Below are 43,346 nucleotides of genomic sequence, written 5' to 3' on the forward strand. Positions count from 1 at the left end.
TACGTAAAAGGCGTCGTCGATTTTGTAGTTGTACTTGAGGCCGAACTTGTAGGCGGTCGCATCCTTGGAGCTGTCCATCTGAAACGCCGGGGTCAGCGTCGACTGCGCGCTGAGCTTGTAGTTGTAGCTCACCGTGAACTCGTGGCCGTTGTTGACCATGTTGTCGTAGGCGACATCTTTGCGGTCACCGGCCGTGCGGTATTTCATCTCCGCCTCAAACCCCAGTCCACTGTCCAGGCGGTAGTTGAGCTTGATTCGGTCGGCGTGGGCGCTGTCCTCCTCGGTGTACTGGTGGCGGTAGTTGAGGCTGGCGGAGTCAGCGAGGGCAGAGAAGGGCAGGCCGAGGGCCGCGACAGTGACGAGCGTGCGTAGGGTGGTGTTCATACGGTCTTCTTTTTTTGTTTTTGTTAGGGTCGTTTGACGAGTACTACAGGCACCGCGATGTTGCGTATGGCTCTCATTTGAGGCGCAGATATAAGTTATCGTACGACAAGATGACTCGTCTACGTGATTTTGCTCATTTGGAAACATGTTGATACATATATGCCCTGTGAATAGGGGTCTAAAGCAAATCCTGTTATTCAGTAGTCGTCTTTAAAATTGGCGCTTTGATGGGCGTTTAGCTGCAAAGGCTTGGAAGAGCAGAAGGGTTATTGGGTCTTTTCAAGTGTTGTACGATGACCTATGATCGGTCGCAACCGACGACACTCCTGTCACAAATCCAATAAGAAGGCTCAAGACGTCCATGAGAATCACAGCAGTCAACGTCCAGGTTTTTTCCTATCCCACCCGCCGCGCAGTCGACAGCGCCGGTCATGCTCATCCCGGCGATGTCAGTCAGGCGCAAATGGCGTTGCTGCGCATCCAGACCGAAGACGGCAAGGAGGGGTACGCCCTCGGTGCGCCGGAGCTGATTCGTCCTTATGTGCTGGACGGTTTTGTGCGCAAGGTGCTGGTCGGGCAGAACGCCTTTGATCGCGAAAAGATCTGGCATGACCTGGCGCACTGGCAGCGTGGCAGCGCCAGCCAGTTGACTGATCGCGCGCTGGCGTTGGTCGAACAGGCGTTGTGGGACTGGGCGGGGCGCAAGCTCGGCGTGCCGGTGCACAAGTTGATCGGCGGTTTTCGCGACAAAGTGCCGGCGTACGGCTCAACCATGTGCGGCGATGAATTGCCTGAGGGCCTGGCGACGCCGGAAGACTACGGACGCTTTGCCGAAACGCTGGTCAAGCGCGGCTACAAGGCGATCAAGTTGCACACCTGGATGCCGCCGGTCTCGTTCGCACCGAGCCCGCGCATTGACGTCAAAGCCTGTGCGGCAGTGCGCGAAGCGGTGGGCCCGGACATCGCCTTGATGCTCGACGGTTATCACTGGTACAGCCGTACCGAAGCGCTATACATCGGACGCGAACTGGAAAAACTCGACTTCGCCTGGTTTGAAGAACCGATGATGGAAGAGTCCGCTGAATCCTATGCCTGGCTGGCGGGGCAACTGGACATTCCGGTACTCGGCCCGGAAACCCTGTCCGGCAAACATCTGAGCCGGGCCAGTTGGGTCAAGCACGACGTCTGCGACATTCTGCGTGCCGGCGTCGCCGGGGTCGGCGGGATCGGGCCTTGCCTGAAAGTCGCGCACATGGCCGAGTCGTTTGGCATGGATTGCGAAATCCATGGCAACGGCGCAGCCAACCTGACGGTGGTCGGCGCGATCAAGAACTGCACCTGGTACGAGCGCGGCTTGCTGCACCCGTACCTGGATTACGACGAGGTGCCTGCGTACCTCAAGCGTCTGGTCGACCCGATGGACAGCGACGGTTTTGTGCATTTGTCCGACCTGCCGGGTCTGGGCGAAGACATCGACTTCAACTTCATCGAGATGAACACGCTTAAAAGCTTCTGACGTGTACGCGGGCTGCCCGGTGCATGCCGGGCTGTCCGAGAGCCCTATAAATATAAGAAAGGCACTCTCGCTATGAACATTCTTCCTTCGCTGTGGGCGCGGGTTCTGGCGGCTACCCTGACGGTGACCGCGCTACCTGTCGTCCATGCCAAAACCCCGGCCGATCAATTGATCGTCGGCATGAGCATGATCAATCTGCTGTCTCTCGACCCGGCGGCGGCCACTGGCCTGGACGTGTCCGAGATCAATGCCAATCTCTATGACATGTTGCTGGTGCAAGACGTCGCTGCGCCGGATCGGCTGTTGCCGGCACTCGCCGAGCGCTGGCAAGTCAGCGACGACCGCAAGACCCTGACCTTTAATCTGCGCCAGGGCGTGCAATTTCAATCGGGCAACCCGCTGAGCGCTGAAGACGTCGCCTGGTCGTTGCAGCGCGTGCTCAAACTCAACCTCGCATTGGCTTCCACTTGGAAGGCTTACGGTTTTACCGCCGAGAATGTCGAGCGTTCGATGCGCGCGACTGATGCCAATACCTTTGTCATTGAACTGCCGCGCCCCACCGATCCGCAGTTGGTGCTCAACACGCTGGCGACGTCGCCCAGCGCCTTTATTCTCGACCGTAAAAAAGTCCTCGAACATCAGAAGAACAATGATCTGGGCGCCGCCTGGCTGGTGACGCACGCCGCTGGCAGTGGAGCTTTCGTGCTCAATGACTGGCGGGCCAACGATGTGATTCTGATGAGCCGTTTCGACGGTTATTGGGGTGGCGCGGCCAAGCTCAAACGCATCGTCATGCGCAACATGACCGAGTCGCAGTCGTTGCGTCTGATGATTGAGCGCGGTGACCTCGACATCGCCAAAGGCATGTCGGCGCCGGACATCCAGGCCTTGCAGAACAGCGACAAGGTCCGCACGCAAACTCTGCAACGCGGCACGCTGTACTACGTCGCACTGAGTGTGAAGCAGCCGATGTTCGCCGACGCGCGCGTGCGCAAGGCTGTGCGCTCGTTGATCGACTACCAGGGCATCAACCAGACCGTCATGCCGCACTACGGCGTGATCAATCAGCGGCCGATGCCGTTGGGACTGGCCGCGCGTCTGCCGGATCCCGGTTATCGACTGAATGTCGATGAGGCAAAAAAACTTCTCGCTGACGCCGGTTACCCCAACGGGTTCAAGACCAGCATCCGCGTGCTGGCCGAACCGCCCTTCATCAACATTGCCTCCAATCTGCAATCGACGCTGGCGCAGGCCGGGATCGAAGCCAGCATCATCACCGGCACCGGTAATCAGATCTACGGCGCCATGCGTGAGCGCAGTTTCGACATCATCGTCGGCCGTGGCGGTGGCGGCGCCGAACGTCATCCCCATTCGAGTCTGCGCACGCTGGTGTACAACCCGGATAACCGTGACGAAGCCAAGCTGAGCAACTTCCAGGGCTGGCGCACTTCGTTTTACAGTCCCGAGTTGAATCAGTTGATCGAGAGTGCCGAAGTCGAGCCCGATGCGCAGAAACAGCAGGCGCAGTATCAGGACATTCAGCAACAACTCGATCAGCAAGTGGGCGCCATTCTGCCGGTCTCGCAGATGACCGACACGGTGCTGGTCTACGCCGATGTTGCCGATTTTCAGGGGCACACGGCCGCGACCACGCGCTACAAAGACGTCTACAAAAAACGCTGAAATGCACGGATGAACTTCGCGTGCCGGGTGCACCGGTGACCGTTTTATCAGGAGCTGACTATGTTTGTTATGACTGCCTCTGCCATGGGAGCCCGCGCCTCCAATACCGCGCGGCGTGCCAGCACGGTACTGGTGACGTTGCTGGGTCTGCTGGCGCTGACGTTTATCATCGGTCGGGTGATGCCGCTCGATCCGGTGCTGGCGGTGGTCGGGCCGGACGCCGACAGTTCGACCTACGAGCAGGTGTACCGGGCGATGGGGCTGGACAAGCCGATCTGGACCCAGTTCGGCCTGTACCTCAACGACTTGCTGCACGGTAATTTCGGCAACGCGCTGTTGACCGGGCACCCGGTGCTCGATGACATCCGCCGGGTGTTCCCGGCCACCATCGAACTGGCGACCCTGGCCATCCTCTTCGGTGTGCTGATCGGTTTGCCGCTGGGCGTTTGCGCGGCGAGCAATCAGGGGCGACTGGGCGATCATGTCGCCCGAGTGATTACCCTGTTCGGCTATTCCACGCCGATTTTCTGGCTGGGCATGATGGGCCTGCTGGTGTTCTACGCCTGGCTCGGCTGGGCCGGGGGCGCCGGTCGCATCGACCTGGCGTACGACGGCATGGTGCCCGAAGTCACCGGGCTGTTGCTGATCGATTCGAGCCTGGCGGGCGATTGGGAAGCCTTCGCCAGCGCCTTGCGCCACATCGTCTTGCCGGCGTTGATCCTCGGGCTGAACTCGGTGGCTTACATCAGTCGGATGACGCGCAGCTTCATGCTCGAGCAACTGTCTCAGGAATACATCATCACCGCTCGGGTCAAGGGATTGTCGCGCCGCCAGGTGGTCTGGGGTCACGCCTTTCGCAACATCCTCGTGCAGTTGCTGACGGTGGTGGCGCTGGCTTACGGCTCGCTGCTCGAAGGCGCGGTGCTGATCGAAACGGTCTTTGCCTGGCCGGGTTTCGGCCAGTACCTGACCAGCAGCCTGATGCTCGGCGACATGAACGCGGTGATGGGCTGTGTGCTGGTGATCGGTTTGATTTTTGTCGCGCTCAACCTGATCAGCGATGCCTTGTACAAGGTCTTCGATCCGCGCACGCGTTAACACGCCTGGCAGCAGCACTAAAAATTATAAAAAGAAGGATTTTTCAATGACGACTGCATTTACCAAACTGCACGCTGGCCTGTTGGCGGCGATCCTGGCTCTGGTGCCGATGACGCAGGTCAGCGCCAAGACGCCGGCCGATCAACTGATCGTCGGCATGAGCATGGTCAACCTGTTTTCCATCGATCCGGCCAACGCGCCAGGCCTCGACGCTTCCGGCGTCAATGCCAATCTTTATGACACTCTGGTCAAGCGAGATCAGGGCAATCCGGAAAAGCATTTGCCGCAACTGGCCGAGCGCTGGACGATCAGCGATGACGGCAAGCAGATAACCTTTCATTTGCGTCAGGACGTGAAGTTTCACTCCGGCAATCCGCTGACCGCTGAAGACGTGGCCTGGTCGCTGTACCGGGTGATGAAACTGAATTTCGGCCTGGCCACGACCTGGAAAGCCTACGGTTATAACGTCGACAACATTCAGTCACTGATCCGCGCCAGCGATACCCACACGCTGGTCGTCGACTTGCCGCAAACCATGGACCCACTGTTATTGATCGACTCGCTGGCGATCTCGCCAAGCGCGGTGGTGATCGATCGCAAAACGGCTTTGGCGCATGAGAAAAACGCTGACCTCGGTGCTAACTGGCTGGTGACCAACGAGGCCGGCAGCGGACCCTTTGTGCTGAGCAAATGGACGGCGAACGACTCGCTGTTGCTGACCCGCTTCGACGGTTATTGGGGCGGTGCTGCCAAGCTCAAGCGCGTGGTGGTGCGGCACATGACCGAATCGCAGTCGCTGCGGCTGATGCTGGAACGCGGAGACCTCGATCTGGCGTATGGCATGGCCGCACCGGACATCCGCGCCATTGACGGTTCGGAAAAAATCCATGTGCAGTCACTGCCGCGCGGCACCATGTACTACGTCGCGCTGAGCATGAAACAGCCCGAATTTGCCAATCCCAAAGTGCGCGAAGCGGTGCGCAACCTGATCGACTACAAGGGCCTCGACGAACAGGTGATGCCGTATTACGGCCAGTTGAATCAGCAGCCGATGCAACTGAGTCTGGCGGCGCGCCTGCCGGATCCGGGTTATCACATGGACGTCGCCAAGGCGAAAAAACTCCTCGCCGAAGCCGGTTATCCGGACGGCTTCACCACGACCATTCGCACATTGTCAGAGCCGCCCTTCATCGACATCGCCGCGCGTCTGCAGGCGACGCTGGCCGAGGGCGGGATCAAGGCCAGCATTGTCAACGGCACTGGTAACCAGGTGTATGGCGCGATGCGCGCGCGCAACTTCGACATCATCGTTGCGCGCGGGGCCGAGCGCTATCCGCATCCGTATTTCAGCCTGCGCACGTTTGCCTACAACCCCAACAACAGCGATGACGCCGGCCTGCCGAATTTCCAAGGCTGGCGTGCGTCGTTTTTCAGCCCGCAGCTCAATAGCCTGATTGATCAGGCCGGGGTCGAACGCGATGCCGGCCAGCGCCTGAACCTGTACCACCAGGCACAGAAAATCTACGACGAGCAGGTCGGCCCGATCATGATGATTTCGCAGATGACCGACACCGTGGTCAGCGCCGCCGACGTCAAGGGTTTCGCCGGTGATGATGCCGAGGCGACGCGGTATCTGGGTGTCTACAAACAACGCTGAACGCTGCCCGGTGCGTCGGCGTACGCGCCGGGTGATCCTGAATTCAATCCGAGAACATGCCCATGATTGCCAACATGTCTTCTACTGATTCGAGCGCCAAGCGGCGGTTGGATCGTACCCCCGGATCCAGCTTCGACGCCTTCTGCAAAAGTGCCCTGAAAGTCTTGCGGCACTTGTTGCGCAACCCGATGACCCTGGCCGGATTGCTGGTCGCTTTGGTGCTGGTGGTGGTGGCGCTGTTTGCGCCGTGGATCGCCACCCATGATCCGGTGGCGCAAAACCTCGCCAATGCCCTGCAGGCGCCGGGCGCTGCCCACTGGTTCGGCACCGATGAATACGGCCGGGATATCTTCAGTCGGCTGGTCTACGGCTCGCGCATCACGCTGTACATCATCAGCCTGGTGACCGTGATCGTCGGCCCGATCGGCCTGTTTATCGGCACTGTCTCCGGCTACTACGGTGGTGTGGTCGACACGGTGTTCATGCGCCTGACCGACATCTTCATTTCCTTCCCCAGCCTGGTGCTGGCGCTGGCGTTTATCGCTGCGCTCGGTCCGGGCCTGGAGCACGCGGTGGTAGCGATTGCGCTGACGTCGTGGCCGCCGATCGCGCGACTGGCACGGGCGGAAACTCTGTCGTTGCGCAAGGCTGACTTCGTCGTGGCGGTGGAGCTGCAAGGGGCTTCGTCCACGCGAATCATCCTGCGGCACATTGTGCCGATGTGCATGTCGTCGGTGATCATCCGCCTGACCATGAACATGGCCGGGATCATCCTCACCGCAGCGGCTTTGGGCTTTCTCGGTCTCGGTGCGCAGGCGCCGTCGCCGGAGTGGGGCGCGATGATCTCCACCGGGCGTCGCTACATGCTCGAGTGCTGGTGGCTGGTGGCTGTTCCGGGGGCCGCAATCATGTTGGTCAGCCTGGCTTTCAACCTGTTGGGCGACGGCCTGCGGGACATTCTTGATCCGCGCAGCGAGTAATCGGAGGCTGTATGTCTGCAATCAAATTGAACGTCGAAGGGCTCAATGTGCGCTTCGTCAATGCTCAGAAAGAAACCCACGCCGTGCGCGACGTGTCCTTCACCTTGGGGCGGGAAAAGCTCGCCATCGTCGGTGAGTCGGGCTCGGGCAAATCGACGGTCGGTCGCAGCCTGCTGAAACTGCACCCGGCCAGCGCGCGGATCACCGCCAAGGCCATGCAGTTCGGTGAAGTCGATCTGCTGTCAGCCGGCGAAAAGGTCATGCAGAAGATTCGTGGCCAGCGCATTTCGATGATCATGCAGGACCCGAAATACTCGCTGAACCCGGTGGTCAAGGTCGGCGATCAAATTGCCGAGGCGTATCTGGCGCACCACAAGGCCAGCCGCAGCGAGGCCCGCGAGCGGGTGCTGGAAATGCTCGAAAAGGTGCATATCCGTGATCCGCAACGGGTCTACAACCTGTACCCGCATGAGGTTTCCGGTGGGATGGGCCAGCGGATCATGATCGCGATGATGGTCATCACCCGACCACAAGTGATCATTGCCGACGAGCCGACCTCGGCCCTCGATGTCTCGGTGCGCCAGCAAGTGCTCAACGTGCTGGAAGAACTGGTCGAGCAGCAGGAAATGGGCCTGATTTTCGTCAGTCACGACCTCAACCTTGTGCGCAATTACTGCGACCGCGTGTTGGTGATGTACGCCGGCAGGGTGGTCGAATCGCTGGCCGCCTGCGACCTGCAACACGCGCAACATCCCTATACCCGAGGCCTGATGGCGGCGTTGCCGAGCATGGACAACCGTCGCGAACGGTTGCCGGTGTTGCAACGCGATCCACTGTGGCTGACTTGCTGAGGAATCGACCATGTCCATGATCCAAGCACACGCGCTGAACCTGAGTTTCGGCGCCGGCCCGGCCCTCAATCAGGTGCTGCACGACGTCAACCTCAGTGTCGCCGATGGCGAATCCTTCGGCCTGGTGGGGGAGTCCGGTTCCGGCAAGACCACTGTTTTGCGTTGCCTGGCCGGGCAGTACCGGCACTGGACGGGCGAGTTGAGCATTGCCGGCGCGCCGCTGCAGCACAAGATTCCCAAGGAACATTTTCGTCAGGTGCAGATGGTGTTCCAGGACCCTTACGGCTCGCTGCATCCGCGCCACACCGTCGACACGGCCCTGCGTGAGCCGCTGATTATTCACGGCGTGCGCGACAAGGACGACCGGATCAACGAGATCCTGCTCAAGGTCGGTCTGAACGACAGTTACCGTTTTCGCTATCCGCACCAGTTGTCCGGTGGCCAGCGCCAGCGCGTGGCGATTGCCCGTGCGCTGATTCTCGAGCCGCGCGTGCTGCTGCTCGATGAGCCGACCTCGGCGCTGGATGTCTCGGTGCAGGCGGAAATTCTCAATCTGCTGGCGGATTTGCGCCGACGCGAGAAACTCACCTACCTGATGGTCACTCACGATCTCGGTGTGGTCACGCACCTGTGTGATCGGGTGGCGGTGATGCAGCAGGGCAAGATCGTCGAGCTGCTCGACAGTCAGGCGCTCAGCCAGGATCTGGCAAGCCACGCTTACACGCGGATGCTGGTGCAGGCCAGTCGTGATTTCAGCCAGGAATCGGTGCGCCAGCTCGCTGGTTGAACCGATCCATCAAGGAGCGCGACATGCCGCATTGTCTTATCGATTGCCCGCAAACCCTGGCCCAGCGTGTCGGCGAGCAAACCCTGCTCGCTGCCGTGCATGACGCCCTCGATGCCTTCGGCCTGTTCAAGGCCGGGGATATCAAGGTGCGCCTCAATACGTTCACACATTACCGCTGCGGCGCGGGCGCGGACGATTTTGTCCACGTCGTCCTGTCGGTGTTGTCCGGGCGCAGTGCTGAACAGCGCCGGCGTCTGGCTTCGGCGACCGTGGCAGCGCTGCTCGCTTTGCTGCCGGACGTCGAGTCGCTGTCGATGGAGGTTGTGGAAATGCCCCGCGAGACGTTCGTCAACCGCAGCCAATACCTGCAAGAAGCCGGATTGTCGGCCTGAACAAGGAGTGCTCATGCCTTATCGAAATGTTGTTCCGACACGGCGCAAACAGCCATTGGCTTTGTCGCTGGCGGCCACGTTGACGCTGGTTTGCAGTGTGCCGTCGTGGGCGCTGGAGGCGCCGGTAAAACTGCAGGTGCCGACCCTGGCCTACGATGATCAGCAGATCATCCTGGTCTGGGAAAAGCCCGCCGATCACGCCGATATCAGCGACTACCGGGTCTACGCCAACGGTGTGTTGCTGGGCGGCAGCAACGCCAACAATGACCGCGTCTCGCCGGCCAAACCTTACATCGACCGCTTCTACGAACAGGATGTCGCCGGTTTTCATCATCGCATCGGCATTCACAGTTACACCGCGCAAGGCTTGAAACCGGATACGGCCTATCGATTCACCGTGCGTTCGGTGGGCACCGATGGCACAGAGTCGGCCGACAGCCCGCCCGTTGTACAACGGACGAGCAAGGTCGCCGCCGTGTTTGATGTCAGGAAGTACGGCGCCAAGGGTGACGGCAAAAGCCTTGATACTTTGGCGATCCAGAACGCCATCGACGCCTGCACCCCCGGCTGCAAAGTATGGTTGCCCAAGGGCACCTATAAAAGCGGGGCGCTTTACCTGAAGAGCAACATCACCGTGGAAATCGCCGAGGGCGCAACGCTGTTGGGTTCCGAGCGTGCCGAAGACTATCCGCTGGCCGGCTACATCCAGTATCCGTATTCGAGCACCGTGCGCCCGGCGTCGCTGATCAATGCCTTGCCGCGCGATCCGCGTCAGCATCAGTCGTTCGAAAACATCCGCATCGTCGGCAAAGGCACGATTGACGGTAACGGCTGGAAGCGCCGCGCCGATGTCGTCGACGAACGCGGTCAGCCATTGCCGTTCTACCTGCCCAGCGACAACACCCGCTACCAGCAGGACGGCATTCTGGCCAAGGCGCAAGTCGAACAAGCGGTGGCGCGCGGCATGAACGTCAAGGACGCCTACGGGCAGATGCGCTCGTCGCTGATCACCCTGCGCAACGTGAAAAATGTGTTCTACGGCGGTTTCACCGTGGTGAACCCGGCCTTCCACGGGATCATGAACCTGGAAACCGAAAACGTGGTGCTGGCCAATACCACGCATAAAACCTACGACGCCAATAACGGCGACGGCATCGAATTCGCCAACAGCAAGGGCGCGATGGTCTTCAACAACTTCTTTGATACCGGCGATGACTGCGTCAACTTTGCAGCGGGTACCGGGGCCGATGCCGTGCAGCAAAAGCCGCAGGAAGATGCCTGGATCTTCAATAACTACTTCCGCAAGGGCCACGGCATGGTGGTTGCCGGCAGCCATACCGGCGCGTGGATTCAAAACATCCTCGCCGAAGACAACGTTTCCGATGGCACCGATGCCGGCCTGCGCATGAAGAGCACCAACTTCATGGGCGGCGGCGCGCGTAACGTAATCTTCCGCGACTCGGCGATCCGCAATACGCTCAAGCAGGCGTTCATTTTTACCCTCGACTATAACGATCCGAACGCCAAGCTGGATTACCAACGCTCAACCATTCCCGGACAATTTCGCGATATCCGCGTCGCCGACGTGAGCGTCGAAAATGCTCAAGGCAAGGCGATCGAGGTCAAGGGCGACAGTCAGCATGACGCCTGGCATCAAGGGTTGGTGTTCGAGCGCGTACGCTTCAGAGGTCCGGCCAAGGCGCAGATCAACGGGTTGAAGGATTCGCTGTTCGACCATGTGTCGTTCAGCGGGCACGGCGCTGCCAACCCGTGGCAAATCACCGGCAGTGTCGGGCTGACGTTCAAGGATGTGCAGCCACCACCTCCGTAGAACCCTGATCAAGGTTTCGGCGATTTACCGAGGTCTTCCGAGTCGCTTGAAGTGGCTGCATCTTTTGCCGTTTCATGCGACTCGGCGCCGGAGTTCGAGCCCGACGCCTCTTCACCTTTCTTGTCGGCCTTGTCTGCGTTGGACTGAGCTTTGCCGGCCTGGTTCACGCCGGGAAGCGCGGTCGGTGGCGCGGCAGACTCGTCAGCGGTCTTCGCGGCTGCCGAGGCGAAAAGCGGGCAGGCCGCGAGCAGGCCGGCCAGGGTGATTGCTGCAATTTTGCTGTTCATGATGGGCGTCTTCCGGTCGAAGCGGATGGTGATTCATTGGAAGCGCCCGGCAAGCAAAGGTGCCCGCTGCTGGACGGGCGGTCTGTCGCTAAAATTCGCCTCACTTGGGTTCGATAATCTGGCCCCACTCGAGCCCGAATCGGCCGAGGTATTTCCTCAGTCGATCGGCATCGTTGGGTTGTGCCTTGGCCTGGCGCGATATTCCGAACAGCCGGCGGCCGGCATCGGACAAGCTGTCTGCCTGCCGGCATACCTCGATCACTGCCTTCAATTGCAAGCGGTCAAACAGATCCATGGTTTCGGCGTCCCCCGGCAATTCTCCTGAAATCGCCTGCGGTTGCGCCAAGCCCCAGGCATAACGCAGCCGGTCGATCTCTTCCTGCACCTGCGCCTCATCAATCCGTCCGCTGTCGGCGAGGGTCGCCATGCGCGTAATCGACGCCGACAATTCGCGGAAGTTACCCAGCCACGCCGCCTCGCGAGAGCTGGCGAACGCCAGATAACTGCGCCGGGCTTCGAGGTTGAAGCGCACCAGTTGCCCGTGTTCGCGGGCGTGGCGTTCCAGCTCGAAATCAATGTTCGGTTCGATGTCCTCGCGGCGGCCGGCGAGGCCGGGCAGGTCGAATGTCCACAGGTTGATGCGCGCGTACAAATCTTCGCGAAACAAACCATCAGCGACTCGGCTGCGCAGGTCGCGGTGGGTGCCGGCAATGATCAGGAAATCGCTTTCGACTTCCTTGTCCGAGCCCAGCGGAAAGAAGCGTTTTTCTTCAATCGCCTTGAGCAGCATCGCTTGCTCGTCTGCGCCAAGTTCGCCGATCTCATCGAGAAACAGCATGCCGCCATCGGCAGCGCGCAACAGGCCATCGCGAGCGTTCTGTGCGCCGGTGAAGGCGCCTTTGACATGGCCGAACAGCGCCGACATCGCGCCATCGCCACGCAAGGTGGCGCAATTCACCTCGACAAAACGCCCCTGCATCTGATGGCGGCTGCGTTTGAGTTCGTAGATGCGTCGGGCGAGGAAGGATTTGCCGGCGCCGGTCGGGCCGATCAGCAGCATCGGCGCCTTCGAGCGCACGGCCACGCGCTCGATCTGTTCGATCGAACGGTTGAAGGCGGCGTTGCGTGTGGCGATGCCGGACTTCAAGAACTCCAGACCTTCGAGGCGCTTGTTGGCGAAGCGCGAAGCGATGCGATCGTAACGCGACAGGTCGAGATCGATCAGGGCATGCGTGCCGATGGCGTGATCGCTTTCGCTGTTGCGCTTGGCCGGGGAGGTCTGGATCAGCCGCGCCGGCAGATAGCGCGCCTCGGTCAGCAGGAACCAGCAAATCTGCGCGACGTGGGTGCCGGTGGTGATGTGGACGAGGTAATCCTCGCGCTCGGTGTCGAAATCGTAGGCGGTGGTGAAGTCGTGCAGTGCGCCGTAGACCTCTTCGAAATCCCACGGGTTGCGCAATGACATCGGGTGCAGGCGCACTTCGGTCTCTGGCGAAACCTGCTGGATGTCGACGCGCACCCGCTCGGCGAGGCTGACGTCGCGGGCGTCGATGCCGTGAATCAGCTCGAGCCGGTTGATCAGCACGTCCTGCTGTTGGCAAAGGCCTACGCTGGGGCGCCAATGGCTCCAGCGATTGGCACCTTTGCCGACGCGATCGAGGGTGGCGCCGATAAAACCGATGGCGACGGTTTGCTTGTTTGGCATGTTTATCTCAAAAGATAAAAAACGATATCCAATGATAAATATTCGGCGATGGATTTGTCGTCAGTTGATTCGATGAAACACGACATAAAAAATAAAAACGTTGTAAATCAATAAGATATAAATATTTTTCGTTGGAAATAAAAAGCTGGCACAGCCGCTGCAGTGTCTATCGCAACGAACAGGACAACACAGCGAGACGCCAAGATGGCCAACTCAACGCTCTTCAACACGCAATCGAATCACCTGCCGGCCTGCGACACCTTGAATGCTTCCGGTGCCAGCGCTTATGCCTACAGCCCGAAGCACCAACTGGCGCAATTGGCAGTGACCGGTTGCCTGAACCAGACCTTTTATGCCTCCGCAGAAAGTCAGCTGGATCAAGTGCTGAAGCTGGTGGCCGAACTCGACAGTCGCTTCGTGGCAAAAGCCGCGATTTATGCTCGCAAGAAGGGCCATATGAAAGACATGCCAGCATTGTTACTGGCGGCATTGACCGCGCAGCGTTCAAGTCTGGTGCCAGAGGTTTTCGAGCAAGTGATCGACAGCGGCAAGATGTTGCGCAACTTTGTGCAGATCCTTCGTAGTGGTGCCACCGGGCGTAAATCCCTTGGCTCGCAACCCAAGCGTCTGGTGCAGAACTGGCTGAACAGCGCGACCGAGCGGCAACTGCTGCAAGCATCGATCGGCAATCAACCGTCGTTGGCGGACGTGGTGAAGATGGTTCACCCCAAACCTGCCGAAGCGTGGCGCGAAGCGTTTTTCGCCTGGTTGATCGGTAAACCGGTGGATGCAAAGGCCTTGCCGGAGTTGACCCGCGATTTGCTGGCGTTTCGCAGCGGCGCGAGTGATGAGGTGCCGGCGGTGCCGTTTCAGTTGCTCGGCAACGAAACGCTGAGCCAGGAACAATGGGCCAATCAAGCCCGCAACATGGGCTGGCAGGGGCTGCGCATCAACCTCAACACCCTGGCGCGGCACGGCGCGTTTGAAGTGCCGGGGTGCATCGACTATGTCGCGGCGCGATTGGCCGATCCACAGGAAGTGGCGAAGGCGCGGGTGTATCCATACCAGTTGTTATCGGCTTATCGGATGATGGGCGAAAACACCCCGGCAGCGATCCGCGAAGCTTTGCAGGAGGCGCTGGAGTTGTCGCTGGCCAACGTGCCCAAGCTTGAGGGCGCGGTGGTGGTTTGCCCGGATGTGTCGGGTTCGATGGGCAGTCCGGTGACCGGTTATCGCCCTGGTGCGACCTCGCAGGTGCGCTGCATCGACGTGGCGGCGCTGGTCGCCGCAGCGGTCTTGCGCAAACAGCCGGCTGCGCGGGTCATGCCGTTCGAGGTTGATGTGGTGGATATCCAGCTCAACCCGCGTGACAGTGTGATCAGCAACGCCGAGAAGCTCGCCGGCATTTTTGGCGGCGGCACCAACTGCTCGGCACCGCTGAAGAGGTTGGCGGACAGCAAGGCCACGGTCGATACGTTGATCATGGTCTCGGACAACGAATCGTGGATCGATGCGCAGCGTCGCGGTGCCAGCGAGACGATGCGCCAATGGGAGCGGATCAAGAAGCTCAACCCACAGGCACGGCTGGTGTGCATCGACATCCAGCCAGGCCATGCAACACAAGCGGCGGATCGCGATGACATCTTGAATGTCGGCGGTTTCAGCGATGCGGTGTTCGACGTGATCGAGCAGTTCACCAGCGGCCAATACAGTGCGCAGCACTGGGTCGAGGCGATCGAAAGCGCGTCATGAATTGATTGATCACCGGCGCTGAATGCCGATGGGACTACATCCAAGACGTCTCATCAAGCCCTTGTCAGCGCCAGTGACGGCACGAATGCCTGATGGCTGTACATCCAAGGCCGGTTAAGTCCGGAGCGCGGCAACGCGCAACAGTCATCAACTTTTGTCGTGCCACCTTTTTTGCGGTTATTGGCAGCGAATGCGACAGGCACTACATCGGAAAGCGGGTTCGACTCCCGCCCCGGCAACGGGGGCTCAACTGGCAGAGCCACAGTGCCTGTGTTTTTGTCGCTGCGACTTACAGAACAACGCCGAATCATCGGCCAATGAATAAAGAATGAAGACATGAAAGAACACACTTACCAACTGCTCGAAGTCGCCAACGGCAAACCGATCAAACTCTGGACCGAAGGCGTCCCGGTGGAAAAAGAGGCCCGCGAGCAGTTGATGAATACCGCGAAAATGCCGTTCATCTTCAAACATCTGGCGGTCATGCCGGACGTACACCTGGGCAAGGGCTCGACCATCGGCAGCGTGATCCCGACCGTCGGCGCGATCATTCCGGCCGCAGTAGGCGTCGACATCGGCTGCGGCATGATCGCCGCGCGTACGTCGCTGACCGCCGCTGATTTGCCGGACAACCTGCTCGGTCTGCGCAGCGCCATCGAGCAAGCCGTGCCGCATGGCCGCAGTTCAAACCGTTCGCGACGCGACAAGGGCGCCTGGGATGAAATCCCGCAGCAAGCCGATCAGGCCTGGGCGGGACTGCAACCACGGTTCAAATTGATTACCGACAAGTACCCTAGACTGGCCAACACCAACAACCGTGGGCACCTCGGTACGCTCGGCAGCGGCAACCACTTCATCGAAGTGTGTCTGGATGAAGCCAACCGGGTCTGGTTCATGTTGCACAGTGGCTCGCGCGGTGTCGGCAACGCCATCGGCAACCTGTTCATCCAGATGGCTCAGGCGGATATGCGTCAGCACATCGCCAACCTGCCGGATCGTGACCTGGCCTACTTCGAAGAAGGTAGCCAGCACTTTGATGATTACGTCGAAGCGGTGGGTTGGGCGCAGGACTTCGCCAAACAGAACCGCGAGCTGATGATGCGCGCGGTGATTCAGGCGACACGGCAGATTATTCGCAAGCCATTCGAAGTGGCGCTGGAAGCGGTCAACTGCCACCACAACTACGTGCAGAAAGAGCGGCATTTTGGTGAAGAGGTGCTGGTCACCCGCAAAGGCGCGGTGTCGGCGAAGAAGGGCGAGTTGGGGATCATTCCGGGCTCGATGGGCGCCAAGAGTTTCATCGTTCGCGGTCTGGGCAACGAAGAGTCGTTCAGCTCCTGCAGCCACGGCGCTGGCCGCACCATGAGCCGCACCAAGGCGAAGAACACCTTCACCGTCGAAGATCAGATTCGCGCCACTGCCCATGTGGAGTGCCGCAAGGACGAAGCGGTGATCGATGAAATTCCGATGGCCTACAAGGACATCGACAAAGTCATGCACGCCCAGCGTGAGCTGGTGGAAGTGCTGCACACCTTGCGTCAGGTGGTGTGCGTCAAAGGATAAAAGGAAAGCAGGTCATGGAACTGAAAGAGCGTCATCCGCTGTGCGACACGATGCGTGCGCGGATAATGGAAGAGCTGGCGCGCCTGGAGCGTGAACGCAATGTCACCGTTTTGTATGCCTGTGAGTCCGGCAGCCGGGCCTGGGGTTTTGCCTCGACCGACAGTGATTACGACGTGCGGTTTGTTTATGTGGAGAAGCCTGAGTGGTTCGTCCAGGTCGATACTCCACGTGACGTGATCGAACGTCCGCTGGACGATGAACTCGACGTCAGTGGCTGGGAACTGCGCAAGACCCTCGGGTTGTTACGCAAGTCCAATCCGACGTTGCTCGAGTGGCTCGACTCGCCGCTGGTTTATCGCAGTGAAACCTCTCAGGTGGCACAGCTGCGCGAACTCGCTGAAGCGTTCTACAGCCCGCCAGCGGCGCGCAATCACTATCTGTCGATGGCGAAGAAGAACTTTCGCGGTTACCTGCAAGGGGAAACCGTACGGTTCAAGAAGTACTTCTACGTGCTGCGGCCGCTGCTGGCGGTGCGCTGGATCGACCAGGGCCGCGGCCGGCCACCGATGACCTTCGCCGACCTGCTGACCACCGTCGACGACCGCGCGCTGCTCGCTGAAGTCGACGAACTGCTGGCCCTCAAACGCAATGCCGACGAAAGCGCCTACGGGCCGCGTCGTCCGGCGTTGCACGGGTTCATCGCCGCCGAGCTTGAGCGCGAAGTGCCCACATTACTCAGAACGTCGGAAGACTCGCGACGCCTGGATCGGTACCTCAGGGAAACCGTCGGTTTGTACGCGTAAGGAATGCAATGAAACAGGAAGTGATAGAACTGGACGGTGCCATCGGTGGCGGCCAGGTGTTGCGCAGTGCCTTGAGCCTGTCGATGCTGACAGGCCGGGCGTTTCACATTAAACAGATCCGCGCCAAACGCAGTCGTCCGGGACTGTTGAGGCAACATTTGACGGCGGTCATGGCGGCGGCCGAGGTTTGCGGCGCAACGGTTGCCGGTGCGCAGTTGGGCTCGCAAGCGTTGAGTTTTGAACCCAGTGCGATTCGCTCCGGCGATTACCAGTTCGCCATCGGCACGGCCGGCAGTTGCACGCTGGTGTTGCAGACCTTGTTGCCGGCCCTGTTGCGGGCACCGCAGGCGAGTCGGGTGCGCATCTCGGGTGGCACGCACAACCCGCTGGCGCCGCCGACCGATTTCCTCGCGCGCAGTTGGCTGCCGCTGTTGCGGCGTATGGGCGCCAACGTCGAGCTGGACTTGTTGCGACATGGGTTTGTCCCGGCAGGCGGTGGCGAGATTGAGGTGAACGTGCAGCCGTCGAACCTGATGCGGCTGGATCTGTGCGAACGCGGCGAGGCCATCTCGCAACAGGCATCGGCGCTCACCGCCGGGCTGGCGCCGACGGTGGCCGAACGTGAGCTGAGCCAGGTGGCCAAGCGCTTGAATCTGCCGCCTGCGGCGCTGCAACATGTCACGCTCGATGCGGCGCGGGGGCCGGGCAATGTGTTGTTGCTGGAGTACGCATTCGAGCATGTCACCGAAGTGTTCAGCGCGTTTGGCCAAGTGTCGCTACGGGCTGAAAAGGTAGCTGATGCCGCGATCAATCAGGCCGCCGACTGGTTGCGCAGTGGTGCTGCGGTGGCCGAGCATTTGGCCGATCAGTTGCTGTTGCCAATGGCGCTGGCCGGTGGTGGCTCGTTCACCACGCCACGCATGACCGAGCATCTGCACAGCAATATCGCGGTGATCGAGTTGTTTTTGCCGGTTCGCATCGATTGTCGGGAGGAGGGCGCTGATCGATTGCGCGTTGAGGTCATCGCCAACTGATTGCCAGGCCAGGGGCGGTGGGATTTCATCAGGAAATCCCGCCGCCCTTTTTTACGTCCGCAAAAAACTCGCGAAAGGCGGCAAATTGCTGGCCCCCGGATTTTTGCTTCCCCGGCAAAATCGCCTTTTTTCAAAAGGTTAGGTTGGCTCTATGCGGACGATTGTCATCACCGTTGCAACGCTTTCCCTGGCTGTCCTCGCCACCGGGGTGCAGGCGAAAGAGTTGAGTAAAAGCCATCGCTTTGCCTGCACCTGGGGCTCGGACATTGCTGCCGGTGCCCAGCAATCGAAGCTGTCGGGCGTCTCGCTGTATGGCGCACGCAAACAATTACAGGTGCGTCGCTTCCAGCAGCCGTGGATGCGCATGACCGCGATGGGGATTGTCGAGCAAACCTATAACAGCACGTCGAAGCTCAAACCGGCGGCGGTCAAACAGACCTATTACGAACAATGCGTGCGTCACGAGTTGGCCCAGCGTTAATACAAAAAGCCCAACCTGAACAGGTTGGGCTTTTTCATGGCTGACGAAAATCTCAGCGTTACTTCTCACTCTCGCAATTGACCATCCACGACACACCAAAGCGATCCACCAACATGCCGAAGCGCGCAGCCCAGAACGTCGCCTCCAGCGGCATGTCGACGCGGCCGTCCTTGGCCAAGGCGTTAAACACTCGCTCGGCTTCAGCGATGCTGTCGACGTTCAGCGAAATCGAGCAGCCACTCATGCCCTGGGTCGGGCGGTCGGGTGTGGTGTCCGAGGCCATCATCCTCTGATCGCCAACCTTCAGGCAGGTATGGATGATCAGACCATGATGTTCTTTGGGTACATGCTCGGCAGCAGGTGTTTCGCCGAACGTCATCATCGCCTCAAGCGTTCCTTGCAGGGCTTGCGCATAAAAGGTGAAGGCTTCGCGGCAGTCACCATTGAAGATCAGGTACGGGTTGATTTTCATCTCTCTGCTCCCGGCAGTCAGGCGCGGAGCGTGGCGAGGGTTCGCCGGGTTCCGCGATGGCGGTTAAAACATAGCAGAGCGTTGGACGTCGGGACGGGTAGAGTCTTCCAGACGTTTTTCTTATGAGAAGTGCTGGGCTTAGCACTGCACTGAGCTGCCTAATCGACGATGACGCGATCGTTGCCCAGGCAAATTGACAATTGGTGGCCTTGTTTATCGAATGCGCAACTCGGCAGCGGCTTTTGCAGGGCGTTGTTTATCGGTAGCCCGACAAACAACAGGGCGATCAGCAGTGCCACGACCAACTGGCCGATGAGGAGAGGGCGGGGCGGTAGAGCGGTGGTCTTGAAGCGCGGGCGCGGGAACAGCCCCAAGGCCACAAAGCCGGCACCGGTCAACATGGCTCGGCCGATTTCGTCTGGACTGACGCTATAGATCAACTGATCCGCATTGTCTGGATAGTTGAGGTAGCAAAAGGAGCCAATGCCCAAGGTAGAAACGCCTGCGCCGACGCAGGCAAAAACCGATCCCGGCGCGCGCAAGATCAAGGTCAACAACAACCCCGTCACGGCCATGAGCCAGCCACCGTTGAGCACTAGTCCGTTCATGCCGCCCATCAAGGTGCCGCCGACGTCGGTCGGTTTCAACAGCTTCCAGTCAGTGAAAACGATGTGCGCCAGCAGTGACAGCGCGGCAAGCCAGCAGATCAGGTAGTAAATCCATGGAGCTTTGGGGCGGGTTAACACACGCAGTCCTTTTCGTGGTGTCGGGGAGGGCGCCAGTATGCCGAGGAACCTTTGCGGTGTGAAATTCAGTGGTGGCGCTGGAGTACCATGAGCCACTGTCATCATCTGCAGAGCTTATTACCGCATGCCTGATCTATCGCGTATCACCTCTTTGTTTGATCAGGCGCAGCGAGCCATGCGACTGGTCTGGGAAACGTCGCGTGGCTTGTTTCTGGGGCTGGTGCTGGCAACGCTGGTGGCCGGCTTGCTGCCAGCACTGGCGGCATGGCTGGGCCAGCGGATTGTCGATGCCGTGGTGGCGGCGATGCAGTTGCACGCACAACAAGGCAATGCGCCGCTGTGGCCGGTGTTGCGCTATGTATTGCTGGAAGCTGGGGTGTTGGCGCTGTTGTCCGGCACGCAACGAGCACTGTCGGTGCAGCAGTCGCTGCTGCGCGTGCAACTGGGGCAGAAGGTCAATACGCTGATCCTGGAAAAAGCGCAGACCCTGTCACTGGTGCAGTTCGAAAACTCCGAGTTCTACGACAAACTGGTGCGCGTGCGTCGCGAGGCATCGACCCGGCCACTGGCGCTGGTCATGAAGTCGTTGGGCTTGATTCAGAACCTGATCATGCTGATAAGTTTTGGTGTGCTGCTGGTGCACTTTTCCCCTTGGGCGCTGGTGCTGCTGGTGGTGGGGGCGTTGCCGGTGTTCTTTGCCGAGGCGCATTTTTCCGGTGATGCCTTCCGCCTGTTCACCCGCCGCGCGCCGGAGAGTCGCCAGCAGAGCTACATCGAAACTTTACTGTCCCACGAAACCTATATCAAAGAAGTCAAGCTGTTCGGCTTTGCCCCACTGTTGCTGCAACGCTATCGCGACACGTTCGCCAGGCTGTATGCCGAAGACCGACGCCTGACATTGCGGCGCGACGGCTGGGGTTTCGGCCTCGGCCTGCTCGGTACTGCGGCGTTCTACGTGGCCTATGCGTGGGTGGTGATCGATGCCGTGCATGGCCAGATCAGTCTCGGTCAGATGACCATGTACCTGGTGCTGTTCAAGCAAGGTCAAAGTGCGGTGAGCAGCAGCCTGAGTGCGATCAGCGGCCTGTACGAAGACGGCCTCTACCTGACCAGTCTTTATGAATACCTGGCCGAACCGGTGCAGGCGGATACCGGCCACCTGACCGTCGGAGCCTGCCCGGGCGATGGTCTGCGTTTCGAAAACGTCGGTTTCCGTTATCCCGGTGCCAGTCGGCCAGCCCTGGAAAACATCGACCTGCAACTGGTGCCAGGCAAGAGCATGGCGTTGGTCGGGGAGAACGGTTCCGGCAAGACCACACTGATCAAATTACTGACGCGGCTCTACCGCCCTGACCAGGGGCGCATTCTGCTCGACGGCAGCGATTTGCAGGATTGGCAGGAGACCGCGTTACGTCGGCGCATTGGCGTGATTTTTCAGGATTACATCCGCTATCAGTTCAGCGTCGGCGAAAACATCGGCGTCGGCGATACCCTGGCGTTCAACGACCCGCAGCGTTGGCAGGAGGCCGCTGCCCAAGGCATGGCGGCCCCCTTCATCGAAGGGCTCGACAAGGGTTATGCGACGCAGTTGGGGCGCTGGTTTGCCGGTGGCCAGGAATTGTCCGGTGGGCAGTGGCAGAAGATTGCCTTGTCCCGCGCGTACATGCGCCGTGATGCCGACATTCTGATCCTCGATGAGCCGACCTCGGCGCTCGACCCGGCGGCGGAAGCGGCAGTGTTCGAGCATTTCAGCCAGCACAGCGAAGGACGCATGACGTTGCTGATCTCCCACCGTTTTTCCAGCGTGCGCAATGCAGACCACATCATCGTGCTGCAACAGGGGCGGATTCTTGAGCAGGGTGGCCACGAGCAACTGATCGCCGCTGCCGGGCACTACGCGCAACTGTTCGACTTGCAGGCGCGCGGCTACCGTTAAGTGTCCCGGCCGCTGCGCACGTTCGCCGGCCCGGCGACACGGGGCGCGGGTTTGCTCTGCATCAGGCTGTCGATGGCCTTGCGGTAATTCTGCCCGCCGAGCGCCATGCTGTTGTTGTGGGTACCGCCCGGCACCAGTAGCAGACGCTTGGGTTGCTGCGCGGCATTGAACAGTTGTTCGCTGAAGCGTGATGGCACGAATGCGTCAGCCAGACCATGCACCACCAGCAGCGGCATGTGAATGTCGGCAATCTTGTCGATCGAATTGAATTTCTGCGACATCAGCCAGTTCACCGGCAGCGAGGTGTGGGCCACGGAGGCGGCGACATCCGCCAGCGTGGTGAAGGTCGACTCGATGATCAATCCGCGCACCGGCAGCGGGGTGTGATTGCGCGCCGCGTTCTGACCCAGTTCAGCCGCCAGGTCGACCGCCACGGCACCGCCGAGGGAGTGGCCGTAGATCAGGCGTTTGTTTGGGTCCGGTTGCAGCAGTTTGAAACGTTCCCACGCCACCCGCGCATCTTCGTAAACACTGCTTTCCGACGGCAGATCGCCGCGACTCTGACCGAAGCCCCGGTAGTCGATGGCCAAGACCGAGTAGCCTGCCGCGCGCAATTGTTCGATGCGAAACAGTTGCCCGGTGAGGTTCCAGCGCACGCCGTGCAAATACAGAATGGCCGGAGCATTGGCCTTTTCTGCCGGCCACCACCAGGCATGAATGTTTTGCCCGGCCTTGAAGCTTTTCGGCCGCAGGTCCAGTTCCTGCACGCTGCCGGGCAGGCCGTGATACCAGCCCGCCGTGCCCGGCTCGATGCGAAACAGCAGCTTGCGTTCGGCGTGTTCCAGCACCGCACAACTCGTCGGCACGCCAATAATCAGCGCGGCCATGCAGGCGAACGCCAAACGGCGGCGACGCAGACGAGTCATGAAAGACAGGAACATTAAACGTTTCACCCATGCGCAGACAAAGAACGCTTTTTACCAGATGCCTTGGTCGGCGCGGGACATTTTCGACCACCGCCCGCAGCGCACAGTTACAAAATGCTGCAACGGCTCAAGCCACCTGCAAGACAATTTTGCCGATATGGTCGCCGGCCTCCATGTGCGCATGGGCCTGCGCGGCCTCGGCGAGCGGGTAGACCTTGTCGATGATCGGCAGGCAACGCCCGGCAGACAGCGCTGGCCATACGTGCTCGCGCAGTTGCCTGGCGATCGCGGCTTTTTCGGCAGCACTGCGGGCGCGCAGGAGCGATCCGGTGATGACCGCGCGTTTGGCCATCATCGCCAACAGATCGAAGTCGTTGGCCCGTGCGCCGCCGAGGAAGCCGAGCATGACCAGGCGGCCATCCATCGCCAGGGCGCTGACGTTATCGTTGAGGTACGAACCGCCCATGATGTCGAGAATCACATTGACGCCCTGCCCAGCGGTTTTCTCGGCAATGACTTTGGCGAACTCGGCCTCGCGATAATTGATCGGCTGGCCGCCGAGTTTGCTGATCGCTGCACATTTCTCAGGGCTGCCGGCGGTGGCGAACGCTTCTATGCCGAATTCGCGGCAGAGCATCAGGGCGGTGGTGCCGATGCCGCTGGTGCCGCCGTGAATCAATGCGCGTTGCCCGCGACTGGCGCCGCCAAGGCCGAACAGGTTGGCCCAAACGGTAAAAAATGTTTCCGGGATCGCGGCCGCTCGGACCCAGTCCAGCCCGTCGGGTATCGGTAAGGTCTGGCCTGCCGGCACTGCGCAGTACTCGCTGTAACCACTGCCGTTGGTCAGCGCGCAGACTTTGTCGCCCACGGCAAACTCGCTGACACCGGTGCCCAGCGCGACCACTTCACCGGCCACTTCCAGACCGGGGATCGGGTCCATTCCGGGCTTCATCGGATACTTGCCGGCGCGCTGCAAGGCATCCGGCCGGTTGACGCCAGCGGCATGCACGCGGATCAGCACTTCGCCAGCGGCAGGCGTCGGCAACTGCACGCGCTTGGGCTGGAGGACATCCGGGCCGCCGGGTGCGGTGATTTCGATTCGGGTCATTTCGTTGGGTAGGGACATTTCGGTTCCTCCTGGTCAAGGTGTGTGTAGATGGGAGTCGTGCTTCGCTCGATAAATTCAGGTCGATCCGGTTAACCCTGTGGCAGTGAGCTTGTTCGCGTGGGCGCCATGGTGCTCAGTGATGTGTTTTCAGACGGATTGCTATCGCGAGCAGGCTCACTCCTACAGTGGCTTGCGTGTTTCCATGCATTTGCGACCTGCTCCAAGATCAGCGCCACGACGATTGCGCCAGCGGCAATCAGGAACAGCAAGGCGTGATGGCCGCCCGAGGCATTGAACAGCGCCGAATAAGCAAACCCGGCCAGCGCCTGAAAGGAGGCAAACGACACCGTGGCGCGGCTCCAGGCAATTTGTTGGCGATGATGTTCCGGGACCAGTTCATGCACGCGAGCCAGGGCCAGGGGGACGATGCCGGGCGGAAAAGAGCCGAGTATCACCGCAAGCAGCGCCAGCGCCAGGAACGAATGGGCCACCGCCAGCAAACCAAGGGCAAGCGCCTGCACCACCAGCACCAGGCGAATGCTCCAGAGCGCGCCAAAGCGATCCGCCAGAAAGCCATAACTCACCGGCCCGACAATTGCCCCCAAGCCATACATCACCCACACCAGCGCACCGACATGCGCGCCGGCGCCGAGCCCACGGGCGACGTAATCGACCAGAAAGACCATGGCTGGCACCAGACCCGCCGCCATGAACGCGTATTGGGCAAACAACAAATAAACGCCGGGCGGTGTCGGCTGAGCTACAGCGCTGTGTTGCGCGGCAACAGGATGTGGCAGATCAGTCGGCCAGCCGAACCAGCTCAGCGCCGTCAGCACCAGCGACAAGGCGCCGAGCCCCAGCCAAGTGGCTTGCAAACCCAGGCTCAACAGCGGCGGGACAATTGTCCCGGAGCCGGCGATGCCCAGGCCAATGCCGAGAAAAATCGCTCCACTGGCCAGCCCCCGACGCGCCACCGGCACATGCGGCAGCACGGTGGCGGCGACCAGCACCATGATCGCGCCACCGGCGACCCCCGACAGCAGACGCCAGCCGAAAAACCAGCTCAGCGACAGCGGATACGCACAGGCAAAAAACGCTGCCGTCACCGCCAGCATCATCAGGCGCAGCGACGTTTTGTTGCCCAGATGCCGCGCCAGCGGTCGGCCGAGCAGGGCGCCGATAAGGTAGCCGACCAGATTGGCGGCGCCGAGGTAGACCACGTCACTGGCGGCAAACCATTGCGCCTGAATCAGCGAAGGAATCAACGGTGTGTAGGCAAAACGCGCCAGACCGATGCTGACCAGGCTGGCGCAGAGCCCGGCGAAGATCGGCAGCCAGAGGCCGGTCGAGGATGAGGTACGCATAATGGGCGATTCCGAGGAAAGTTTATGGCGCCCAGCTTATCGGCTATCGTTGCGGCGATAATGCAGCGAATTGGCGGCACACTGATGCAGATTTGCATCATCAGGAGTTTCTATGAATTGGGATGATGCCCGGGTATTTCTCGCCGTTTGTCGCGAGTCCACATTGCGCGGCGCGGCGCGCGTTCTGGGGGTAGATCAGGCCACCGTCGGTCGGCGTGTCACCGCGCTGGAAAAATCCCTTGGCGCGACCTTGTTCTTGCGCACTTCCGACGGCTACGCACTGACGGCGGTTGGCGAAGCGGCACTGAAAAGTGTGGAAAAAATGGAGCATTCAGCGCTGGAACTGGAGCGACAGATTCAGGGCCTCGATGATCGTCTGACCGGCAACGTGCGGGTCAGCACCACCGATTCGCTCGCCATCGACTTTCTGATCCCGGCCATCGCCAGGCTGCACGAACAACACCCGGATGTGCGCGTGCAACTGGACGCGTCGACGCAGATTCTCAGCCTGGCCAAACGCGAAGCCGACATCGCCGTGCGCAACACCCGGCCGGACAATCCGGATTTGATCGCGCGACGGATCGCTCGTTGGCCGGTGGGGTTGTTCGCGTCCCAGGCTTATGTCGACGCCAAGGGTGTTCCGCAGCCGGGTTCAGCGTTCGAGGGCCATGATCTGGTGGTCTATCAACCGTACTTGCAGGGCAACAAAGACCTGACCCTTGTCTCTGAACCGCTGAATCGCGGGCGCATTGTCGCCGGGCTCGGCTCCAGCCTGTTGGTGCGCCGCTCTATTGCGGCAGGCCTGGGTGTAGGAGAAATTCCCGTGTACATGGGCGAGCGCGATAGTTTGGTCAGGCTCTGGCCAGAGCGGACGCGGCCATTGCCCTACGAGGTCTGGCTGGTGACCCACGCAGATCTGCGCCATACCGCGCGGGTGAGGGCGGTGATCGAGCAGATTGTAGAGGCGTTTGCGGCGCAGAACGAGTAGTGGCGGGGTTGTTCTGGCAAGGCTACATCGCCTGACGAAACAGCCTACAGCAGAGGCAGAATCGGCCGGCTTGTCAGGTTTTTGGATGGGTTCTATCGTTTCGACAGCTCGGTAAGAGACGCAGGTCTCGTACTGATGTGATGTAACAGGGACGGTATCGGTAGACCCAGGAAGGTGTCGAATTGAAAACCATGCAAATCAGTCAATCTCCAGTCAGTGACGTAACGAGCAAAGGTCGGAACCCCCAAGCCATGAACGCTATCAGTCGTGAAGAATTCAATGCCAGGATCGAGACCATTGAAACAAGGATGGATGCTCGGCTGGACGCTGTGTCGGCAAAAATCGACGGGTTTCTCTCGGTTCAGGCAGGGCGCGACAAGACCCAAGCCGAACGCGAAAACACTCAAGTCGAACGAGAAAAAACTCAATCCGAACGAGACAAGCGCTACGACCTGATCGCTCAGGAGATGCACGAACTTGCCCGAGGAGCGCAGGAGGCTGCCCGGCAAGGCGCTACGGTAAAGGCCAATGTCTGGGCTGCAACGGCCGTCCAGTTACTGGGCATAGTCGCCATTGTCGTCGGCTCTTATTACGCCAACCAGGCCAACATGTATGTAGCGATTCAAAGCACCCTGACGGCCATTCAGGCCGGCAAGGAGTTCAGTGTTCCCACGCCGTTCATGTTGCCAGTGCCCACACCGCCACAATAAAAAACGGCCTTCAAGGAAGGCCGTTTTTTGTGGGCGTTAAAACACCGCCTCATGGCATCTGCGGCAACTCCTGCGGCCGCAGATCAAACACCAGTACTTCGGCATCCACGCCATTGCTCAAGGTCAGCGCCTGTTCTTCACGAACCCGTACGCCATCGCCTTCCTGCAATTGCACGCCATTGAGTTCAACACGGCCACGCGCCACATGCACGTAGGCATAACGGTCAGCCGCCAATTTCAGCGTGGCGCTTTCCTTGCCATCGAACAGGCCGGCAAACACCCGCGCATCCTGACGGACTTTCAACGAACCTTGTTTACCGTCGGGCGAAATGATCAGTTGCAAGCGACCACGTTTCTGCTCGGCGCTGAAGTGCTCCTGCTGATAGCGCGGTTTGGCGCCGCTGACTTCCGGCACAATCCAGATCTGCAAAAAGTGCACAGGCTGGCTCGCCGAATGGTTGAACTCGCTGTGCGCCACGCCGCTGCCGGCGCTCATCAGTTGTACGTCGCCGGGGCGGATCACTGAACCGGTGCCAAGGGTGTCCTTGTGTTCCAGTGCGCCTTCCAGCCCGTAGGAAAAAATCTCCATGTCGCGGTGCGGGTGTTGGCCGAAGCCCTTGCCGGCCGCGACGCGGTCGTCATTGATCACCAGCAGGTCGGAGAAACCCTGCTCACGCGGGTCGCGGTAGCTGGCGAAAGAGAAGGTGTGGAACGACTTCAACCAGCCGTGATTGGCGAGGCCACGATCGGAGGCTTTGCGAAGAGTCAGCATGATGAAATCTCCTGGGGGGACGTGAATTCGTCCGAGTGAGGAGAAGCTTACTGGTTACCATCCAATGCAATAAGTAGATGAAAATTGAAAGACTGTCCCGTTCAGGTTGACAGTAATGCGCAGCAGTTCACGCATTTTTTTCCGTCAACCGCGCTGCACTTGGCCATAATGCTCAGCCTGCTTGATGCGTTCATTTATTTTTGATTTCAGCGATGGCTCCCCATGAAAACCGTGGCAATGGTGTTGTTCCCCGACTTTCTCCTGCTCGACATGGCCGGGCCGATGGAAGTTTTCTCGGTTGCCAACCGCTATCTCAAGCCTGAGTCGCATTACCAACTGACGACATTGGGCACCGAGCACGGGCCGCTGCGTGCATCCAACGGTGTGCTGGTACACACCGACCGTCATATTGATCAGGCGCAGGAGCACCATGATTTGTTGCTGGTGCCGGGCGGTCCGGGGGCCTACAACGAAAAACACCCACCGTTGCTTGACTGGTTGCAAGGGGCGGTCCGGCGTGCCGAGCGCTACGGATCGATCTGTACCGGGGCGTTCGTGCTCGGTCACGCCGGTTTGCTCGATGGCTACCGGGTGACTACGCACTGGAGCTACACCGAGCGCCTGATCAAGGGGTTCCCCAAGGCCAACGTCACGACCGATCAGATCTTTGTCGAGGATCGCAACCTGATCACTTCAGGCGGTGTGACCGCAGGGATCGACCTGGCCTTGGCCGTCGTCGCCCGCGATCACGGGAAAAAGGTCGCGCAGGATGTTGCCAAAGTGTTGCTGGTGGTGATGAAACGCCAGGGCGGCCAGGCGCAGTTCAGCCCCTTGATGGCGGCGGTTGCACCGCAGGAAACACCGATCACCCGCGTGCAGAACTTCGTCCTGGAGCACATTGACGAAGCCTTCAGCGTCGAGCGCATGGCCGGGTTGGCCAACATGAGCGCGCGGCATTTCGCTCGCGTGTTCACCCGCGATGTCGACATGACCCCGATGGAGTTTCTGCAAAGCGCGCGCATCGACTGCGCGCGAAACCTGCTGGAAACCAGTGAGCTGCCCTTGAAGACCGTGGCCTATAAAAGCGGTTTCGGCAGCGTGCGGCACATGCGTTTCCTGTTTGCTGAAAAGCTCGGCCTGACCCCCGCGCAGTACCGCGAACAGTTCAGCTAGAGCGGTTCTGTCCGTTTCGCGCACCCGGATGTCCGTGTTGCGCCCCGCGTGGCAGTTGTCCCGTCACCCGAGGCTGCCAAGATGGTTGGCATGAACAGCCTCAACGATTTGCACGCGGCATCTGTCCTGCGTTTCGGGCCTTTCGCCTTTCATTTGCGCCAGCGTCTGATCCTCGAAGGGGATCGGCAATTGCGCATGGGCGGCCGCGCGCTGGACATCCTCCAGGTGCTGGTCGAGCGCGCCGGTCGGGTGGTCAGGAAGGAACAACTGATTGCGCTGGTCTGGCCCACGTCGGTGGTCGAAGAGATCAACCTGCGTGTACACATAGCGGCGTTGCGCCGGGCGCTTGGCGATGGCGAGAACGGCCAGCGCTACATCGTCAATGTGCCGCAATGCGGCTACAGCTTTGTCGCCCCGGTACACGGTGACAGCGTGGCGCAAGTGGTCTTCGAAAGCCTGCAAGCCCCCCAGCATAATCTGCCCGCGCGGTTGACACCGGTAACTGGCCGCGATTCGCTGGTCGGCGCCCTGGTGCGGCAAGTGCCACTGTGCCGGTTGATGAGTGTGACGGGGCCGGCAGGTGTAGGTAAGTCGACTGTGGCGTTGCGGGTTGCAGAACTGCTGCTGCAACATTTTCGTGATGGCGTCTGGCTGGTGGATCTGGCGCTGATCGATGATCACACGCGGCTGCTCGACCATGTTCTGCAAACCCTCGACACCGATGTGTCCACGCTGGCGACTCAGCACTGTTTGCTGGTGCTCGACAATTGCGAACACCTGCGCGAAGCCTGCAAGGCGCTGACCGAGACGTTGCTGGGAGCGGCGCCGCGCCTGTCGATCCTCGCCACCAGTCGCGAAGGGCTGCAAGCCCACCTGGAAACCGTGCAACTGTTGCCACCCCTGAGCGTTCCCACGTCCTCGGCGTTGAACAGTGTCGAGGAGACGATGGGCTATTCGGCGGTGCAATTATTTGTCAGTCGTGCGCGTGCCCGGCAGCAGGGTTTCTGCTTGCGCGAACAGGATTTGCTGGTGATCCGCGACATTTGCCGGCGACTCGACGGTCTGCCTCTGGCGATTGAGCTGGCAGCGGCGCAGATCGATGCGCTGGCGCTGCTGGGGTTGCAGGCGCAGTTGGGCAATTGCCTGCAATGGCAGGGCCGCCGCACTGCGGTGCCACGGCATCAGACAATGCACGCTGCTTTGCAATGGAGCTACCGAAGTTTGAGCGAACCGCAGCAGTGGGTGCTGCAACGTCTGACGGTGTTCAAAGTGGGTTTTACGCTGGAGGCGGCGCTGGCCGTCATCGCTGAGGCCGACGGCCAATCGATCATCGAGCAACTGGTGCACAAGTCGTTACTGACAGTGGTGCGCGGTGACGGGATTGTGCAATACCGCATGCTCCATACCACTCGGCTGTATGCCCGGGAAAAGCTCATCAGCGGCGATTTCGAACATCGCCATTTACATTATCTGGGACGTTCAGCCCAAGCGGGCGACGTGCACCTGACTGCGCAACGCATCGATTAGCAGGCGCACCTTGCGCAAATCCGGCGTGGCGTAGCCTTCGGTGAAACGCTGGTGGATCGGGGTCAGCAGGTCCAGCGCTTGGTCATAACGCGACTGTTGCTGCCAGAGTAGGGCCAGTGAAGTGGCGCTACGCAGTTCCCAGGCCAGCGCGCCTTGGGATTGGGCGATCGACAAGGCCTGCAGCAGGGTCTGTTCGGCTTCGTGAACTTCAGTAGGGGTTGAGCTCAGCAACTGCTCCGCCCGAGCCCGCAAAATCTCCGCCGTGCTCCAGCCCGCCGCGCCACTGTGTGCCCGCTTCAGCAGCGCTTGATCAACGAAACGGCTGTCCAGCGTGACCATGATTTCCTTGATCAATCCGCTGTCATCGGCCGGCACCGAGGCGTTTGTCGGCGCATCGATGACCTGCGCATAGTGCCGCGCCCACGTATGAAACAGCAGCACCGAATGCTTCTGCGCCTGTTCCAGCAACAGCTGCAGCAAGGCCTTGGCATTCTGCCGATCGCCGTTGTAATGAGCGATCAGGCAACTGGCCAGCGCCAGCGTGTAGCAGATCGAGGTGCCGTGATTGATCTGCACCGCGATGTCCAGCGCCTGGCGCGCCGTGCGCCAGGCCTGCTCGGGAAACCCCTGCAGCCACAAGACCCGGGCGAGCACCGTCAACGAAGCCACGCTCTGGTCGTATTGCACGCCGAAACCGTGAGTAAACCGATTGAGATGACCGCTCTGCGCCATGCGCTGAATCACCTGTTCGGCATGCAGGCGGGCCTGCGGCTGATCGCCGGCGTAATGCAGCGCCAGCACCCGCAACCGGTGAGTGCTCAGCGACAACAGCGGATCACCGTGCAGGCCGAGACGATCGAATTGTTCGCTTTGCGCCAGGGCGGCCTGATACTGGCCGCAACTGAGGTTGACGGCCATGTGCCCGGACACGGCGCGCAGTTGCCCGGCGACATCGCCATGCTGTTGCGCCAGGGCGTGGGCGCTGGCGAAGGCTTCGATGGTTTCCGGGGTGCCGCCCCAGGTGTGATAACAGGCGCTGCCGAGCGCCAGTTTCAAAGCGATTTGCAGGTGCGGGCAGGGCTCGTCAGCGTTTTCCAGCAGCGTCAGGGCCTGGCGCACGTAGCCGCCATACTCCTTGAGCAGCGACAACTCCTGCCATAACGGCGCCGACGTCGCCGCCAGCGCAATCGCCAGATCCGCCGGGCCAGCTCCCTTGAGGCTCCAGTCCAATGCCGCGCGCAAATCTTCCAGACCGCGGGCGTAGCGTTCGATCCACAGCGCGGTCGGAGTGTGCTCCCAAGCGCTCTGCGCCTGATGCATCAACGCCAGGCAGCGTTCGCCATGACGTTTGCGGGTTTCGTCGAGCTCGGCGACCTGATCGAGTTTTTCCAGGGCATAGCGCCGGGTGGTGTCGAGCAAGCGGTAAAACACTTCTTCATCGCCGACCTCGACATTGAGCAGCGACTTGGCCACCAACTGCGTGATCGAGCCAAACACGGCCCCGGGCACGATGCGCTGACCGCCGATCACGGCGGCGGCAGACTCGAGCGTAAAGCCGCCGCGAAACACGCCCAAGCGGCGCAGGCAGGTCTGTTCGCAAGGGCCGAGCAGATTGAAGCTCCAGTCCAGCGTGGCGCGCAGCGTGACGTGACGCTCCTGACTGCCCGGCACCAACGGCGGTAAGCGCCCCTGCAACTGACTGAGCAACCCCGACAGGTCGGCGCTGTTGATTTGCGCTGCCGCCAATTCCAGCGCCAGCGGAATACCGTCCAGGCGCTGGCAGATCTCGATGGCCTGCGCCAGGTTGGCCTCATCAAGTTCGAAATGTTCATCGGCGGCCATGGCGCGTTCGACAAACAGCTGCAACGCAGAAAACCCCAGCGCCTGCGTACGATCCTCGACGGCTGACGGTGGCGGACAATCGAGCGATTCCAGACGCTGCACGTATTCGCCCTCGGCGCGCAGGCTCTCACGGCTGGTGGCCAGAATGTGTACCTGCGGCGCGCCGCGCAACAGGCTTTCGCTGAGCAGCGCTACTGCGTCGATCAGGTGTTCGCAATTGTCGATCACCAGCAGCATCTGCCGCTCGCGCAGGCCGCTGATCAGGCTCGCCAGCGGATCGCCGTCGTGCAGCAGAATGTCGAGCAGGGCGGCCAGGTGCGAGCAGATCATGCGCGGGTCGCTCAGGGGCGCCAGATCGAGCAAGCGAATGCCGTCGCGGTAGCGTCCGATCAACTGCTCGGCAACGCGCAAGGCGACGGTGGTTTTGCCGATTCCGCCGGGGCCGACCAGGGTGATGCAGCGCTGGCGCGGCAGTTGCGTCATCAGGTTGTCGACCAGTGCCTGGCGGCCGATCATCCGCGTGCGGCGCAATGGCAGGTTATGTCGCCCGGCGCTGTCGCCGGCAGGTTGCTGTTCGATGGCGTGCAGCAGGATCGGCGCAACAAAACTGTAACCGCGTTGCGCCACGGTGACGATGTAGCGCTGCCCGGCCTGACCGTCGCCGAGTGCCTTGCGCAGGGCTGCCATGTGCACGCGCAGATTGATCTCTTCGACAACGCTGTCAGGCCAGACGGCGGCCATCAACTGTTGCTTGCTGACCACTTCGCCAGCATGCGCCAGCAGGGTCAGCAGAATGTCCATGGCACGGCGCCCCAGACGCAGCGGCTGCTCGCCTTCAAGCACCAGGCGTTGTGCCGGATGGATTCGATAGGGGCCGAAATCGATGGCCTGATTCGCTGGGAAACTCAACAGCTCGCTCCTGTGCTGATGCGGCGGCCCCGACAGACCGCGCGCAAGCCGTCTGTTTCGAGGTGTCCGGGCATAATCCTCAGGTTTGCGCGTCGGTGCAATGGCTGGTAGCGGCGGCGGGTTCACAACACGGCAGGCGAGGGGCGCACGCTGTGCTGTTCGCGCACGACTCGGCAGCGCCAGGCGAACGGATTGATCCCTTCGCTGCGGGTGAAAATATGGCAGAAATGCGCCTGATCGCAGAATCCGCACTCCAGGCTGATTTGCGTCAGGCTCAGGTCAGTGTGCTGGATCAGAAGCTTGGCGCGAGCGAGGCGTTGGCGGCGAATCCAGTCTTGGGGCGATACCCCGGTGCTGCACTTGAAGGCCCTGGAAAAGTGACTGCGCGACAGCGAACAGGCCTGTGCCAGTTCCGTCACTTCCAGGCTTTCGCCGAGGCGATCCAGAATCAGTTGTTTTACCCGCCGCACCCGTTGCGGGCTGAGGCCACCGGTGCGCGGGGTGCCGGGTTCGCAGGCAGGGGCGAGGGCGAGGGCGACGGTGTGCTGTGAATGAGCCATGGCCAAGGTCCGTGTCGGTGGGGAATGCACACGGGCGCCTTCCCTCAGGTCAAAAAACAACGCTGCGCAGTGAAGCGATTGTTGGGTGCAGACCTGCGGCTGACGAGTTAATCGTTGTTAATTTGCTTGGCTGACCGGCGCTTCAAGGGCGGTTGATCGAGTAAAGTGCGTAGCACTTGCTGGCTGGCCATAGAAGGAAATCGAGCCCATGAACCGTAATGATCTGCGCCGCGTCGACATGAACCTGCTGGTGATTTTCGAAGCGCTGATGTTCGAAAAGAACCTGACCCGCGTCGCTGAAAAACTGTTTATGGGGCAACCGGCGGTCAGTGCGGCGCTGGGCCGCTTGCGTGATCTGTTCGACGATCCGTTGCTGCTGCGCAACGGCCGGTCGATGGAGCCCACGGCTCGCGCCCTGGCGATTCTCAAGGAGTTGCAACCGGCGATGGACGTGATCTCCGGCGCTGTCAGCCGGGCCAAGGAGTTCGACCCGGCCAGCAGTTGTGATGTGTTTCGTATTGGTTTGTCGGACGACGCCGAGTTCGGCTTGTTTCCGCCGCTGTTGCGTCAGCTTCAAGAGGAGGCGCCGGGCATCGTCGTGGTGGTGCGGCGCGCCAACTACCTGTTGATGCCGGCGCTGCTGGCTTCGGGTGAAATCTCTGTGGGCGTCAGCTACACCACCGACCTGCCGGCCAACGCCAAACGCAAGAAACTGCGCGACATTCCCTGCAAAGTCTTGCGTGGCGATGATCGTCCGGGGCCGCTGACGCTGGACGAATATTGCGAACGTCCGCACGCGATGGTTTCGTTCTCTGGCGACTTGAGCGGCAATATCGACATGGATCTGGCCAAGGTCGGTCGCAGTCGCCGCGTGGTTCTCGGCGTGCCGCAGTTCAGCGGCTTGCGCGCCTTGCTCGCCGGCACCGAAATGATTGCCACTGTGCCGGATTACGCCGCCTGCGCACTGGTGGAAGGCTGTGCTCTGCGCGCCGAAGATCCGCCATTCCCGATCGATGCCGCGCAGTTGTCGATGGCGTGGAGCGGGGTGCATGACAACGATCCGGCGGAGAAATGGCTGCGCGCAAGGATCAGCCAATTCATGGCGGCGCCGCTGGATATCCCGGCGATTTAAATCCCATCCCCCCTGTAGGAGTGAGCCTGCTCGCGATAGCGGTTTATCAGGCAGCATTGCCGTGTCTGACAGACCGCCATCGCGAGCAGGCTCACTCCTACATTGGATGGGTGTGAACCAGGAATTGTCGGTGACTTAAACAACGCCGTTTAAGCAACACCCGCAGACACTCTTTCAGGCTACGCAACGTTGCGCCTTTGCCTACAGCCGGTTCTAGAGTCCCGGTCTGCGACCCGCGTATAGCTGCCACCCTCATTCGTCTCGCAGCGAATCGTGGCAGCTCCATCGAGTGTAGGAACGATCAGAAATCCTGTGGGAGCCTGGCTTGCCAGCGATGGCGTCAGCTCAGCCAACGGTGATGGTGTCTGACACTCCGCTATCGCTGGCAAGCCAGCTCCCACAGGAGGTTGCGGTGTTGACAGAATCCCGGCACAGCGCAGAACTGAGCACACCCATCCAATTTCCTCCCAGCCCTCCACGGCATGATTCACCCCAATAACTTATAAAGGGTGGGCCCATGCACGTTGCTCAACGGGATGAACAGGCACTCGACATCGGTTTGCTGTTCCTGCGGGTCAGCGGCGGGTTGTTTTTAGTGTGGGTCCACGGTTTGCCCAAGCTGCTGGACTTCACCGCGCAACTGCAACTGATCGAAGACCCGTTCCACCTCGGCGCCCACCTCACCCTGATCCTGGCGATCTTCGCCGAAGTCCTCTGTCCACTACTGATCGTCGCCGGGTTACTGGCGCGATTGGCCTGCGTGCCTATTCTCTTTGTGCTGCTGGTAGCACTGCTGGTCGTGCATCCGCAATGGAGTGTGGCCGAGGGGCAGTTCGGCTGGTTGCTGTTGATCCTGTTTACCACTGTGTTGATCGCCGGGCCGGGACGGCTGGTGATTCCTGTTCGTTTGCCCGGAGTGCTGCGTTATGCCTGAAGTCCTCAATCCACAAGCACCGGGGGCCGATGAGACCGTCACTTTGATCATCAAGCACCGGATCAAGGCCGGTTTCGAGTCGGCGTATGAAGCCTGGCTGCGCAATATCGTCCGCGTGGCGAGCCAGCGTGAAGGCCATTTGGGCGTAGACGTGGTGCGTGGCAAACGCGGCCGTCTCGATTTCTACACCTGTGTGCTGCGTTTCAGCTCCACTGAAGCGATGCAAGGCTGGCTGGAGTCGCCGCAGCGTCAGGCTCTGGTCGCCGAAGCCGCGCCGATGCTGGCTGATGGCGATCAGACCGAAGTTGCGCCGATCAAAGAGTTCTGGTTCTCGCCGCTGGCCGATGCCGCTTCGCCGCCGCCGCGCTGGAAGCAGGCCGTCGTCTCGCTGTTGGTGATTCTGCCGCACACCTTGCTCGTGCCCCTGATCTGGGGGCCGCTGCTGGGGCTGCATCCAATCCTGTCCAATTACGTGGTCGCCACGTTCCTGATCACCCTGACCATCGTCCTGTCGGTGGTGTACGTGGTGATGCCGCCGGTCACCCGTTTGTTTACGCCGTGGCTCGAAGCCAGTCAGGCCCATGAACACCTCGATTCCCAAGAAACCTCGCCGCGTTGAGCGCGCGGGGTTTGCTCCTTTTTACTTTGCTTGAGGAACTGCGATGAGCGCCGATCTGATTCTGTTCAATGGCCAATTTCATACCGTCGACCGCACCAAACCGCTGGCCAGTGCCGTGGCGATCACTGATGGGCGCTTCGTCGTCGTCGGCAACGACAACCAGGCCATGGCCTTGCGCGGGCCGAACACGCAAGTGGTCGACATGCACGGCCGCTGCGTCATTCCCGGCCTCAACGACTCGCACTTGCACCTGATCCGTGGCGGTTTGAACTACAACCTGGAATTGCGCTGGGAAGGCGTGCCGTCGTTGGCCGACGCCCTGCGCATGCTCAAGGATCAGGCCGACCGCACGCCGACGCCGCAATGGGTGCGCGTGGTCGGTGGCTGGAACGAATTCCAGTTCGCCGAAAAACGCATGCCGACCCTCGAAGAAATCAACCAGGCCGCGCCGGACACCCCGGTGTTCATCCTGCATCTGTATGACCGTGCGTTGCTCAACCGCGCCGCGCTGCGCGTGGCCGGTTACACCCGCGACACGCCGAACCCGCCGGGTGGCGAGATCGTTCGCGACAGCAATGGCAACCCGACTGGCATGCTGGTCGCGCGGCCAAACGCGATGATTCTCTACTCGACGCTGGCCAAAGGGCCGAAGCTGCCGCTGGAATATCAGGTCAACTCGACCCGCCAGTTCATGCGCGAACTCAATCGCCTCGGCCTGACCAGCGCGATCGATGCTGGCGGCGGTTTCCAGAACTACCCGGACGATTATCAAGTGATCGAGCAACTGGCCAAAGACGACCAGTTGACCGTGCGCATCGCCTACAACCTGTTCACCCAGAAACCGAAAGAAGAACTGAGCGATTTCCAGAACTGGACTAGCAGCGTCAAGTTGCATCAGGGCGACGACTACCTGCGCCACAACGGCGCCGGCGAGATGCTGGTGTTCTCCGCAGCGGACTTCGAAGACTTCCTCGAACCGCGTCCGGATCTGCCGCAAACCATGGAGGAAGAGCTGGAACCAGTGGTGCGTCACCTGGTTGAACAGCGCTGGCCGTTTCGTTTGCACGCGACATATAACGAATCGATCAGCCGCATGCTCGACGTGTTCGAGAAGGTCAACCGCGACATTCCGTTCAACGGTCTGCCGTGGTTTTTCGACCACGCTGAAACCATCACCCCGCAGAACATCGAGCGGGTGAAAGCGTTGGGCGGCGGCATTGCGATTCAGGATCGCATGGCGTTCCAGGGTGAATATTTTGTCGACCGCTATGGCAAGCAAGCCGCCGAGGCGACCCCGCCGATCAAACGCATGCTTGCCGAAGGTGTGCCGGTTGGCGCGGGTACCGATGCGACGCGGGTTTCCAGCTACAACCCGTGGACGTCGCTGTACTGGATGGTCAGCGGTCGCACGGTCGGCGGTCTGGCCTTGTACGAAGAAGGTTTGCCGCGCACCACCGCGCTGGAACTGTTCACTCACGGCAGCGCCTGGTTCTCCTCGGAACAGGGCAAGAAGGGCCAGATCAAGGTCGGTCAACTGGCGGATCTGGCGGCGCTGAGCGCGGATTTTTTCCATGTCGAGGAAGAAGCAATCAAGTGGATCGAGTCGGTACTGACCGTGGTTGGCGGCAAGATTGTTTACGCCGCTGGCGATTTTGAAGACCTCGGCCCGCGCTCGATTCCGGTGCTGCCGGACTGGTCGCCGGTGGTGAAAGTCCCGGGCCACTGGCGGCCGAATTCGCCATTGCAGGCGCAGGTTCACCAGTGCAGCGGCCCGTGCGCCGTACACACCCACAGCCATGAAAAGGCGCGAATGTCGAACGCGCCGGTCAGCGACTTCGCCGGGTTCTGGGGCGCGTTCGGCTGCTCCTGCTTCGCTTTCTGATTCTCCCCCAAAGCGCCGGCCGACCGGTCGGCGCTTCACGCTTCATCCATCCGTCCATCCAGGAGTTTTCCCATGAGCGTTCCTTACACACGTCTGAACAAAGATGACGCGGTTGTACTGCTGGTCGACCACCAGACCGGCCTGATCTCGCTGGTACAGGATTTCACCCCGAACGAATTCAAGAACAACGTGCTGGCGCTGGGCGACATCGCCAAGTTCTTCAAACTGCCGACGATCCTCACCACCAGCTTCGACGCCGGCCCCAACGGCCCGATCGTGCCTGAGTTGCGCGAGCAGTTTCCGGATGCACCGTTCATTCAGCGTCCAGGCCAGATCAATGCCTGGGACAACGAAGATTTCGTTAAAGCGATCAAAGCCACCGGTCGCAAGCAACTGATCATCGCCGGTGTGGTGACTGACGTTTGCGTGGCGTTCCCGACGCTTTCGGCGATTGCTGAAGGCTATGAAGTGTTTGTGGTGACGGATTCGTCGGGCACCTTTAACACCACCGTGCAGCAGGCAGCGTGGGCGCGGATGTCGGCGGCGGGTGCGCACCTGTTGAACTGGTTCTCGGTGGCGTGCGAGCTGCAGGGGGATTGGCGCAATGACATGGAAGGGTTGGCGCATCTGCTGTCGGAGCGTCTGCCTAACTACCGCAACCTGATCAACAGCTATACCAAGTTCACTGCCAAGTAAGATCAAAAGATCGCAGCCTTCGGCAGCTCCTACACGCGTTCTCATGTAGGAGCTGCCGAAGGCTGCGATCTTTTGTTTTCAGCGCCTCTGCAACCACCCCAAAAATCCACCTTTCCTCACGGCCACCGGCCTGGCCATCAACGCGAGATGACTGTTCTGCTGACGCACCGCCTGCAATTTATTCAACGCCCGACTGACCTCTGTGCGCTGCTCCATGCACTGACGAGTGAGGTTCTTGTCGAGTCGATAAATGATGCTCGACGTCAGCGCCGTGAACGTCGCCTGCGACGGCGTATCGGCCAGAATGCTTTGTTCACCCATGACCTCACTCGGCCCCATCCGCCCGGCCTCGACCTTGCTGTCGCCGTCCGCCACCGTCGCGCTGACCACCCCGGTGGCAATCACGAACAGACTGTCCGGTACTTCGTCCAGATCCAGCACCACCTGGCCCGCCGAGTACTGCTGCGCGACCATCGATTCAGCGAGGCGATCACGTTCTTCGCTGCTCAGCGAACGGAAGATTTTCACTTCATCGAGCAGTGCGCGAGCACGGGTGGACGGTTCGATTACGCCGTCTGGATGGCGCGAAATGCCTGCCGCTTCCAAATGCCGGTGAGCCAGATCGAACAGCTGATTGCGCACTTCGCTTTTCTTGCCCAGTTCGGCAATGAAACCGCTGGCGACGTATTCCGACATCGTTTCACCGGCCTCTTTCAGCACGGCTTTGGGTGCCGGGTTGAGCAACAGAGCATTGCTACCCTGCAAGGTACGGTCGAGCGCATCGAGCACTCGACGCGGGCGAATGTGGTTCGGCACTTTGATGCTGATCGACACGCCGTGCATGTTGTTCGGGCGGCTGAGGTTGACGATTTTCGCCTTGGCCGCAACCGAGTTCGGCACCACCGCCATGGTCCCGGCGCTGGTGAGCAGGTGCGTGGCGCGCCAGTCGATGTCGAAAACCTTGCCTTCGACGCCGTCGATCATCACCAGATCATCTACTTGGTAGGGTTTGGTGGTGTTGAGGACGATCCCGGAAAACACATCGGCCAAGGTACTTTGCAGCGCCAGACCGACGACAATAGCGACGACGCCGGAGGTCGCCAGCAAGCCTTTGACCGGCAGTTCCAGCACGTAGCCGGCAGCGGCAACGATGGCCACCAGAAACACCAATGCGCCGATCACGTCTTGCAGCAAACGACCGCTATGGCCGATGCGGCGCATCAGTGCCAAACCGATGACTTCGGTCAGCACCCGCGCGGCGTACAGCCACCAGAGAATCCCCAACGCCGTCGCACCCAACTGCGCCACGCGGTCATCGGTAAATTGTGGTGCTTGCAACGGACTGACGCCGGCGTTGATCACCAGCGCGGTGAACGCCAGGAACAGCGCCAGGCGCACACCGACTCTCGGAGCGCGATGGGTGAAGGGCGAGAAGTGCCAGAGCACGGCGTCGAGCAACAGCAGAACGGCGCTCAGGGACAGCAGGTGGGTGAGGAGGAAGGACATGGAAGACTCCAGTCTAAGTCGAACTCTGCGGGCGATAATAATTTTGTCATTGAGGAACCTGTGGCGAGGGGATTTATCCCCGTTGGGTTGCGAAGCGAGCCTAAAACCATCGACTACGATTTTTCTGAAATACCGCATTCGCTGATTTCACGACGGCTGCGCCGCCGAACGGGGATGAATCCCCTCACCACAGGTTCTTCATTTGCAGGGAGATCTCACCACACTGTTGGGTGTGGCGAGGACTTGGGCTCAGTTCAAATGGGTTTTCAGCTCAGCCGCCGCCTGACGCACTGCCGCCTGCACCTCAGGAATCTGGCTCAGCGGATTGAGCAGGCCAAAGTCATGAATCATCCCGTTGTAACGCACCGAGGTCACCGCCACGCCGGCCGCATCGAGATGCCGCGCATAGCCTTCACCTTCATCACGCAACACGTCGAATTCAGCGGTCTGCACCAGGGCGGCAGGCAAGCCTCTGAGCTGGTCGGCGCTGGCGTTGAGTGGCGAAGCATGGATCTGCGCACGTTCGGCCGGGTTGGTGGTGTAGTTGTCCCAGAACCACTGCATCATGCCTTTGGTGAGGAAATGGCCCTCGGCAAATTGCTGGTACGAACCGTCATCGAACTGCGCATTGGTCACCGGCCACATCAACAGCTGAAAGCGCAGTGCCGGGGTTTTCTGTTCCTTGGCCATCAACGCCACGACCGCCGCCATGTTGCCGCCGACGCTGTTGCCGGCCACTGCCAGACGCTTGCCGTCGACACCGATGTCCTTGCCGTGCTCGGCCACCCATTTGGTTGCGGCGTAGGCCTGGTTGATTGCGGTCGGGTACTGCGCTTCCGGCGACGGCGTGTAATCGACGTACACCGCGACGGCGCCGGAACCCACCACCAAGTCACGAATCAAGCGCTGGTGCGTCGGGTAATCACCGAGCACCCAGCCGCCACCGTGGAAGAACATGAACACCGGCAATTCACCTTTGACCTTGGCCGGACGCACCACTTTCAGGTTGATCGTCTGGCCATCGACCTTGATCGCCTTGTCGCTGACTTCAACACCGGACAAATCCACTTTCACCGAAGCCTGCGCACCGGTCAGCACCGCACGGGCGTCTTTCGGGCTGAGTTGCTCCAGTGGTTTGCCACCACCGGCGGTGAGGGCGTTGAGGAAGGCTTGGGTGTTGTGTTCGACACCGCTGCTTTCGGCGGCGAAAGCGTTGCCGATGGAGAGGGCGAGGAGGGAGGCGGTCAGCGTCTTTTTAATGTTCATGTTCAATTCCATTTTCAAATGTGTGATGTAGGAGCTGCCGCAGGCTGCGATCTTTTAATCCTGCTTTGGCCTTTTTCCAGCCTCTGCGCAGATCAGGATCAAAAGATCGCAGCCTGCTGCAGCTCCTACCGGTAGGGGGTTGTTTTCAAACCGTGAGCACAGATTAATGAGCTGCTCGAAAGTGAAAAAGCGGCTATAAAGCGTTTAACTGTCCACCAGAGAGTGACAATGAACCCGTTCGAAGACATGCGTATTTTTTGCCAGGTCATGGAGTCCGGCAGCTTCACGTCGGCGGCTGATCAACTGGGGCTGTCCAAGCAGTTCGTCAGCCGGCGTTTGATGCAGCTGGAAGAACGCCTCGGCGTACGGTTGTTGAACCGCTCGACGCGGCGACTGGACGTCACGCCGCTGGGCCAGAGTTATTACGAGTCGGCGTTGCGCTTGCTCGGCGAAGTCGAGCAGGTGGAGCAGGGCATCGCCGGGCAGACCGCCGAGCCGCGTGGGACGATCCGCGTGAGTGCGCCGCTGTCGTTTGCCGTGGCGCATCTCGGTTGTCTGCTGCCGATGTTTTTGCAGCGCTACCGGGAGGTCACGGTAGAGGTGGATCTGAGTGATCGGCCGGTTGACCTGCTCGGTGAAGGCTACGACCTGGCGCTGCGCATCGGCGTACTGGAAGACTCGACTTTGATTGCCCGCCGTATCGCTTCCATCGAACGGGTGTACTGCGCCAGCCCGGCGTATCTGGCTGAACGCGGCACGCCCCTTGAACCGGAAGACCTGCACAGCCATGACTGTTTGCCGTACGGGCATAGTCGTTCGGTGCAATGGCGCTTCAACGCGGGGCAGGGCAAGCCGGTGCTGGTGAATGTCACCGGACGCATGCGGGTGAACAATGGCGAGTTGCTGCGGGATGCGGCGGTGCAGGGGATGGGGATTACCTATCTGCCGACGTTTATTGTTGGCGCGGCGCTGAGGGATGGCCGGCTGGTGCCGGTGCTGGATGATTTGCGTCCCGAGCCGCTGACGTTGTCGGCGGTGTATCCGCAGCATCGTCAGGCTTCACGACCGGTGCAGGCGTTGATCGAGTTCCTGCGCGAACGCCTCAACCAAAGCAACGTCGCCCTCTGATCCTTACGCAGATCAAACTGTAGGAGCGAGCCTGCTCGCGATAGCGATTATTCAGACACTTATGCTGTGCCTGACTCACTGCTATCGCGAGCAGGCTCACTCCTACAGTTGATCGCAGGCGACTGTGGATCTGCGTACACCACTGAACCCTGTGGGAGCTGGCTTGCCAGCGATGGCGGTGGGTCTGGCAATGCAGCAGTGTCTGATCTGGCCTCATCGCTGGCAAGCCAGCTCCCACAAGGGTTCGTGGTGTTGCAGGATTGTCAGTTGGTGCGTTTGTCGTCGCCGGGTTCGCCGCCGACATGTACGCCGCGAGCAGGCTCACTCCTACAGTTGATCGCAGGCG

Annotated in this window: 38 protein-coding genes (1 of these 38 only partly in view); 25 read left to right on the top strand and 13 right to left on the bottom strand. The window is 60.6% G+C overall.

Features of this window, described 5'->3' with window-relative positions:
• A protein-coding gene (locus ACQ4MY_RS22600; protein WP_016987796.1) for an oligogalacturonate-specific porin KdgM family protein crosses the window boundary here: on the bottom strand, positions 1-384 show its 5' portion. It extends 342 nt beyond the left edge of the window; only the first 384 of its 726 coding nucleotides appear in the window; it begins with the start codon at positions 382-384; its stop codon lies beyond the left edge, outside the window.
• A 361-nt stretch (positions 385-745) separates the two neighbouring features.
• Between ACQ4MY_RS22600 and ACQ4MY_RS22605 the strand changes: the two genes are divergently transcribed.
• The 9 genes from ACQ4MY_RS22605 to ACQ4MY_RS22645 all read left to right on the top strand — a co-directional run bounded on the left by ACQ4MY_RS22605 (position 746) and on the right by ACQ4MY_RS22645 (position 11,179).
• A complete protein-coding gene (locus ACQ4MY_RS22605; protein ID WP_008079679.1) occupies positions 746-1,900 on the top strand; it encodes a mandelate racemase family protein in 1,155 nt (384 codons plus the stop codon).
• Positions 1,901-1,972: 72 nt separating this feature from the next.
• Positions 1,973-3,583: an ABC transporter substrate-binding protein gene (locus ACQ4MY_RS22610; protein ID WP_440096521.1), complete on the top strand. Its 1,611-nt coding sequence runs from the start codon at positions 1,973-1,975 to the stop codon at positions 3,581-3,583.
• A gap of 84 nt (positions 3,584-3,667) precedes the next feature.
• Complete coding sequence (locus tag ACQ4MY_RS22615; protein WP_371924614.1) at positions 3,668-4,681, top strand: ABC transporter permease; 1,014 nt, start codon at positions 3,668-3,670, stop codon at positions 4,679-4,681.
• A gap of 46 nt (positions 4,682-4,727) precedes the next feature.
• Entirely contained in the window at positions 4,728-6,338 is a 1,611-nt protein-coding gene (locus ACQ4MY_RS22620) for an ABC transporter substrate-binding protein (RefSeq protein WP_440096522.1), read from the top strand.
• A gap of 62 nt (positions 6,339-6,400) precedes the next feature.
• Entirely contained in the window at positions 6,401-7,318 is a 918-nt protein-coding gene (locus ACQ4MY_RS22625) for an ABC transporter permease (RefSeq protein ID WP_008079683.1), read from the top strand.
• An 11-nt stretch (positions 7,319-7,329) separates the two neighbouring features.
• A complete protein-coding gene (locus tag ACQ4MY_RS22630) occupies positions 7,330-8,169 on the top strand; it encodes an ABC transporter ATP-binding protein (RefSeq protein ID WP_440096523.1) in 840 nt (279 codons plus the stop codon).
• 10 nt (positions 8,170-8,179) lie between these two features.
• Complete coding sequence (locus tag ACQ4MY_RS22635) at positions 8,180-8,956, top strand: ABC transporter ATP-binding protein (protein WP_026000817.1); 777 nt, start codon at positions 8,180-8,182, stop codon at positions 8,954-8,956.
• Between the two features lie 23 nt (positions 8,957-8,979).
• Positions 8,980-9,348, top strand: a complete 369-nt coding sequence (locus tag ACQ4MY_RS22640; RefSeq protein ID WP_440096524.1) for a 5-carboxymethyl-2-hydroxymuconate Delta-isomerase — start codon at positions 8,980-8,982, stop codon at positions 9,346-9,348.
• A 13-nt stretch (positions 9,349-9,361) separates the two neighbouring features.
• On the top strand, positions 9,362-11,179 hold the full coding sequence (locus ACQ4MY_RS22645) for a glycosyl hydrolase family 28 protein (protein ID WP_440096525.1): 1,818 nt from the start codon (positions 9,362-9,364) through the stop codon (positions 11,177-11,179).
• 8 nt (positions 11,180-11,187) lie between these two features.
• Here ACQ4MY_RS22645 and ACQ4MY_RS22650 read toward each other — a convergent pair whose 3' ends face one another.
• Positions 11,188-11,466, bottom strand: a complete 279-nt coding sequence (locus tag ACQ4MY_RS22650) for a hypothetical protein (protein ID WP_008079695.1) — start codon at positions 11,464-11,466, stop codon at positions 11,188-11,190.
• Positions 11,467-11,566: 100 nt separating this feature from the next.
• Positions 11,567-13,171 carry an RNA repair transcriptional activator RtcR gene (gene rtcR / locus ACQ4MY_RS22655; protein ID WP_440096526.1) on the bottom strand — a complete coding sequence of 535 codons (1,605 nt, stop codon included), beginning with the start codon at positions 13,169-13,171 and terminating at the stop codon, positions 11,567-11,569.
• Between the two features lie 204 nt (positions 13,172-13,375).
• Between rtcR and ACQ4MY_RS22660 the strand changes: the two genes are divergently transcribed.
• From ACQ4MY_RS22660 to ACQ4MY_RS22680, 5 genes are all read left to right on the top strand, one after another.
• Entirely contained in the window at positions 13,376-14,923 is a 1,548-nt protein-coding gene (locus ACQ4MY_RS22660; RefSeq protein ID WP_440096527.1) for an RNA-binding protein, read from the top strand.
• A 336-nt stretch (positions 14,924-15,259) separates the two neighbouring features.
• Positions 15,260-16,486 (top strand): RtcB family protein, encoded by a 1,227-nt coding sequence (locus tag ACQ4MY_RS22665; RefSeq protein WP_440096528.1) that lies wholly within the window; start codon positions 15,260-15,262, stop codon positions 16,484-16,486.
• Between the two features lie 14 nt (positions 16,487-16,500).
• Positions 16,501-17,289 carry a nucleotidyltransferase domain-containing protein gene (locus ACQ4MY_RS22670; RefSeq protein WP_440096529.1) on the top strand — a complete coding sequence of 263 codons (789 nt, stop codon included), beginning with the start codon at positions 16,501-16,503 and terminating at the stop codon, positions 17,287-17,289.
• A gap of 8 nt (positions 17,290-17,297) precedes the next feature.
• A complete protein-coding gene (gene rtcA / locus ACQ4MY_RS22675) occupies positions 17,298-18,323 on the top strand; it encodes an RNA 3'-terminal phosphate cyclase (RefSeq protein WP_440096530.1) in 1,026 nt (341 codons plus the stop codon).
• Positions 18,324-18,474: 151 nt separating this feature from the next.
• Positions 18,475-18,804, top strand: a complete 330-nt coding sequence (locus ACQ4MY_RS22680; protein ID WP_008079706.1) for a hypothetical protein — start codon at positions 18,475-18,477, stop codon at positions 18,802-18,804.
• Positions 18,805-18,862: 58 nt separating this feature from the next.
• On the opposite strand, the gene ACQ4MY_RS22685 is transcribed toward ACQ4MY_RS22680, so the two are convergent.
• Together ACQ4MY_RS22685 and ACQ4MY_RS22690 are read right to left on the bottom strand one after the other, a co-directional pair.
• Complete coding sequence (locus ACQ4MY_RS22685; protein ID WP_158833031.1) at positions 18,863-19,276, bottom strand: VOC family protein; 414 nt, start codon at positions 19,274-19,276, stop codon at positions 18,863-18,865.
• A gap of 158 nt (positions 19,277-19,434) precedes the next feature.
• Positions 19,435-20,127, bottom strand: coding sequence for a hypothetical protein (locus ACQ4MY_RS22690; RefSeq protein ID WP_440096531.1), 693 nt, complete (start codon positions 20,125-20,127; stop codon positions 19,435-19,437).
• Between the two features lie 19 nt (positions 20,128-20,146).
• Here ACQ4MY_RS22690 and ACQ4MY_RS22695 point away from each other — a divergent pair, with 19 nt between their 5' ends.
• Complete coding sequence (locus tag ACQ4MY_RS22695; RefSeq protein ID WP_045123055.1) at positions 20,147-21,958, top strand: ABC transporter ATP-binding protein; 1,812 nt, start codon at positions 20,147-20,149, stop codon at positions 21,956-21,958.
• On the opposite strand, the gene ACQ4MY_RS22700 is transcribed toward ACQ4MY_RS22695, so the two are convergent.
• The 3 genes from ACQ4MY_RS22700 to ACQ4MY_RS22710 form a co-directional block, all read right to left on the bottom strand.
• A complete protein-coding gene (locus ACQ4MY_RS22700) occupies positions 21,955-22,899 on the bottom strand; it encodes an alpha/beta hydrolase (protein ID WP_440096532.1) in 945 nt (314 codons plus the stop codon). The genes ACQ4MY_RS22695 and ACQ4MY_RS22700 overlap by 4 nt on opposite strands.
• Before the next feature lie 112 nt (positions 22,900-23,011).
• Complete coding sequence (locus ACQ4MY_RS22705; protein WP_440096533.1) at positions 23,012-24,010, bottom strand: NAD(P)H-quinone oxidoreductase; 999 nt, start codon at positions 24,008-24,010, stop codon at positions 23,012-23,014.
• Between the two features lie 71 nt (positions 24,011-24,081).
• Complete coding sequence (locus ACQ4MY_RS22710) at positions 24,082-25,356, bottom strand: YbfB/YjiJ family MFS transporter (protein WP_440096534.1); 1,275 nt, start codon at positions 25,354-25,356, stop codon at positions 24,082-24,084.
• A gap of 112 nt (positions 25,357-25,468) precedes the next feature.
• Between ACQ4MY_RS22710 and ACQ4MY_RS22715 the strand changes: the two genes are divergently transcribed.
• The gene (locus tag ACQ4MY_RS22715) at positions 25,469-26,344 is read left to right on the top strand and encodes a LysR family transcriptional regulator (RefSeq protein ID WP_440096535.1); all 876 of its coding nucleotides are present in this window, start codon (positions 25,469-25,471) and stop codon (positions 26,342-26,344) included.
• A gap of 251 nt (positions 26,345-26,595) precedes the next feature.
• Positions 26,596-27,054, top strand: a complete 459-nt coding sequence (locus tag ACQ4MY_RS22720) for a hypothetical protein (RefSeq protein WP_440096536.1) — start codon at positions 26,596-26,598, stop codon at positions 27,052-27,054.
• 49 nt (positions 27,055-27,103) lie between these two features.
• Here ACQ4MY_RS22720 and ACQ4MY_RS22725 read toward each other — a convergent pair whose 3' ends face one another.
• Entirely contained in the window at positions 27,104-27,826 is a 723-nt protein-coding gene (locus ACQ4MY_RS22725; protein WP_440096537.1) for a pirin family protein, read from the bottom strand.
• 222 nt (positions 27,827-28,048) lie between these two features.
• Between ACQ4MY_RS22725 and ACQ4MY_RS22730 the strand changes: the two genes are divergently transcribed.
• Positions 28,049-28,999: a GlxA family transcriptional regulator gene (locus ACQ4MY_RS22730; RefSeq protein WP_440096538.1), complete on the top strand. Its 951-nt coding sequence runs from the start codon at positions 28,049-28,051 to the stop codon at positions 28,997-28,999.
• 90 nt (positions 29,000-29,089) lie between these two features.
• Positions 29,090-30,526 carry an ATP-binding protein gene (locus ACQ4MY_RS22735; protein ID WP_440096539.1) on the top strand — a complete coding sequence of 479 codons (1,437 nt, stop codon included), beginning with the start codon at positions 29,090-29,092 and terminating at the stop codon, positions 30,524-30,526.
• Here ACQ4MY_RS22735 and ACQ4MY_RS22740 read toward each other — a convergent pair.
• Positions 30,479-33,277, bottom strand: a complete 2,799-nt coding sequence (locus ACQ4MY_RS22740) for an ATP-binding protein (protein WP_440096540.1) — start codon at positions 33,275-33,277, stop codon at positions 30,479-30,481. The two genes, ACQ4MY_RS22735 and ACQ4MY_RS22740, sit on opposite strands and share 48 nt — an antisense overlap.
• Positions 33,278-33,399: 122 nt before the next feature.
• Positions 33,400-33,837, bottom strand: a complete 438-nt coding sequence (locus ACQ4MY_RS22745; RefSeq protein WP_440096541.1) for a helix-turn-helix domain-containing protein — start codon at positions 33,835-33,837, stop codon at positions 33,400-33,402.
• A 208-nt stretch (positions 33,838-34,045) separates the two neighbouring features.
• Here ACQ4MY_RS22745 and ACQ4MY_RS22750 point away from each other — a divergent pair, with 208 nt between their 5' ends.
• From ACQ4MY_RS22750 to ycaC, 5 genes are all read left to right on the top strand, one after another.
• On the top strand, positions 34,046-34,969 hold the full coding sequence (locus tag ACQ4MY_RS22750) for a LysR family transcriptional regulator (protein WP_008079739.1): 924 nt from the start codon (positions 34,046-34,048) through the stop codon (positions 34,967-34,969).
• Positions 34,970-35,486: 517 nt separating this feature from the next.
• Entirely contained in the window at positions 35,487-35,903 is a 417-nt protein-coding gene (locus ACQ4MY_RS22755; protein ID WP_008079740.1) for a DoxX family protein, read from the top strand.
• Positions 35,896-36,522: an antibiotic biosynthesis monooxygenase gene (locus ACQ4MY_RS22760; protein ID WP_440096542.1), complete on the top strand. Its 627-nt coding sequence runs from the start codon at positions 35,896-35,898 to the stop codon at positions 36,520-36,522. Before ACQ4MY_RS22755 ends, ACQ4MY_RS22760 begins: the two co-directional genes overlap by 8 nt.
• Positions 36,523-36,565: 43 nt before the next feature.
• Positions 36,566-38,404, top strand: coding sequence for an amidohydrolase (locus ACQ4MY_RS22765; protein ID WP_440096543.1), 1,839 nt, complete (start codon positions 36,566-36,568; stop codon positions 38,402-38,404).
• Positions 38,405-38,476: 72 nt separating this feature from the next.
• Positions 38,477-39,100 carry an isochorismate family cysteine hydrolase YcaC gene (ycaC, locus tag ACQ4MY_RS22770; protein WP_007913541.1) on the top strand — a complete coding sequence of 208 codons (624 nt, stop codon included), beginning with the start codon at positions 38,477-38,479 and terminating at the stop codon, positions 39,098-39,100.
• A gap of 78 nt (positions 39,101-39,178) precedes the next feature.
• Here ycaC and ACQ4MY_RS22775 read toward each other — a convergent pair whose 3' ends face one another.
• Positions 39,179-40,606, bottom strand: coding sequence for a mechanosensitive ion channel domain-containing protein (locus tag ACQ4MY_RS22775; protein ID WP_440096544.1), 1,428 nt, complete (start codon positions 40,604-40,606; stop codon positions 39,179-39,181).
• 249 nt (positions 40,607-40,855) lie between these two features.
• Positions 40,856-41,872, bottom strand: a complete 1,017-nt coding sequence (locus tag ACQ4MY_RS22780; protein WP_440096545.1) for an alpha/beta hydrolase — start codon at positions 41,870-41,872, stop codon at positions 40,856-40,858.
• Positions 41,873-42,100: 228 nt separating this feature from the next.
• Between ACQ4MY_RS22780 and ACQ4MY_RS22785 the strand changes: the two genes are divergently transcribed.
• Complete coding sequence (locus ACQ4MY_RS22785; protein WP_440096546.1) at positions 42,101-43,000, top strand: LysR family transcriptional regulator; 900 nt, start codon at positions 42,101-42,103, stop codon at positions 42,998-43,000.
• The last annotated feature ends 346 nt before the right edge of the window (positions 43,001-43,346 follow it).

Origin of the sequence: Pseudomonas sp. SM4 (assembly GCF_051913165.1) — a bacterium.
In the GTDB taxonomy this organism is placed as follows: domain Bacteria; phylum Pseudomonadota; class Gammaproteobacteria; order Pseudomonadales; family Pseudomonadaceae; genus Aquipseudomonas.

Coding starts and splice junctions, on each gene's coding strand:
- ACQ4MY_RS22605 (WP_008079679.1), top strand. CDS start 746: ATGAGAATCACAGCAGTCAACGTCCAGGTTTTTTCCTATCCCACCCGC.
- ACQ4MY_RS22610 (WP_440096521.1), top strand. CDS start 1,973: ATGAACATTCTTCCTTCGCTGTGGGCGCGGGTTCTGGCGGCTACCCTG.
- ACQ4MY_RS22615 (WP_371924614.1), top strand. CDS start 3,668: ATGGGAGCCCGCGCCTCCAATACCGCGCGGCGTGCCAGCACGGTACTG.
- ACQ4MY_RS22620 (WP_440096522.1), top strand. CDS start 4,728: ATGACGACTGCATTTACCAAACTGCACGCTGGCCTGTTGGCGGCGATC.
- ACQ4MY_RS22625 (WP_008079683.1), top strand. CDS start 6,401: ATGATTGCCAACATGTCTTCTACTGATTCGAGCGCCAAGCGGCGGTTG.
- ACQ4MY_RS22630 (WP_440096523.1), top strand. CDS start 7,330: ATGTCTGCAATCAAATTGAACGTCGAAGGGCTCAATGTGCGCTTCGTC.
- ACQ4MY_RS22635 (WP_026000817.1), top strand. CDS start 8,180: ATGTCCATGATCCAAGCACACGCGCTGAACCTGAGTTTCGGCGCCGGC.
- ACQ4MY_RS22640 (WP_440096524.1), top strand. CDS start 8,980: ATGCCGCATTGTCTTATCGATTGCCCGCAAACCCTGGCCCAGCGTGTC.
- ACQ4MY_RS22645 (WP_440096525.1), top strand. CDS start 9,362: ATGCCTTATCGAAATGTTGTTCCGACACGGCGCAAACAGCCATTGGCT.
- ACQ4MY_RS22650 (WP_008079695.1), bottom strand. CDS start 11,466: ATGAACAGCAAAATTGCAGCAATCACCCTGGCCGGCCTGCTCGCGGCC.
- rtcR (WP_440096526.1), bottom strand. CDS start 13,171: ATGCCAAACAAGCAAACCGTCGCCATCGGTTTTATCGGCGCCACCCTC.
- ACQ4MY_RS22660 (WP_440096527.1), top strand. CDS start 13,376: ATGGCCAACTCAACGCTCTTCAACACGCAATCGAATCACCTGCCGGCC.
- ACQ4MY_RS22665 (WP_440096528.1), top strand. CDS start 15,260: ATGAAAGAACACACTTACCAACTGCTCGAAGTCGCCAACGGCAAACCG.
- ACQ4MY_RS22670 (WP_440096529.1), top strand. CDS start 16,501: ATGGAACTGAAAGAGCGTCATCCGCTGTGCGACACGATGCGTGCGCGG.
- rtcA (WP_440096530.1), top strand. CDS start 17,298: ATGAAACAGGAAGTGATAGAACTGGACGGTGCCATCGGTGGCGGCCAG.
- ACQ4MY_RS22680 (WP_008079706.1), top strand. CDS start 18,475: ATGCGGACGATTGTCATCACCGTTGCAACGCTTTCCCTGGCTGTCCTC.
- ACQ4MY_RS22685 (WP_158833031.1), bottom strand. CDS start 19,276: ATGAAAATCAACCCGTACCTGATCTTCAATGGTGACTGCCGCGAAGCC.
- ACQ4MY_RS22690 (WP_440096531.1), bottom strand. CDS start 20,127: ATGATGACAGTGGCTCATGGTACTCCAGCGCCACCACTGAATTTCACA.
- ACQ4MY_RS22695 (WP_045123055.1), top strand. CDS start 20,147: ATGCCTGATCTATCGCGTATCACCTCTTTGTTTGATCAGGCGCAGCGA.
- ACQ4MY_RS22700 (WP_440096532.1), bottom strand. CDS start 22,899: ATGTTCCTGTCTTTCATGACTCGTCTGCGTCGCCGCCGTTTGGCGTTC.
- ACQ4MY_RS22705 (WP_440096533.1), bottom strand. CDS start 24,010: ATGTCCCTACCCAACGAAATGACCCGAATCGAAATCACCGCACCCGGC.
- ACQ4MY_RS22710 (WP_440096534.1), bottom strand. CDS start 25,356: ATGCGTACCTCATCCTCGACCGGCCTCTGGCTGCCGATCTTCGCCGGG.
- ACQ4MY_RS22715 (WP_440096535.1), top strand. CDS start 25,469: ATGAATTGGGATGATGCCCGGGTATTTCTCGCCGTTTGTCGCGAGTCC.
- ACQ4MY_RS22720 (WP_440096536.1), top strand. CDS start 26,596: ATGAACGCTATCAGTCGTGAAGAATTCAATGCCAGGATCGAGACCATT.
- ACQ4MY_RS22725 (WP_440096537.1), bottom strand. CDS start 27,826: ATGCTGACTCTTCGCAAAGCCTCCGATCGTGGCCTCGCCAATCACGGC.
- ACQ4MY_RS22730 (WP_440096538.1), top strand. CDS start 28,049: ATGAAAACCGTGGCAATGGTGTTGTTCCCCGACTTTCTCCTGCTCGAC.
- ACQ4MY_RS22735 (WP_440096539.1), top strand. CDS start 29,090: ATGAACAGCCTCAACGATTTGCACGCGGCATCTGTCCTGCGTTTCGGG.
- ACQ4MY_RS22745 (WP_440096541.1), bottom strand. CDS start 33,837: ATGGCTCATTCACAGCACACCGTCGCCCTCGCCCTCGCCCCTGCCTGC.
- ACQ4MY_RS22750 (WP_008079739.1), top strand. CDS start 34,046: ATGAACCGTAATGATCTGCGCCGCGTCGACATGAACCTGCTGGTGATT.
- ACQ4MY_RS22755 (WP_008079740.1), top strand. CDS start 35,487: ATGCACGTTGCTCAACGGGATGAACAGGCACTCGACATCGGTTTGCTG.
- ACQ4MY_RS22760 (WP_440096542.1), top strand. CDS start 35,896: ATGCCTGAAGTCCTCAATCCACAAGCACCGGGGGCCGATGAGACCGTC.
- ACQ4MY_RS22765 (WP_440096543.1), top strand. CDS start 36,566: ATGAGCGCCGATCTGATTCTGTTCAATGGCCAATTTCATACCGTCGAC.
- ycaC (WP_007913541.1), top strand. CDS start 38,477: ATGAGCGTTCCTTACACACGTCTGAACAAAGATGACGCGGTTGTACTG.
- ACQ4MY_RS22775 (WP_440096544.1), bottom strand. CDS start 40,606: ATGTCCTTCCTCCTCACCCACCTGCTGTCCCTGAGCGCCGTTCTGCTG.
- ACQ4MY_RS22780 (WP_440096545.1), bottom strand. CDS start 41,872: ATGAACATTAAAAAGACGCTGACCGCCTCCCTCCTCGCCCTCTCCATC.
- ACQ4MY_RS22785 (WP_440096546.1), top strand. CDS start 42,101: ATGAACCCGTTCGAAGACATGCGTATTTTTTGCCAGGTCATGGAGTCC.